The organism is Candidatus Sodalis pierantonius str. SOPE (assembly GCF_000517405.1).
Taxonomy (GTDB): Bacteria; Pseudomonadota; Gammaproteobacteria; order Enterobacterales; family Enterobacteriaceae; genus Sodalis_C; species Sodalis_C pierantonii.
Window position 1 is genome coordinate 4,087,549 of the sequence record NZ_CP006568.1, and the last position, 57,104, is coordinate 4,144,652.

General features: G+C 57.4%; 46 protein-coding genes and 23 pseudogenes (1 of these 69 running past the window's edge). 43 read left to right on the forward strand and 26 right to left on the reverse strand.

The genetic code is table 11. The features are described from left to right. From SOPEG_RS30085 to SOPEG_RS20250, 8 genes are all read left to right on the forward strand, one after another. Positions 1-258, forward strand: the end of a protein-coding gene (locus SOPEG_RS30085) for a PrgH/EprH family type III secretion apparatus protein (protein WP_081743078.1). It extends 381 nt beyond the left edge of the window; 258 of the gene's 639 nt are visible here — the last part of the coding sequence; its start codon lies beyond the left edge, outside the window; it ends in the stop codon at positions 256-258. Beyond that, positions 233-370 carry a PrgH/EprH family type III secretion apparatus protein gene (locus SOPEG_RS31045; protein WP_158382494.1) on the forward strand — a complete coding sequence of 46 codons (138 nt, stop codon included), beginning with the start codon at positions 233-235 and terminating at the stop codon, positions 368-370. Before SOPEG_RS30085 ends, SOPEG_RS31045 begins: the two co-directional genes overlap by 26 nt. A gap of 3 nt (positions 371-373) precedes the next feature. After that, positions 374-628 carry a hypothetical protein gene (locus SOPEG_RS28020; RefSeq protein ID WP_025420828.1) on the forward strand — a complete coding sequence of 85 codons (255 nt, stop codon included), beginning with the start codon at positions 374-376 and terminating at the stop codon, positions 626-628. 131 nt (positions 629-759) lie between these two features. Next, the gene (locus SOPEG_RS20230; protein WP_025246692.1) at positions 760-984 is read left to right on the forward strand and encodes a hypothetical protein; all 225 of its coding nucleotides are present in this window, start codon (positions 760-762) and stop codon (positions 982-984) included. Then, entirely contained in the window at positions 981-1,712 is a 732-nt protein-coding gene (locus SOPEG_RS20235) for an EscJ/YscJ/HrcJ family type III secretion inner membrane ring protein (protein WP_025246693.1), read from the forward strand. The genes SOPEG_RS20230 and SOPEG_RS20235 overlap by 4 nt, the downstream gene beginning before the upstream one ends. A gap of 30 nt (positions 1,713-1,742) precedes the next feature. Continuing rightward, positions 1,743-2,315 carry a type III secretion apparatus protein OrgA/MxiK gene (locus SOPEG_RS20240; RefSeq protein ID WP_158382497.1) on the forward strand — a complete coding sequence of 191 codons (573 nt, stop codon included), beginning with the start codon at positions 1,743-1,745 and terminating at the stop codon, positions 2,313-2,315. After that, positions 2,278-2,949 (forward strand): hypothetical protein, encoded by a 672-nt coding sequence (locus tag SOPEG_RS20245; protein WP_038469141.1) that lies wholly within the window; start codon positions 2,278-2,280, stop codon positions 2,947-2,949. Before SOPEG_RS20240 ends, SOPEG_RS20245 begins: the two co-directional genes overlap by 38 nt. A gap of 66 nt (positions 2,950-3,015) precedes the next feature. Then, positions 3,016-3,618 carry a hypothetical protein gene (locus SOPEG_RS20250; RefSeq protein ID WP_025246696.1) on the forward strand — a complete coding sequence of 201 codons (603 nt, stop codon included), beginning with the start codon at positions 3,016-3,018 and terminating at the stop codon, positions 3,616-3,618. 15 nt (positions 3,619-3,633) lie between these two features. Here SOPEG_RS20250 and yajD read toward each other — a convergent pair whose 3' ends face one another. Continuing rightward, complete coding sequence (yajD, locus tag SOPEG_RS20255; RefSeq protein WP_025246697.1) at positions 3,634-3,975, reverse strand: HNH nuclease YajD; 342 nt, start codon at positions 3,973-3,975, stop codon at positions 3,634-3,636. A gap of 184 nt (positions 3,976-4,159) precedes the next feature. Between yajD and SOPEG_RS20260 the strand changes: the two are divergent. After that, a pseudogene (locus SOPEG_RS20260) lies at positions 4,160-5,594 on the forward strand (glycosyltransferase family 39 protein). Positions 5,595-5,611: 17 nt separating this feature from the next. Here the strand turns inward: SOPEG_RS20260 and SOPEG_RS20265 are convergent. Beyond that, positions 5,612-6,769, reverse strand: a complete 1,158-nt coding sequence (locus tag SOPEG_RS20265; protein ID WP_025246698.1) for a pyridoxal phosphate-dependent aminotransferase — start codon at positions 6,767-6,769, stop codon at positions 5,612-5,614. Positions 6,770-7,442: 673 nt separating this feature from the next. Between SOPEG_RS20265 and SOPEG_RS23510 the strand changes: the two genes are divergently transcribed. Continuing rightward, positions 7,443-7,652, forward strand: coding sequence for a hypothetical protein (locus tag SOPEG_RS23510; protein ID WP_025246699.1), 210 nt, complete (start codon positions 7,443-7,445; stop codon positions 7,650-7,652). A gap of 10 nt (positions 7,653-7,662) precedes the next feature. Here SOPEG_RS23510 and SOPEG_RS20275 read toward each other — a convergent pair whose 3' ends face one another. The 3 genes and pseudogenes from SOPEG_RS20275 to istA all read right to left on the reverse strand — a co-directional run bounded on the left by SOPEG_RS20275 (position 7,663) and on the right by istA (position 11,292). Then, positions 7,663-8,793: an IS256 family transposase gene (locus SOPEG_RS20275; protein WP_025246700.1), complete on the reverse strand. Its 1,131-nt coding sequence runs from the start codon at positions 8,791-8,793 to the stop codon at positions 7,663-7,665. A gap of 197 nt (positions 8,794-8,990) precedes the next feature. Next, positions 8,991-9,740, reverse strand: coding sequence for an IS21-like element ISSoEn3 family helper ATPase IstB (gene istB / locus SOPEG_RS20280; RefSeq protein ID WP_025246701.1), 750 nt, complete (start codon positions 9,738-9,740; stop codon positions 8,991-8,993). A gap of 11 nt (positions 9,741-9,751) precedes the next feature. Beyond that, positions 9,752-11,292, reverse strand: a pseudogene (istA, locus tag SOPEG_RS20285) (IS21 family transposase). A gap of 142 nt (positions 11,293-11,434) precedes the next feature. Between istA and SOPEG_RS20290 the strand changes: the two are divergent. The 4 genes from SOPEG_RS20290 (at position 11,435) to arsC (ending at position 14,316) form a co-directional block, all read left to right on the forward strand. Next, positions 11,435-11,938: a phosphotransferase enzyme family protein gene (locus SOPEG_RS20290; RefSeq protein ID WP_417903459.1), complete on the forward strand. Its 504-nt coding sequence runs from the start codon at positions 11,435-11,437 to the stop codon at positions 11,936-11,938. 410 nt (positions 11,939-12,348) lie between these two features. Next, a complete protein-coding gene (locus tag SOPEG_RS20295) occupies positions 12,349-13,182 on the forward strand; it encodes a winged helix-turn-helix domain-containing protein (protein ID WP_051419950.1) in 834 nt (277 codons plus the stop codon). Continuing rightward, on the forward strand, positions 13,179-13,676 hold the full coding sequence (locus SOPEG_RS23515) for a FidL-like protein (RefSeq protein ID WP_025246704.1): 498 nt from the start codon (positions 13,179-13,181) through the stop codon (positions 13,674-13,676). Before SOPEG_RS20295 ends, SOPEG_RS23515 begins: the two co-directional genes overlap by 4 nt. 277 nt (positions 13,677-13,953) lie before the next feature. Then, on the forward strand, positions 13,954-14,316 hold the full coding sequence (gene arsC, locus SOPEG_RS20305; RefSeq protein ID WP_025246705.1) for an arsenate reductase (glutaredoxin): 363 nt from the start codon (positions 13,954-13,956) through the stop codon (positions 14,314-14,316). Between the two features lie 276 nt (positions 14,317-14,592). Here arsC and SOPEG_RS20310 read toward each other — a convergent pair. Then, positions 14,593-15,518, reverse strand: a pseudogene (locus SOPEG_RS20310) (IS5-like element ISSoEn1 family transposase). Between the two features lie 1,461 nt (positions 15,519-16,979). On the opposite strand from SOPEG_RS20310, the gene flhD reads away from it, so the two are divergent. The 16 genes and pseudogenes from flhD to SOPEG_RS20390 all read left to right on the forward strand — a co-directional run bounded on the left by flhD (position 16,980) and on the right by SOPEG_RS20390 (position 32,685). Further along, positions 16,980-17,330, forward strand: coding sequence for a flagellar transcriptional regulator FlhD (gene flhD, locus SOPEG_RS20315; RefSeq protein WP_025246706.1), 351 nt, complete (start codon positions 16,980-16,982; stop codon positions 17,328-17,330). Between the two features lie 2 nt (positions 17,331-17,332). After that, positions 17,333-17,557, forward strand: a pseudogene (locus SOPEG_RS20320) (FlhC family transcriptional regulator); the annotation flags it as partial. Between the two features lie 313 nt (positions 17,558-17,870). After that, a pseudogene (locus tag SOPEG_RS20325) lies at positions 17,871-18,227 on the forward strand (FlhC family transcriptional regulator); the annotation flags it as partial. Positions 18,228-18,359: 132 nt separating this feature from the next. Beyond that, positions 18,360-19,259: pseudogene (gene motA, locus SOPEG_RS20330) on the forward strand (flagellar motor stator protein MotA). Next, a complete protein-coding gene (gene motB, locus SOPEG_RS20335) occupies positions 19,259-20,179 on the forward strand; it encodes a flagellar motor protein MotB (RefSeq protein WP_025246708.1) in 921 nt (306 codons plus the stop codon). Before motA ends, motB begins: the two are co-directional and overlap by 1 nt. Positions 20,180-20,210: 31 nt before the next feature. Beyond that, complete coding sequence (gene cheA, locus SOPEG_RS20340) at positions 20,211-22,346, forward strand: chemotaxis protein CheA (protein WP_025246709.1); 2,136 nt, start codon at positions 20,211-20,213, stop codon at positions 22,344-22,346. Positions 22,347-22,382: 36 nt separating this feature from the next. Continuing rightward, positions 22,383-22,874 carry a chemotaxis protein CheW gene (gene cheW, locus SOPEG_RS20345; protein ID WP_025246710.1) on the forward strand — a complete coding sequence of 164 codons (492 nt, stop codon included), beginning with the start codon at positions 22,383-22,385 and terminating at the stop codon, positions 22,872-22,874. A 120-nt stretch (positions 22,875-22,994) separates the two neighbouring features. Beyond that, positions 22,995-24,542, forward strand: coding sequence for a methyl-accepting chemotaxis protein (locus SOPEG_RS20350; RefSeq protein WP_025246711.1), 1,548 nt, complete (start codon positions 22,995-22,997; stop codon positions 24,540-24,542). A gap of 43 nt (positions 24,543-24,585) precedes the next feature. Then, positions 24,586-26,209, forward strand: a pseudogene (locus SOPEG_RS31050) (methyl-accepting chemotaxis protein). 39 nt (positions 26,210-26,248) lie between these two features. After that, positions 26,249-27,082: pseudogene (cheR, locus tag SOPEG_RS20360) on the forward strand (protein-glutamate O-methyltransferase CheR). Further along, positions 27,079-28,115: pseudogene (locus SOPEG_RS20365) on the forward strand (protein-glutamate methylesterase/protein-glutamine glutaminase). The pseudogenes cheR and SOPEG_RS20365 overlap by 4 nt, the downstream one beginning before the upstream one ends. A 36-nt stretch (positions 28,116-28,151) precedes the next feature. Continuing rightward, positions 28,152-28,541, forward strand: a complete 390-nt coding sequence (gene cheY / locus SOPEG_RS20370; RefSeq protein WP_025246713.1) for a chemotaxis response regulator CheY — start codon at positions 28,152-28,154, stop codon at positions 28,539-28,541. 12 nt (positions 28,542-28,553) lie between these two features. Further along, a pseudogene (locus SOPEG_RS20375) lies at positions 28,554-29,086 on the forward strand (protein phosphatase CheZ). Between the two features lie 102 nt (positions 29,087-29,188). Next, positions 29,189-30,170, forward strand: a pseudogene (locus tag SOPEG_RS20380) (EscU/YscU/HrcU family type III secretion system export apparatus switch protein). Between the two features lies 1 nt (position 30,171). After that, positions 30,172-32,215 (forward strand): annotated as a pseudogene (gene flhA, locus SOPEG_RS20385) (flagellar biosynthesis protein FlhA). After that, positions 32,215-32,685, forward strand: coding sequence for a flagellar protein FlhE (locus SOPEG_RS20390; RefSeq protein WP_025246714.1), 471 nt, complete (start codon positions 32,215-32,217; stop codon positions 32,683-32,685). Before flhA ends, SOPEG_RS20390 begins: the two are co-directional and overlap by 1 nt. 91 nt (positions 32,686-32,776) lie before the next feature. Here SOPEG_RS20390 and flgN read toward each other — a convergent pair whose 3' ends face one another. The 4 genes from flgN to flgA form a co-directional block, all read right to left on the reverse strand. Further along, complete coding sequence (flgN, locus tag SOPEG_RS26810) at positions 32,777-33,034, reverse strand: flagellar export chaperone FlgN (RefSeq protein WP_051419952.1); 258 nt, start codon at positions 33,032-33,034, stop codon at positions 32,777-32,779. A 6-nt stretch (positions 33,035-33,040) separates the two neighbouring features. Then, entirely contained in the window at positions 33,041-33,208 is a 168-nt protein-coding gene (locus SOPEG_RS28450) for a hypothetical protein (RefSeq protein ID WP_158382503.1), read from the reverse strand. Positions 33,209-33,220: 12 nt separating this feature from the next. Next, complete coding sequence (gene flgM, locus SOPEG_RS20400) at positions 33,221-33,517, reverse strand: flagellar biosynthesis anti-sigma factor FlgM (protein ID WP_025246715.1); 297 nt, start codon at positions 33,515-33,517, stop codon at positions 33,221-33,223. A gap of 83 nt (positions 33,518-33,600) precedes the next feature. After that, positions 33,601-34,209 carry a flagellar basal body P-ring formation chaperone FlgA gene (gene flgA / locus SOPEG_RS20405; protein ID WP_025246716.1) on the reverse strand — a complete coding sequence of 203 codons (609 nt, stop codon included), beginning with the start codon at positions 34,207-34,209 and terminating at the stop codon, positions 33,601-33,603. Positions 34,210-34,798: 589 nt separating this feature from the next. Between flgA and flgB the strand changes: the two genes are divergently transcribed. The 8 genes and pseudogenes from flgB (at position 34,799) to SOPEG_RS23530 (ending at position 40,393) form a co-directional block, all read left to right on the forward strand. Continuing rightward, positions 34,799-35,212, forward strand: a complete 414-nt coding sequence (gene flgB / locus SOPEG_RS20415) for a flagellar basal body rod protein FlgB (protein WP_025246718.1) — start codon at positions 34,799-34,801, stop codon at positions 35,210-35,212. A 3-nt stretch (positions 35,213-35,215) separates the two neighbouring features. Further along, the gene (flgC, locus tag SOPEG_RS20420) at positions 35,216-35,608 is read left to right on the forward strand and encodes a flagellar basal body rod protein FlgC (RefSeq protein WP_025246719.1); all 393 of its coding nucleotides are present in this window, start codon (positions 35,216-35,218) and stop codon (positions 35,606-35,608) included. 12 nt (positions 35,609-35,620) lie between these two features. Beyond that, on the forward strand, positions 35,621-36,286 hold the full coding sequence (locus tag SOPEG_RS20425) for a flagellar hook assembly protein FlgD (protein WP_025246720.1): 666 nt from the start codon (positions 35,621-35,623) through the stop codon (positions 36,284-36,286). Between the two features lie 54 nt (positions 36,287-36,340). Continuing rightward, positions 36,341-37,529: pseudogene (gene flgE, locus SOPEG_RS20430) on the forward strand (flagellar hook protein FlgE). Positions 37,530-37,547: 18 nt separating this feature from the next. Continuing rightward, positions 37,548-38,300 (forward strand): annotated as a pseudogene (locus tag SOPEG_RS20435) (flagellar basal body rod protein FlgF). A gap of 18 nt (positions 38,301-38,318) precedes the next feature. Beyond that, positions 38,319-39,611 carry a flagellar basal-body rod protein FlgG gene (gene flgG, locus SOPEG_RS31055; protein ID WP_025246721.1) on the forward strand — a complete coding sequence of 431 codons (1,293 nt, stop codon included), beginning with the start codon at positions 38,319-38,321 and terminating at the stop codon, positions 39,609-39,611. Continuing rightward, positions 39,611-39,886, forward strand: coding sequence for a rod-binding protein (locus SOPEG_RS30100; protein WP_025246722.1), 276 nt, complete (start codon positions 39,611-39,613; stop codon positions 39,884-39,886). Before flgG ends, SOPEG_RS30100 begins: the two co-directional genes overlap by 1 nt. A 219-nt stretch (positions 39,887-40,105) precedes the next feature. Then, complete coding sequence (locus SOPEG_RS23530; RefSeq protein WP_025246723.1) at positions 40,106-40,393, forward strand: glucosaminidase domain-containing protein; 288 nt, start codon at positions 40,106-40,108, stop codon at positions 40,391-40,393. Positions 40,394-40,434: 41 nt separating this feature from the next. Here SOPEG_RS23530 and SOPEG_RS20450 read toward each other — a convergent pair whose 3' ends face one another. Next, positions 40,435-41,358, reverse strand: a complete 924-nt coding sequence (locus SOPEG_RS20450; protein WP_025246724.1) for an IS5-like element ISSoEn1 family transposase — start codon at positions 41,356-41,358, stop codon at positions 40,435-40,437. 75 nt (positions 41,359-41,433) lie between these two features. Between SOPEG_RS20450 and SOPEG_RS20455 the strand changes: the two are divergent. The 3 genes and pseudogenes from SOPEG_RS20455 to flgL all read left to right on the forward strand — a co-directional run. Then, positions 41,434-41,631: pseudogene (locus tag SOPEG_RS20455) on the forward strand (glucosaminidase domain-containing protein); the annotation flags it as partial. A 124-nt stretch (positions 41,632-41,755) separates the two neighbouring features. Further along, positions 41,756-43,399 (forward strand): flagellar hook-associated protein FlgK, encoded by a 1,644-nt coding sequence (gene flgK, locus SOPEG_RS20460; protein WP_025246726.1) that lies wholly within the window; start codon positions 41,756-41,758, stop codon positions 43,397-43,399. A gap of 42 nt (positions 43,400-43,441) precedes the next feature. Beyond that, the gene (gene flgL / locus SOPEG_RS20465; protein ID WP_025246727.1) at positions 43,442-44,401 is read left to right on the forward strand and encodes a flagellar hook-associated protein FlgL; all 960 of its coding nucleotides are present in this window, start codon (positions 43,442-43,444) and stop codon (positions 44,399-44,401) included. Positions 44,402-44,571: 170 nt separating this feature from the next. Here the strand turns inward: flgL and SOPEG_RS20470 are convergent. Further along, positions 44,572-45,372: pseudogene (locus SOPEG_RS20470) on the reverse strand (IS5-like element ISSoEn1 family transposase); the annotation flags it as partial. Positions 45,373-45,455: 83 nt separating this feature from the next. Between SOPEG_RS20470 and SOPEG_RS20475 the strand changes: the two are divergent. Further along, the gene (locus SOPEG_RS20475) at positions 45,456-46,379 is read left to right on the forward strand and encodes an IS5-like element ISSoEn1 family transposase (protein WP_025246729.1); all 924 of its coding nucleotides are present in this window, start codon (positions 45,456-45,458) and stop codon (positions 46,377-46,379) included. Positions 46,380-46,420: 41 nt separating this feature from the next. Here the strand turns inward: SOPEG_RS20475 and fliR are convergent, their stop codons facing one another. The 14 genes and pseudogenes from fliR to fliF form a co-directional block, all read right to left on the reverse strand. Beyond that, positions 46,421-47,125, reverse strand: a complete 705-nt coding sequence (gene fliR / locus SOPEG_RS20480) for a flagellar biosynthetic protein FliR (protein WP_025246730.1) — start codon at positions 47,123-47,125, stop codon at positions 46,421-46,423. A 1-nt stretch (position 47,126) separates the two neighbouring features. Further along, positions 47,127-47,391, reverse strand: a pseudogene (gene fliQ, locus SOPEG_RS20485) (flagellar biosynthesis protein FliQ). A 20-nt stretch (positions 47,392-47,411) separates the two neighbouring features. Then, positions 47,412-48,172: pseudogene (gene fliP, locus SOPEG_RS20490) on the reverse strand (flagellar type III secretion system pore protein FliP). Further along, positions 48,169-48,531 carry a flagellar biosynthetic protein FliO gene (gene fliO, locus SOPEG_RS20495; protein ID WP_025246731.1) on the reverse strand — a complete coding sequence of 121 codons (363 nt, stop codon included), beginning with the start codon at positions 48,529-48,531 and terminating at the stop codon, positions 48,169-48,171. Before fliO ends, fliP begins: the two are co-directional and overlap by 4 nt. A gap of 67 nt (positions 48,532-48,598) precedes the next feature. Continuing rightward, on the reverse strand, positions 48,599-49,018 hold the full coding sequence (gene fliN, locus SOPEG_RS20500) for a flagellar motor switch protein FliN (RefSeq protein WP_025246732.1): 420 nt from the start codon (positions 49,016-49,018) through the stop codon (positions 48,599-48,601). Then, positions 49,011-49,991: a flagellar motor switch protein FliM gene (gene fliM / locus SOPEG_RS20505; RefSeq protein ID WP_025246733.1), complete on the reverse strand. Its 981-nt coding sequence runs from the start codon at positions 49,989-49,991 to the stop codon at positions 49,011-49,013. Before fliM ends, fliN begins: the two co-directional genes overlap by 8 nt. A gap of 5 nt (positions 49,992-49,996) precedes the next feature. Then, positions 49,997-50,476, reverse strand: a complete 480-nt coding sequence (fliL, locus tag SOPEG_RS20510; protein WP_025246734.1) for a flagellar basal body-associated protein FliL — start codon at positions 50,474-50,476, stop codon at positions 49,997-49,999. A gap of 254 nt (positions 50,477-50,730) precedes the next feature. After that, positions 50,731-51,021, reverse strand: a pseudogene (locus SOPEG_RS20515) (flagellar hook-length control protein FliK); the annotation flags it as partial. A 26-nt stretch (positions 51,022-51,047) separates the two neighbouring features. After that, positions 51,048-51,263, reverse strand: a complete 216-nt coding sequence (locus SOPEG_RS20520; protein WP_038469152.1) for a hypothetical protein — start codon at positions 51,261-51,263, stop codon at positions 51,048-51,050. A 183-nt stretch (positions 51,264-51,446) separates the two neighbouring features. Next, positions 51,447-51,800 carry a flagellar export protein FliJ gene (gene fliJ, locus SOPEG_RS30105; RefSeq protein WP_236851849.1) on the reverse strand — a complete coding sequence of 118 codons (354 nt, stop codon included), beginning with the start codon at positions 51,798-51,800 and terminating at the stop codon, positions 51,447-51,449. Continuing rightward, positions 51,786-53,131: pseudogene (fliI, locus tag SOPEG_RS20530) on the reverse strand (flagellar protein export ATPase FliI); the annotation flags it as partial. The pseudogene fliI and the gene fliJ, both read right to left, overlap by 15 nt. 39 nt (positions 53,132-53,170) lie before the next feature. After that, complete coding sequence (locus tag SOPEG_RS20535; protein ID WP_038470613.1) at positions 53,171-53,809, reverse strand: flagellar assembly protein FliH; 639 nt, start codon at positions 53,807-53,809, stop codon at positions 53,171-53,173. Next, positions 53,802-54,793, reverse strand: a pseudogene (gene fliG, locus SOPEG_RS20540) (flagellar motor switch protein FliG). The gene SOPEG_RS20535 and the pseudogene fliG overlap by 8 nt, the downstream one beginning before the upstream one ends. After that, positions 54,790-56,499 (reverse strand): annotated as a pseudogene (gene fliF / locus SOPEG_RS20545) (flagellar basal-body MS-ring/collar protein FliF). Before fliF ends, fliG begins: the two co-directional pseudogenes overlap by 4 nt. A gap of 237 nt (positions 56,500-56,736) precedes the next feature. On the opposite strand from fliF, the pseudogene fliE reads away from it, so the two are divergent. Next, a pseudogene (gene fliE / locus SOPEG_RS20550) lies at positions 56,737-57,052 on the forward strand (flagellar hook-basal body complex protein FliE). Positions 57,053-57,104: the final 52 nt, after the last annotated feature.

Genomic DNA, 57,104 nt, shown 5'->3' on the forward strand with positions numbered 1-57,104 from the left:
GAGGCGCTATTGGAAATGTTGCCTTATGCGCGGCAGATCTCGTTCGGTCAGCTGGACGACGACGCTGTGGTGCGCGACGTCGAAAACGGCTTGAGACAGCTGGCGGTCGGTTATCAGCGTGTCGATCATCCCAACAGCGTCACCTTCGTGATAAACGGTGCGCTGGAGGACGGCGAGCGCCAGCGAATCCGCCGCTATGTGGAAACCTTCCAGCAGCGGTGGAGCAGCAACTATGGTGCAGTTCGCCGTCGACCTTAAGGACGACCCGCTGGCGGGAAAATCTTTTTCCTACGGCCAGCAGAATTTTGTCAAACCCAACGCCGGCCACTGGCATTTCACCCCGTCGTCATCACAACAGATAAGGAGATAAAACGTGAACGGTATCGGTAGCCTAAGCCCGAGTGAACAGAGCAGGTACGCTGGCAATCCCAGCCAAGCCGTAAATCACATTGAGTCGATATACGATAGGGCTGCTAATGCGGTAAATCAACAGGATAATATTGATCCCCTGGCGGCATACATGGCGCAGAAAAATGACGCGAATCTTAAAAACGGCTTTCTCAGCCTGACGACCCGATTGAAGATGTTCAGCGATATCGTCTCGGAAATCATTCGCAACTCGCGCTAACGGCAAGGCGGGAAACTTGCCTCACTCTCAAAGGAAACGAGATTATGCACGCAAGCATCAGCCCCCTTTAGCGGGGCAACCCTCTCCAGCACTCATCGACCGTTTCCGTCGCGCGGGAGGGGATCTGCAGCTTGGAGGAGAAATTACTGCACACCCTTGTCGCCGGCGTGGCCGAGAACCACCACGACAAGCTCGCGCTATTGCGGCCCCCGCCCCCGCTAAGCCAGCGGCATGACGCGCTGACGGACATGGTGCGGCAGCAAGTCAACGGCATGAAATACACCATGCGCACCTCGCTGATAGCGGCACTGGTCAATAAAGCCACCCAGGCGGTAAAGACCGTGCTAGGCACATGAGCAGCGCCAGCCGCCTGGCCTGCGGCGCCATGCTGAGCGCCTGTAAAGATGAGGCGTTGCTTAAAAGCCTCGATCAGGTACAGGCTAACGAGGTCATTGCCACGCTGCAACGCAACAATATCTCCGCTGAAAAGAGAGACCACGGCAAAAGTGGTTACAGCATTACCATTCGCAAAGTGGATTTGCCGGCGGCCGTGGATCTGTTGAAAACTTACCAGTTACCTTCGCCGCCCCGCATGGAAATCGCGCGGATGTTTCCCGGCGACTCACTGGTTTCTTCGCCGCGCGCCGAAAAGGCAAGGTTGTATTCGGCTATCGAACAGCGCCTGGAGCAATCATTGCAGGTGCTTGAGGGGGTCGTGAATGCGCGCGTTCACGTCAGCTACGATATCGACGCCGGCGAGAACGGCAGGACGCCCCGACCGGTACACCTTTCCGCGCTTGTGAGCTATGAGCCGGAAAGCGATCCGTCGCTCTTGATAGGCGATATAGGCGATGTGAAACGTTTCTTGAAAAACAGCTTCGCCGAGGTGGCCTACGAGCATATTTCAGTCGTCCTCTCCCGCCGGCCGGTGCCGCAGCATCTACCGCCGGTGCGTCAGTCGCCCACCGCGGCGGCATCGCTTAACGGCTGGCGACTGGGGGGCGTTGGCGCCGGTCTGGCCTTGCTGCTGTCGGCCGGATTATGGTGGCGAAAAAAGCGGGCTGCGGCCATGCGCGCGAGATGAGCGATGAGTGTCGTGCCCCTTGATAGCATTATGTACGATCCCCTGACGTGGATCCATCCGGCCCGCTTTGCGCTGCCTGCCAGGCTGGACGGCATCGCGCAGCGCTCGATACTTAACGGTATGCTGATAAGCCTGTACGGGCTCAGTCTTGAGCGTCCGGCGCTGCCCGCGCACTCTTTGCCGCGCCAGTTCGTCGAGGCGTGGCATTTGCTGCCCCAAACGGCGCTGCTGATGGCCTGCCAGCGTCATCGGGCCTCGCTCGCCAGAGGCGGGTGCGGTGCCGGTTTTCCCGATTGGTTGCGACAGTTCGCCGCGCTACCGCTGATGGCATCCCGATCATCGCCCACGGAGAGCCTGCCCAGCCCGGCACGGCTGTTAGCGTGGGGGCGATATGAATTGCTGGCGTTTGCGGACGGTTTGCCTCGCGGCCTGCGCCAGCGCTTGGATCTGCTGTTCCCGCCGGAGGAGGGCCGGGATGATTCATATGGATTGTCCCGACCGTCCCCCTGTCGACTATTACTCAAACTTGCCTTTCAACATGCCAAGAGACATCCCGCTACGCCGGATGCCGCCGGTTTACGGCGGTATATTGATCAAACGTGAACACCTCCAGCGCCAGCGTTGCGCGATGGATTTAATCAAACAGACCCGCCGCGAGACGGTGAAATGCCTTAAACAGGCCGCCGAAGAGGCGGAGCGCTTGCGAAGCCAGGCCATAAGCGAAGGATACCAGCAGGGAGTGTTGGCCGCGGCGGACGCGGTGGCCGACTATCTTGCCGAGCGGCAGGGTCTGCGTCTGTCGCTGCAGCGCGAGGTTGAGGACCACACCCGCGCGCTGCTTACGGCGGCGTTGTCCCATGCTGATTTGCTGCTGGTGCTGCTGGAAGAGTGGCTGGCGCAACAGCCCGAGCCGTCGATTCCGGCGCCGCTGGAGCTGTGGGTGCCAGCGGTTCGCCGCGCCGCCGCGCTACGGCTCAAGCGCCAGATAGGCGCGCTGTGGCGCGGCAAATATGACATCATCGCCCACGACGGCGGGAGTTTTATCATGAAACATGGCGATCAGGTCGCGGAATTCGATGCCGAGGCGTTTATCGACGCGGCAACGCGGCAGATGGCCTCTTGCCCTGACTATGGCACAAAAGCCCGCCGGCTCAGTGAACAAGGGCTGCAAGCGCTGTCGGATCGGCTGATGCGGCATTTCGCCGGCGAACATGCCCTGCCGATACGTGAACCTTAGCGCGCATCGTCAGTCTGTCGTCAGAGCGGCAGTGATTAGTGAAGGCATAAAGGCATAATGGGAGCAATGATGACTGAATCTCAACCTCAACGCGGAGGGGATCGCCGCCTTGGCGTCGCCATCGCGCTGGCGGCGACGCTGGCGTTAAGCGGCTATGCTTGGGGGCCCGCCGACGACAACCCCGCGCGCGCCTGGTTGGCAAGCGTGGCCGATCCCGGCTGCACGGCTGGCGGCGCCGTAACCAACCGGCAGACGCCGCCGATGCTCTATCGCGCGCTGGCGAGCTGCGTTCGCGCGCAGCATTATCAGGACGGCGTGCTGCTGTTTGCTCGCGCGGGCAGCTACAGCTGGTATGACGCGCTGCGGGTGGATAGCGATGAAGCGCGGGAGGCGCATAGCCTGCTGCTGGCGGAAACCCTGAAGAGCGTCGATAAGCGCCGGCGGCAGGCCTTTTGGATGGTGGCGAAAGCGACCCTTGCGGATAAACAGGGGCATCAGGCCATCTGCCAGCGCATTCAGGCGATCGGTAAACCGGCCTATCTGCCTGACTATCTGTCATCGTTCGCCACCGCCGGCGCCCTTACCCGGCCGCTGGACGATGAGGCGATGTGGAAGACCGCGATCGCGGGCTATATGCATTGCCCCACCGACGTGCTGGTCATCCGCTAATCGGCGCCCACCCGGCTATTTCTTCATCATGACCTTCAGATTGGCAAAGGGGTTGTGGGTCGCCATCCCCACGTCCCGCTGCGCATCCTCGCCCGCGACCACCGTCGAGCCGTACAGACTTGCCTCAGTGTATTTTTCATGCTCATGGTCGTGGCAATACAGGCACAACATATCCCAATTGCTGCCGTCCTCGGGATTGTTGCCGTGGTCGTGATCGGTATGATGCACCGTCAGCTCGCGCAAGTTGGAATAGGTAAACTCGCGGCTGCAACGGCCACAAACCCAGGGAAACAGCTTCAACGCTTTTTCACGATAGCCGTTTTCCAGTCGGGCATAATTTTTTGGAATATAAGCCATAAATGACACGCTCTCCGCGCGGTAGAAAACCCCTTGAGAGTGTAGCTTAAATCCCGCCGCTATCGCTATAGCCACCTGGCGGCGACGGGACGCCGCCGGGATTTTCCCCGCCGGCGATATAGATGTTTAAGTAACGTTTATCGCTGCGGCACTATGGTAGGAAAAAATTAATTTACCGAAGTACATGAAAAGAGATCAAATTCTTCTGCTTGGCTGGTGTGTCGGCTATGCCATGCTATGGACGGGTGTCACCTTCCTGCTAGATCCCACCGTTCCTTATGATGCTATCGAGGCGCTGAATTGGGCGATGAATGCGGAATGGGGATCGCCCAAAAATCCCTGGCTGGTGGGCCTGGTCATGCGGCCGGCGCTGTGGCTGTCGGCACCCTGGTTGAGCTTTTACTGGTATGCGACGCATTTTTTGGCGGTTGCGCTGGGCATGTTTGGCGTTTGGCAACTTGCCTGGCGCCTAAGCGGCGACAGACGCCTGGCCTGGCTGGCGCTCAACCTCAGCGGCGTCATCAATTTCGATATCATTTCCTTTAACGATAATTATCTGTTAGTCATGCTCTGGCCTTGGCTGTGGGTGTTTTTCCTACGGGCCGCCTTCGATCGCCCCGGTTGGTGGCTGGCGTTCGCCGTGACGGGGGGGGGCTGGCGTGCATGGCGAAATATTCCAGCCTCTCGTTCATGTTCTCGGCCTGGATGTTGACGCTGCTAATACCGGCCATCCGCCGGTGTTATCGCCAACCGGCGTTTTATCTGGCCGTTCTGGTATGGCTTATTATTGTGGCACCAAACGGATGGTGGTTGTGGCAAAACGACTTTGCCGCCTTTAAATGGGTGGATTCGCAGGTCACGCCCGGTGTGACGCTGTACGGGCTACGCTCGGCAGCGACGGTGTTTTATCCGTTGGCGGTGCTTGCCGCCGTGCTCATCGTGCTGCGGGCCCGTCTGGGCTGGCCACCCACCCCGCAGGGCCGGGCGGCTCTGGGGATGATGGTGATCCCGCTGGCGCCTATCCTGGTGTGGTTCACCTTCACGACGGCGGCCGTATCACCGAATGGCTACAGCCTTACATGATGCCCGCCACGGCGCTGATGATGGCCTGCGTGATGCAACCGCCTAACCGGCCGCTGGCGGGCACGCTGAAAAAACTGTTGCTGTGGGCGCCGGTGGTGCTGGCGGGCTACAGCGCGGTGATGCTGTTAAACCTGCGAGGTGCCGGCGAAAAATTAGCCGGCATCAAGCCCTTTAGCCAGCAGGTAAACGAACGCTGGCAGCGGCAGTATCACCAGCCGGTGCGCTTTGTCGGGGGCGATTATTTATCCCAGTGGCTGACGTTCTACACTGATGACCGTCCGGCGGTGATTACCCCCTGGTCCGTGTATCGGCGGCCGAATATCTACACCCGCTCGTTGCGTCAGGATAGGTTGTTGCACGATGGCGTACTGCTGCTGGGGCCGCGCGGGCAGAACTGCGGCGAAGCGGATTTCAACGATATACTGGCGCCCTGGCCGGCATTATCCATCGGTTATCGCGAGGAGATGACTTTTGTGCCCCATCCCAGCGCCGTTCCGATTTGTCTGGCGTTTGTGCCGCCGATGACGCCGGAATGATCTCGCTACACTTCAACTCACCGCGGGGAAGAAATGCTGTGACTACCGCGATTCGCCGCACGGGTTAGACGCTCTGGCCGCCGTATACCGGCGCCTTGTTCCAGCTTTTCGCTAGCGCTGGCAATACACCACCGCAGGCAGCTTTCGCCCGCTTCGCCGAATACGCTGCCTGGCGCCAGCTCGACGCCGGCCTCGGCCACCAGCGCTTTACAAAATGTTAAGCTGTCGTTTAGGCCGTGTACGCGGAAAAAGAGATACATGGCGCCCTGGGGCAGCGGTACTTCGACATCCGCCAGCGAGCCGAACCGCTGATATAGATAGTCGCGGGAAGCCTGAAAGCGGGTCACCGTCTTCTGGCGTAACGCCTCTCCCTGGTTTACCGCGACCAGGCCGGCTTTTTGCACGAAACCGGGGGCGCAACTGCTGTTATATTCAATCAGTTTGCCCAATTCATGCATCAGCGCCGGCGGCGCGACCACCCAACCCAGCCGCCAGCCGGTCATCAGCCAACTTTTGGAAAAACTATTGATGACCACCAGCCTGTCGTTAGGATCGGCAATATCGAGGAATGACGGCGCGCAGCGATCGGGGGGTCCGTCATACACAATGCGGCTATAGACCTCATCGGAAACGATCCAGATACCGTGCCGCCGGCAGTGCGCCAATATCTGCGCCTGTTGAGCCGCCGGCATCACCCAGCCGCTGGGGTTGTTGAGGGAATTGATCACCAGCGCCCGGTAATCGGGCGTCAAGGCGTGCAATAACGTTTCCGGTGAGAGATGCCAACGGGCGATGCCCTGCTCGTCCGGCCGCAGCTCAAGCGCGACCTCCTCCACCTGCGCGCCGAGAATGCGCGGGATCTCCACCAGGTTCGGCCATACCGGCGTCACCACCACCACCCGATCCCCAGGGCTATACAGCGCTTGGGCGGTCAGCATCAGCGCGGATACTCCGGAAGAGGTCACAACGATCCGCTCCGCACTCACCGGCTGGTGCAGCCGCGAAAGGGAGTGTGCCAGCGCCTCACGCAAAGCCGGCTCGTCGAACCAGAACGGCAAAATATCGTCGCGGCCGATGCCGGCGTTGGCGACGTCGCGAATAGCGGAGAAGCGCAAATCGCGCACCGCTTCCCGCGCCAAGGCCGGGTGTCCGGCATGTAAAGGAAACTCTGACATAGTAACGACAGCCTTTTATTAGACAAGGGGATCCGCTGCGCCCGCCATCCGTTACGCCGCCTGCGGCAAGCGGCCCGGTACGGATGACTGCGTATCAGCCACCAACTCCCATCAGAGTAACCGATACTTAATTGCCAACAATAGCGATAATTGCTGTCGCAGCGAGGGCGCCTACCGATAATGCCTCTCACGGCTAACGACCGTAGCGCTTTCGGGAAAATCTTTGGTAGCAACGGCTGTTGCACGTTGTCGCGCTAGGGGACTGAACGCGATCGGGAGAATTGGCACCGGAATTGCATGCTTATTTGCCTCACGTCTCTCAAGGAGTTAAGCATGGCCGCCGAACAGTACGACAGTCTGTTGCCCATCAAGCGCTCGCCGCCTTTCCTTGGCTGACGCCACGGCGCGTGAGTCTGTTTTGTCGCTCCGAAAACGCCACATTGCGCGTCATTGATCAGTATAATCAAGGCTATGCGCTGCGCATCCATCGGCCGAATTACCATTCATTAGCGGATATCCGAAGTGAACTCTGCTGGCTGCAAGCGCTACAGGCCGCCGGCATTGCGGTGTCAAAGGCCAGGCTGCAACAGGACGGCCTGCCCGTGGTTTCCCTGCGCGCCGCTAACGGGCAGACTCGCTATGCGGTGCTATTGACTGGATTGAAGGCACGGTATTGCAAAGCGATGTCGACAGCGTGCGCAAAATCGATTTCGTGGTGCTGGGCGAAATTACCGCGCGCTTGCACCAGCAAAGCCGGCAATGGATGCTGCCGGCCGAATTTAGCCGCCTAACCTGGGATCATGATTCGATGGTCGGGGCGAAAGGGCTCTGGGGACACTGGCGGTCGGTGCCCGCCTGCGACCCTGTACACGATTCTGTGTAAATGCCTTTTCTCAGAAGTGACCGTCCAGGCGGTCACCGAACTCGATAATAAAGCGGCTCATTGCCATGCGCCAGTCCCTCAAAGGCATTGTCCATTTCTGTGAGGCCGCCTGTATCGCCAGCCACACCACCTTTTTCACTGCGTCGTCGGTCGGGAACACCTTGCGCTTTTTGATGGCATGCCGGATCACGCTGTTTAACGACTCGATGGCGTTGGTCGTGTAGATCACCTTGCGGATGTCCCAGGCACTGGAGAACGCTTCCAGCGCCTGCAAGCCGGCTTCTTCCGTAGGGGCCTGATAGATAGCTTTCAGGTCGCGGGTGACGGCCTTGAAGTCCTTCCAGGAGACGAACCGCAGGCTGTTGCGCACCATATGTACGATACACAGCTGGAGCCGCGCCTCCGGATACACCGCGTTAATAGCGTCAGGGAAACCTTTCAGCCCGTCTACGCAGGCGATAAGGATATCGTTCAGGCCGTGTTTTTTCAGCTCTGTCAGCACGTTCAGCCAGAACTTTGCGCTTTCATTTTCGGCCAGCCACATACCTAGCAACTCTTTCTGGCCTTCGATGTTGATGCCCAGCGCCAGGAACACAGATTTGTTGATGATGCGGCTGTCCTGCCGGACTTTTAGAACGATACAATCAAGATAAACAATGGGATAGACTGCATCCAGAGGCCGGTTTTGCCATTCGACAACCTGCTCCATGACCGCATCGGTGACCTTTGAGACCAGCGCCGGCGAGACATCGGCGTCATACAGCTCTTTGAACGCGGCGGCGATCTCGCGGGTGGTCATCCCTTTGGCGTACAACGATAAAATCTGGTTATCCATCCCGCTAATCCGGGTCTGGTTCTTCTTCACCAGTTGCGGTTCAAAGGAACCGTCACGATCGCGCGGAGTACGCAGCGCCAGCGGGCCATCGCCAGTGGTAACGGTTTTTGTGGAATAGCCGTTGCGGGCGTTGGTCCCCGGTTTAGGCTGATTTTTATCGTAGCCGAGGTGATGGGTCATTTCGGCATTGAGAGCTGCTTCGACGCTGATTTTTTTCAGCAGCCGATCGAAGTGACTGAGATCTTCAGGGGTTTTGAGATTTTTGGCCAGTTCGTTAGCCAGAGCCTGCAACTGTTTTTCGTCCATAAATTAACCTGTTTTTGATGTTGGATTGAACATATCAAAATCAGGCAAATACACAAATTTCTAAACAGGCTCCGGCCTGCAGATTCCGACGTATCCGATCAGCTGTTCCGGCGACATCCGATCAGTTATTCCGATATTTTCCGATCACCCATTCCAGTGATATTCGTTCACGTGTTCGCTCATCTTCTGACTCGAGTTTAGTCTATTTTTCCTGTGCTGGCTACTCCTTGCTCTTTGCGTAGTGATTCGCCTTTAAGTTCCAGTCTATAGCTGGGGTGTACTAACCGATCGAGTAACGCGTCAGCTGTAGTGGGGTTTTCTATCAGTCCATACCATTTTTTCACCGGCAGTTGACTGATCAGGATGCTGCTGCTTTTGTCGTAGCGATCTTCCATCACCTCCAACAGCATCGTTGCCTGCATCGGACTTATTGATTCTAGGCCCACGTCGTCCAAGATCAGTAACTCTATTTTTTCTAACTGCTTAAGCTGTTTTAGATAGGTCCCGTCTACCTGACACTGGTGAAGATGGGCCAGCAACCGACCCACTCGCCAGTAACGCACGCTATATTGCTGCCGGCATGCCTGCTCACCAAGCGCACAACTGAGCCAGGTTTTGCCCGTACCTGTTGGCCCCGTGATGAGTATGCTTTTCTGATATTTCAGATATTGTCCCCCTAGCAGATCTCGCATCTGTTCCGGTGTCACTCCTCGGCTAGGGATATAGCGGATATCTTCCGGTTTTGCCTGCAAGCGCATTTGCGATTGCCGTCGCATACGGCATATGTTATTGTTTTTTCTATGTAAATTTTCCGCTTCTACCATCAGCGACAACCGCTCCTCGAACCCCAGCTCCCCATAACTCCCCGGGAGTTCGCGTTGCGTCTCCAACGCCTGGACCATTGCCGACAACTTCAGCTCTCGCAGAGCCATTAACAGTGTATCCATATTTATTCTCCTTAGTGATAACTGTCCGGACCTCGGAGGTTTTCGTGAACCAGCATTGATACGCCGGCTCCGTCCTGGGTGACCTCACTTTCACGACCGTGTTTCAATACGTTGGCTATGAAAGAGCGGTTAATGCACCCTTTTTCCAACGCCAGCGCGCAGGCCTTCTCCAGTCGCGTCGTCTCATAGCGCCGTTGCAGATTGAGTAGCCCCAGCACGGAGCGGTAAGCCCGCTTTTACTCTTTTGGATGGACGCGACCACTTTCAGTGTGCACACACCCACCGACAGCGCCCAACTGCACAACCTTTCCGGCGTCCACTGACTCTGCCCCTTATGGTTAGCCGGCATGTGCGCCGCCTGAGTCGTGTGCCTATAGGCGTTATCGCTGCGAGTGTGCGTAGCCACGCAGACGCCCTTATGGTGGATTTGCACCAGCCGTTGGGTGGCGATGACGTCAACGCGCTCGCCAACCAGCGGATGCGGCACCGAGTACCAGTTTTTGCCGTAGTCTATGTGGTAATCAGGTCCCACTCGGGCAACGAGATACTCACTGTATTCCCATTGTGTGGGCGGTAGAGGCCCAAGAGCCGGTTTGTCCAGCTGCTCGAAGCGTTCAAGGCGACTTTGTCCGCCGTAATGACGCATCGGACGCAAATTCAACTCATGATTGAGTTCTCGTATCACCTGGTTGAGTTCGGCCAGCGAGTAGAACCTACGTTTACGCAACCGGGCCAAAACCCAGCGTTCTACCAGCTGCACAGTTGATTCTGCCTTCGCCTTGTCTTTCGGTTTTCTCGGGCGCGCCGGTAGCACCACTGTCTCATAGTGATTTGCCAGCGCCTGGTAGCTCTGGTTTATGACCGGCTCATAGCGGTCAGGGGTGCTGACAGCGCTGCGCAGATTATCAGGTATCATCAGCTCCGGAACCCCACCCATGAAGTGCAGGCAGCAGCTATTGGCGTTGAGCCACGATGCCATGTCCTGGCCTTCGCAGGCTTCGATATACGCATAGCCTGACACGCCCATGGCAGCGACGAAGATAGCGACCTGGCGTACGCTACCGGTCGCAGGGTTGACGATAGGTACGGTGGGGCCACAGAAGTCTATGAAGAGCTTTTCGCCAGCCTTGTGCTCCATGCGCATGGAACGCCTCTGCTTCTTTTTCCAGTCACGGAACAGTGCACAAAACTGTGAGTAACCGAGGGCATCACCGCCCACGGCGGACTGATATTCCATCCAGAGCAGCTGCTTGGTCATGCCCTTGCGGCTTAACTCGGTATCGATATCAAGCCAGCTGGGTAAGGTATTGATAACTTTTCCGGATTTGCCGGGATAGAGCAGGCGGTCGAGGTCGACGGGGGACAGTTCCGCCGGCAATGGCCAGACCAGGTTAGCTACCGTGAATCGGCCGAGGATATCGTGCACGGTAGTACAGCCTATGCCGAGCGCTGCTGCGATAGTGCGATTCGAGCGACGCTGCTCGAATTTCATACGTAAGACATTAATATAGTTGCACATTTCCGTTCTCGCTTTCTTCTTTTTACGTGCCATGCCATGCCCCCGGAAGCTAAAAGTCTCCAGAGTATGGCGGAACAGAAGATGAGCGATCGGACAGAATCGGAATCGCTGATCGGGCGACCGGAATCAGTGATCGGATGAAATCAGAATTAGTGATCGGGTGAAATCGGAATCGGTGATCGGATGTGACCGGAACCAGCACGGCCTGAGCCCGGACGATTGCGCGCTCATTGAGCACTGCTTGAGCCGGACGGTGGACGCCCTGCGACGTTATGGGCAATCTCCCGCGCGTTTTGGGCTGATCCACGCCGATTTACGGCTGACCAACGTCATGCGGTACCGGGATGAAACGAGGGTGATTGACTTCGACGACTGTGGCTTCGGCTGGTATTTACACGATCTGGCGGCGGCAGTCAGCTTTGTCGAACACCCCCCCGCCGCGCCGGAATGGGTCGCGGGCTGGTTAGAAGGCCATCAGCGCCACTGCCCGCTCGGTGAGGAGGATAAGGCGGTGCTGCCGGCGCTGTTCATGCAGCGGCGTATTCAACTGTTGGCGTGGGTGGGCTCCCATGCCGAGACCGAGCAGGCACGCTCCCTGGGGCCGCAATGGGTTGGCGAAACGCTGCGTTTATGCCGCCGGTATCGGGATAACACTGGGCTACCGATAGGCGCCGGTTAAACAGGGAAGGGGCGCCCGCCGATATAATGCTCGCGGCGGCGGGGACAGCCCGTCTTACCTCAAAGGAATAGCGGCTTCGATTAGCAAGTAATAAAGAGACTAATGGTAATCCTACTAACCAATAAATGGAAATTAAATGAACTCCTGGTATTTTAATATCAAATCATTTTTTGTGTATAATGATTTACATTACTATTAAGTATTTGAATTTACTTATTGTGAAGTCAGGGTTTCATATTTTAATGGCTTGTGGAGAATGTTATTTAATTGTGCTGAAAGATGGATTTTCAGCGCAGTGGGCGTTATGTCCTGAATTATCCCGTCATGCTTAATTATCGCTAATGAATATGTCTGTTGAGACGACCTGCCTGGCTTCGGACCCACTACTAATCTGACTTTGCGTCATACAGGTGCAACTTATCGTGCTTAAAAAGTATATTATCAATGATATCATTGAATTTAACGCAGATGAATGTGTCCTCGTCTATATCAACACGGGCGATGCGATTCCGCTCACGCTGTCCGCCTCGCGTTTGCTGGAGTATTTCGTCAATTCCGGCGGCATCATTCTTACTCGCGAATCTCTACTGGAAAATGTGTGGAGCAAATACGGCCTCACCGCCTCCGGCAATAACCTGAATCAATATGTCAGCGTACTGCGGCGCACTCTGGCGGGGCTTGGCATCAATAACTTTATTGATACACTGCCCAAGGTGGGATTCAAATTGAATCCGGCGGTCACCATTACCCTGCCGCCGGGGGCGGAGATGGAGGGGGAGTCGCCGCCGACCGACATTGACGGGTTCCCTGCTCCCGTCGAACCTGCGCCGCCGCTCGCGGCCGGTCATCAGCGCGGGGCGAAGCGCAATCATCAACGCCATTTGGCCTTATTCGGCGGGCTGGCACTGATGATCATACTTGGCGGGCTGAGCTATTCCTTTTGGTCGACCTCGGGCGCGGTGGCCGCCCATACCCTCACGCTTCCCGCCTCGGGAAAATGCCAGATCACCTTTATGCGGGACTTACCTGAGGCGGCTCGCGCCCGCAGGTTACAAGAAATAAATGCCATTATTAAGGAAAATGACAGGGTTTGTGACAAAGAGAAGCGCGTCTATTTCGTCAGTGAGAAGGACAATGACCCCGTCAGTTTCGGCCGCACGCTGCTCTCGCTGTGCCATATCGGTGGTAAGCAGGAAAATATCAGCTGTGAGAATTTCTATTATTACAACCGGAAAACGTTATGAAGTATAAACGCGTTATTGTGATTGCATTGGCGGTCATTGTTGCCGCCGGCGCACTGTTGCACTTTCTGAGCGCTGGCGAAGACCTTTTTAACCCATTGCGGCAGATTGATTGTAAAGCGTTCTCGGTGAATAACCTCGATGATGGTAACCAGCGGTTTAGGTTCTCCCTTAATGTGCGTGCGCGGTTATTCGGTAAAGGGGAGGGCACTTTGTATTATGAAGGGTATGCCAATCATAACGGTAGTGACAGTTATTTCGCTCGCACGGTGTATCTAAGCCATGCGCAGCGGGTGGGGAAAGATACCTACCGTTATCAAATCGACAATGTGGTTAAATCGCCGCTAGACCAAACTCAGGAAGCGGTCTTCGATGAATTCTGGAGTGAGAATACCGCCGACAAAAATGTGCTTTTGTTGTCGGTGACACCGCTTGCGCCTAACACTTACCTTTTCGGCAGCGCCTTTTCTCCCCAGTTTACCTGCATCGCGCAATAAATAAACGCCGCCCCCGCTGGCATGACCGGCTGGGGACAGGCTACGCAGGCGTGAGCGACCCCCTGTCGGGTGAACAATGGTCGGCATGAGCGACTTACGATATGCCGGCAGGGCGTTTTCGGTCATAATGTCTCCTTTATAAGCCATTTCGGTAAGATGCGGACCGGCACGGTTACCCGTCATGATGAATGAACGGTGCGCGGCCCGATCACGGCGCTGTGCCGGCGAATTTCCTCTGTGCCGGCTCAACGACGGCGCACGGCAAAAAAGGAAGCCTATGATCTCAGTTACGATCTACCATAACCCCGCATGCGGCACTTCGCGCAAAACGCTGGCCTTGATCCGCGACAGCGGCATTGAACCGAGCGTGATCCACTATCTGGAGCAGCCGCCCTGCCGGGCACAGCTGAAAGAGATGCTCAACGCTATGGGACTGCGCGCCCGTGATCTATTGCGTAGCAAAGAAGCGCTTTACCGGCAATGGGGGCTGGAAGACGCGCAGCTTAGCGAGGAGGATCTTATAGAGGCGATGCTTAAGGCGCCCATCCTGATGAATCGGCCGATAGTGGTGACTCCCATCGGTACGCGGCTCTGTCGGCCTGCGGAAACGGTGCTGGAAATTTTACCTTTGCCGCGCTAACGGGCTTTATCCCCGCGCGCGCTTTGTTACACAGTTAACACGGCCAGGGGCGGGCGTTAACGCGCCTTTATGACACCCACCGGCCTTCCGGTGGTGTACTCATTGCAGCGCTGCAAACGGTCTGCCTATTGCCTTGATTAGGCTCATTGCCGCAATGGCCTGTTTAAACCGGCGCGGGTATTTACCGGCTTACCGTCGCATTGTAGATTAATCAAAAGACCGCTTTGTTGAATAAATCCGAAATTTGTGACGACTTCCTCCCTATCAGGGCGATTGTTACATGATGCGGACGCTGTTTGGCATTCCTAACAACGTGATCCGGTTAAGCGCTTTGACCATTGCCATAGCCTCACCTACCTGCGCGTCATAGTCATGCAGACTCAGATGACCACCCAGAAGTATTTTAAACCGGAACATGGCCGTTTCAGCCAGTGAACGCCGGTGATAACCTACTTTCTTTTTCCAGGTATCGTTATTGCCGCTCAGATGCTGATTTGCCACCGCATGGTTACGCTCATGGTATCGAGCTGGCCAATATTGCGCACCACTTCGCGGTGGGATAAGCGGCTTTATTTTTTTCCTCAGCAGAGCATCATGACAGTAACGCGTATCGTAAGCACTGTCAGCCGACGCTTCCCTGATTTTCCGGTGGGTTTGGTTAATCAGCCCGGGCAGCGCCTGCGCATCTGTCGTACCGCTTAGCGATAAATCGGCACAGATAATTTCATGTGTCGCGCTATCTACTGCCAGATGAAGCTTGCGCCATACTCTGCGCCTCTCAGCCCCATGCTGCCTGACTTTCCATTCGCCTTCGCCGAAGATTTTCAGGCCGGTGCCATCGATGAGCAGGTGTGAGATTTCGCCGCGGGTTGGCGTTTTTATGCTGATGTCGACGGTTTTTGCTCGCCGGCTGACCAGAGAGTAATCTGGGCAGCGCAGCGACAGCCCCATCAGTTTAAAAATCGAGTCAACGAAACCCTGTAACGCCCGGAGCGAAAGGTTAAACACGCGCTTTATCATCAGAACCGTGGTAATGGCCATATCGGTGTAGTGAAGCGGCCGGCCACGATGTTCAGGTGGTGTACTCTCAGTCCATGCAGCAATGGCTGACTCATCAAGCCATACTGTCAGGTCCCCCCCCGCTGCCTGAGCGCATTGTTATATGCGGGCCAGTTGGTGATTTTAAACTTTTGCTTTGCCATGGGGACCTGATGTTGAAACGAATGTAGTGATCAGAGCCGCCAGTCACCTAAAAGTTCGATTTATTCAACAAAGCCTCAAAAGACGACAAACATCGGCGTCTATTATTGCATTATCTCGGGAAGCGTCTTTTATCGTGCAGAGGGAAGCCTCTTTGCGTCTTTGTCTTGTGTCGCTGACGGAGGATATTAATTTATACTCGCGATCGAGCGTTAAATAAATGCGTACGACGATTTGTTCCACTCCTGAGATCGCTTTATTCTCAATGGTGCTGGGATGAAATAATTTTTTTATGACTGATGCCGCGGTCGAAATAACCGAAGACCTCTTCTAATAATTTTCAAAGGACGTCTATATTACCGCACTTAGTGCGCGTGCTTCATTGCATTCTGTCATTGAGGTATTCGCGTGAAAGAGATGATATTTTAAGCTGATTGTGGTGACTATTTGACCTGCATCGCATCAGAAAAAATAAGTTCACGTCAGGCGCAATGCCAAAAAAATGATTGCCAATAGGGAAGTTCGCCTAAACCCGCCCCGCGCCGTCACAGCCACGTAGCGCGGCGACATTTCTCTCCTGTATCGGCCGTGAGTAACATCTTTAGCGCCGGCGACAGGAATACTTTTCGGCAATAGCCTTAAGCCGCCGCGGGAAATAAACGAAAATGCAACTTTGGCAACGCTGACGTAACATTATACTGCGTTAATTAACGACATCATCCAGGCCGGCAAGCTTAATCGCCATAATGCCTGTTCCAGGATTACACATACGGTTACTTTTCATAGGTAAAACCCAACGCTATCTCGACGCTTTCTTAAGCGCCGATAACGCTTGCGGCGCTGATCCCGTCCGGAACGGCTACGGAGAAGTGAAATCGCCTTCATTTTGCTTAAAAAGTGATCAATATGGATTTGGTGGTGGTTTTATCTAATGATTGAGACGTTATTGGCATAGTTGACTGCAAAATAAGAAATCATAGAAATTTGATCTGTCATAACACGCCTTTCAGGACTAAATCACTTATTTTAGACTTTTATCAGACGTTTTTTAGCCGATTATCGGTAGAAAAACTACTTGACTAGAATGTGAAATCTGTTAGTTGGCAAGAAAAAAGGCTAAAAAGTTCATGAAGTATGATGTATATCACGTTTGGTAAATATTTCCACTTCACTGATTGTGTAACAGCCAGATTCAGCGGTAGAGTTAGCCAACTTTCGGATTAATCGTATTATTTGTTACTGAATCTCATGGATGAGTCCTGACGAGCCAGCATACTCGGCGTCAGCGGCTCTGCTTGTGTTGGCTCAAATTTCGCAGAGGGTAATAACAGCGTGTGCCGCGCTAGTACGCTGGCCACGTGATCACAATTTGGCCAATATCCTGTTCTAATAACCATAGCCTCCTAAACAAAGGAGATTATGATGACCCGACTACACCTGAACATAGTCATTAGGGATGTAAAATGAATACCAGTGAAGTGCTGAAGAATATCTACGGTATCAATCTGTCTTATTTATCACTAGCGCAACGTTTGATTCAAACAGATAAATCTTCCGCGATGTTTCGATTGGGTATTAGTGAACCCATGGCGGAAACATTGCAAAAATTAACCATGGCGCAAATGGTAAAACTGGCAGAAACGAATCAGCTACTTTGCGTGTTTCGTTTTGAAGATCCGAAAGCCATGACACAGCTTACACAGGATTCACGGGTGGAAGATCTCAATCAAATACACGCCAGTATTTTATTGTCTAGTCGATTAAATGAGCAATTAACCACGAAAGCTGGCTCAACGCCTAAAAGAAAGAGTTAAACATGGCCGAAAAAAGTATTGTCCAAGAGGTAAAAGAAATCCAGCTTGCAATGGAGTTGATTTCTCTTGGCGCACGGTTGCAAATGCTGGAAAGTGAAACGCAGCTTAGCCGGGGCCGGTTAATAAAATTGTATAAGGAAATTCGCGGCAACCCGCCCCCGAAGGGGATGTTGCTGTTTTCGACCGATTGGTTTATGACCTGGGAACACAATATTCATTCATCGATGGGCTTTGTTGAATAAATCGAACTTTTAGGTGACTGGCGGCTCTGATCACTACATTCGTTTCAACATCAGGTCCCCATGGCAAAGCAAAAGTTTAAAATCACCAACTGGCCCGCATACAACAATGCGCTCAGGCAGCGGGGGGACCTGACTGTATGGCTTGCGCTTTGTTGAATAAATCCGAAATTTGTGACGACTTCCTCCCTATCAGGGCGATTGTTACATGATGCGGACGCTGTTAGGAAGCCAAACACGTCCGCATCATGTAACAATCGCCCTGATACGGAGGAAGTCGTCACAAATTTCGGATTTATTCAACAAAGCGTCATCGATGTTTTATAACATTTATCAAGTGCTGCTTAACCACGGCCGTTGCTCATGGGTGGAAGCGGTGATCGGCGCTTATCGCCTCTATCTGGAGCAGTGCCCGGAGCAGGATGGCGATATTCCGTTACTGGCTCTGACCCGAGCCTGGACGCTGGTGAAATTCGTTGACAGCGGTATGCTGCAACTGACTCCTTGCGCCCATTGCCGCGGTCATTTCATCACGTATGTCCACCAACCAAGCCAGAGTTTTGTGTGCAGTCTCTGCCAGCCGCCGTCGCGCGCGGTAAAAAGACGTAAACTTTTGCCGGATGCTGCCGATAATAATATTATGTTGTCAGATGGGTAGAGAAGTGTCGCGATATGACGACCTGCCGCGGCAGGTTGATCCCGCCCTCACCGCAACGGTGAGGGACGAGTGACCCACCTGTGCCGATCGGGTCGCTTTTGCTTGCCTTCTCTTCGCTGAAGGAGCGCTATCGTGTTAGTCATACTGGGTTACATTGTTGTTATTGCGACCGTCTTGGGTGGCTTTCTGATGGCCGGCGGCCATCTTGGCGCGCTGATACAACCGGCCGAATTTCTGATTATCGGCGGCGCCGGTATCGGCTCCTTCATCGTCTGTAATAACGCGAAGGCCATTAGAGCCACGCTCCGGGCGCTACCGCTGTTATTCCGCAGCGCCAAATATACCAAGGCCCGTTACATGGACCTGATGACGTTACTGTTCCGGCTGATGGTGAAGTCGCGCCAGCAGGGTATGCTCAGCCTGGAACGTGACGTGGAGAATCCCGCCGAAAGCGACATATTCAAGCAGTATCCGCGCATTCTTAACGATCCCTCCCTGCTGGATTTCATCACCGATTATCTGCGGCTAATGATAAGCGGCAACATGAACGCGTTTGAAATCGAAGCGCTGATGGACGTGGAAATCGATACTTTTGAAGAGGAATGCGAGATTCCCGCCAACAGTATCAATTTGCTGGGCGACTCGTTGCCCGCGTTTGGTATTGTGGCGGCGGTGCTGGGCATGGTCCACGCCTTGGGAGCCGTTGATCGCCCGGTGGTGGAGCTGGGCGTACTGATAGCACAGGCGATGGTCGGCACCCTGCTCGGCATCCTGTTGTCCTATGCGTTTATTTCGCCGTTGGCCTCGCTGCTGCGTTTAAAGAAAACTGAAACCGTCAAAGTGCTTTAGTGCATCAAAATCACGCTGCTCTCCAATTTGCATGGTTATGCGCCGTAAATCTCCATCGAATTTGGTCGTAAATCGCTGTTTACCACCGAGTGACCCTCGTTCCTTGAGCTGGAGAATCATGTCAAACAAGCGCGGGGACTGAATAAAGCGGCGGCGCAGGATGGGGTGCAAGAAGCGGCGTAATGCAAAAGCCTATTATCATTGTTCGCAAGCGTAAACCCGCGCGTGCCTCGGGTGCGCATGCCGGCAGCTGGAAAATCGTTTTCGCTGATTTTATGACCAGCATGATGGCTTTTTTTCTGGTCATGTGGCTGCTGGCGATCGCGAGCCCGCAGGAGCTGACGCGGCTGGCCGAATACTTCCGCACGCCGCTGGAAGTGGCGCTTAACAAGGGCGAGCGCAGCAGCTCGGATTTTAGTCCGATACCGGGCGACGGGGAAGATCCCACCCGTCAGGAAGGGAATGTGCATAAGAGTCTTGTCCCGTCGGAGGCCGGCCAGGACGCGGTAAAACTGAAGCGGCTGCGGGACGTATTGGAACAATTGATCGCCAATGATCCCCGCCTGCAAAAGCTGCGTCCCCAGTTGCTTATCGATCTGGTGGAAGAAGGCTTGCGGATACAGATTATCGATAACCAGAATCGCCCGATGTTCAGCACCGGCAGCGCGGAAGTCGCTCCCTATATGAGCGTGATCCTGCGCACCATCGCGCCGGTGCTCAATGATATTCCTTACAAGATTTCTATTTCGGGCCATACCGACGCCACGCTTTATACCAACGGCGGTCACGGTTACAGTAATTGGGAATTATCGGTGGACAGAGCCAACGCGTCGCGGCGGGAATTAGTGCTGGGCGGCCTGGCCGAAAACAAGGTGCTGGGAGTGGTAGGGATGGCGTCCACAATTAATCTGGATAATCAGCATCCCGACGCGGCCATCAACCGTCGCATCAGCCTGCTGGTCTTGAATAAGCGGACCGAGCGGTCTTTGGCTCATGAAAACGGCCAAAATCAGGATGTGATTGCCGCTGGCGCCGACGTGCGCCAGCGGCCGGACCTGCTGCACGACGTTTCCGCCGCGGACGGTGCTGCGCCGACAAAATGAATTTTCCCGTCGCAGAGGTGAAGCCGTGAGCATGGATCTGAGCGCTTTTTATCAGACTTTTTTTGATGAAGCCGATGAGCTGTTGGCCGACATGGAGCAGCATTTGCTGCAGCTGGATCCGCAAGTGCCGGACAGCGAGCAACTGAACGCCATTTTCCGGGCGGCGTATTCCATCAAGGGCGGGGCGGGAACCTTCGGTTTCAGCGCATTGCAGGAGACCACGCACTTGCTGGAAAACCTGCTTGATGAGGTGAGCCGCGGTGAGATGTCCCTGAATACCGACAGCGTCGATCTGTTTTTAAAGACCAAGGATATTATGCAGGATCAATTGGACGCCTACAAAATGGCCCAGCAACTCGATGAAGAGAGCTACCGGTATATTTGCGAAGCGCTTCGTGAACTGGCGCTGACGGCGAAAGGCGGCGATGGTGTCGCGTCGGCGGGCGCCTGTCGTGCCAAGGCGGCCGCGGACGAACCGGTGCATGAGATCGTCTTGACTGGCCTGACCCAGCAGGAAATCGCCTTGATGCGCGAGGAACTGGCGAATTTGGGGGACGTCCTCGCCGACAGCGAGAGCGAAAACGGCCTCAGCGTTCGCCTGCAAAGTACCCTTGGCGAGGAGGATATCGTCGCCGTACTGTGTTTCGTGCTGGAGCCGGAACAAATCCGATTTGCCCACGCTGGCGCGCCAATACAAACCGGACAGTGCGCCGACGAGCAGAACGTGGATGACCGGCCGGCGCCGGCCTGCACCCCCGGCGATGCCGCGGCGTCTCCTGCACCCGCCGACGTCAGCACCGCCGGGCAAGCCAGCGTCGGAGAGGCGGACAGCGCGCAGGATCTTGCCGGCGCGCAAGCCGCCATGGCCGCCGATATCGGCGCCGTCGCCGATGTCGCCACCGACGCACAGGATGTGGCGCCCGCGGGCCGGCAGTCGTCGACCTCCGTCCCCGCTGCTGCGCCAAAAATGGCGGTGAAGAGCACCGACGGCAGCATTCGCGTGGCGGTGGAGAAAGTGGACCAGCTAATAAACCTGGTAGGTGAACTGGTCATCACCCAATCCATGCTCGCGCAGCGTTCCAGCGAACTGGATCCCGCCCACTACAGTGAACTGCTTAACAGCATGGGGCAGCTCGAGCGCAACGCGCGCGATCTGCAAGAGTCGGTGATGTCGATTCGCATGATGCCGATGGAATACGTCTTCAGCCGTTTCCCGCGTCTGGTGCGCGATCTGGCCGCCAAACTCGGTAAAGAGGTGCGCCTGGAGATGCAGGGCAGCTCCACCGAACTGGATAAAAGCCTGATTGAGCGCATTATCGATCCCCTGACCCATCTGGTGCGCAACAGCCTCGATCACGTTCTGGAATTCCCCGCCGCCCGTCTGGCGGCCGGTAAATCTGCCGTCGGCACCTTGGTGCTGGCCGCCGAACATCAGGGGGGCAATATTTGTATCGAAGTGCGTGATGACGGCGCCGGCCTGAACCGGGCAAAGATCCTGGCCAAGGCTAGCGCCCAAGGCATGGCGGTTAGTGAACATCTCAGCGATGAGGACGTCGGCAGGCTGATTTTTGCCCCGGGCTTCTCCACCGCGGAAGCGGTAACCGATGTTTCCGGGCGCGGCGTGGGCATGGATGTGGTGAAGCGCAACATCCAGGCGATGGGCGGCCATGTGGATATTCTGTTTGAGGCGGGCAAAGGTACCACCGTCCGTATTCTGCTACCGCTGACGCTGGCCATCCTTGACGGAATGTCGGTACGGATCAGCGATGAAGCGTTTATTTTGCCGCTGAATACCGTCATGGAATCTCTCCAGCCCCAGGCGCAGGATCTCTATCGCATGGGCGGTGATGAACTGGTGCTACAGGTGCGCGGGGAATACCTGCCGCTGGTTGCGCTGCATCATGTTTTCAATGTTCCCGGCGCCAAAACCGATCCCACCGAGGGGATTGCGGTTATCTTACAAAGCGCGGGATGCCGGTATGCGCTGCTGGTGGACCAGTTGGTCGGCCAGCATCAGATTGTGGTGAAAAATCTGGAAAGCAATTACCGCAAGGTGGCGGGAATTTCGGCCGTGACCATCATGGGGGATGGCAGCGGGGCGCTGATTGTAGACGTTTCCGCTCTACAGCCTTTGAACCGTGACAAATGCCAGGCCAGCGCCGCTTAATCTGATTTTCACTCATGTCTATTAAAAGGGTAAACCATGGCAGGACTTGCAAATATGACGACATTAGCCGGCGAAAGCGCGGGCGAAGAATTTCTGGTGTTTACCCTGGGAAGCGAAGAGTACGGCATCGATATTTTCAAGGTCCAGGAAATCCGGGGTTACGACCAGGTGACGCGCATCACCAATACGCCGGCCTTTATCAAAGGGGTCACTAATCTTCGCGGCGTTATTGTACCCATTGTCGATCTACGGATTAAATTTGCGCAAAACGACGTCTGTTACAACGACAATACGGTGGTGATTGTGCTGAACCTCCAGCAGCGGGTGGTGGGCATTGTGGTGGATGGCGTCTCCGATGTCCTGTCCCTGAGCGCCGATCAAATTCGGCCGGCGCCGCAATTTGCGGTCACGCTGGCTACGGAATATTTGACCGGTCTGGGGTCGCTGGAAGACCGCATGCTGATCCTGGTGGATATTGAACGGCTACTCAGCAGCGAAGAGATGGCGCTGGTGGATAGCGTCGCCTAAAGGCACAGGATGGACAACCTAAGGCGGGAGCGGGGCTTCCCCTTTTTTTATGCCGCCGGGCATAAAGTTTGGCGGGCCGATGTCGATAAAACAACATTAGGTGAATCAGGAATAAATAAAATGTTAAACAGAATGAGAGTGGTTAACGTTATTTTAATCGCCCTGGTGTGCTATGGCTTGATTCAAATAATTAGCGGCGGATTATTCTATTCGGTCCAGACGCAAGACAGACATCATTTTAACGTTTATCAAAACCTGCATAACCAGCAGGCACAGCTTAGCGCCAGCTGGGTAGCGATCCTCCAGGCGCGCGACGGCTTCAATCAGGCGCGTATTTCGGTGCTTAACGGCGCCAGCCCGGAAGATCTGCGCCGGCAAACCACGGCCGCGCTGGAGGCGCTGGGGAATGCACAGAAAACCTTTAGCCGCTTCGCCGCGATGGTGCAGTCTGATAAGACGACACCCGACAATTTCGCTACCCTGCAAAGCGCCTTCACCCGCCTCCATGAGCAGCTAAAGCAGGCCGCCATATCGCTTCGAGACAGCAGCGACGATACCGTCGACGGCGCCTATCGCCAGTACCTGAACGGCAATGACCGCCAATTCTCGCAGGCGGTGGTGCAAACCTGCCACATTATTTACCGCTCGGTGGCCATCATGCTCGGGATTTTCCTGTGCGTGGTAGCGGTTGGCGTGGTGTTATGGCTCGCCATCAGCCGGGTGCTGATGACGCCGCTGCATCGCATTATCGAACATATTCAGCGTATTGCCGCGGGCGATTTGACGGAGCGTCTTGCCATCGACAGCCACAATGAGATGGGAACGCTGGCGCACAATGTGCGTCAGATGCAGCAGAGCCTCATCGATACCGTACGGGCGGTGCGCGGCAGCGCCGACGGCATTTATAGCGGCACCGGCGATATCGTCGCCGGCAACAACGATTTGTCCGCGCGCACCGAACAGCAGGCGTCGGTGCTGGAAGAAACGGCCGCCAGCATGGAGCAGTTGACCGCCACCGTGAAGCAAAACGCCGATAACGCGCGGCAGGCGAAACAGTTGGCGATGAATGCCTCGGACACCGCACGGCACGGCGGTAAAGTGGTGGATAACGTCGTCCACACCATGCAGGACATTGCCGGCAGTTCGCAGAAAATCGCCGATATTACCGGCGTGATTGACGGCATCGCTTTCCAGACCAATATCCTGGCGCTGAACGCGGCGGTGGAGGCGGCCCGCGCCGGCGAGCAGGGCCGCGGCTTTGCGGTGGTGGCCGGCGAGGTGCGTAATCTGGCCCAGCGCAGCGCGCAGGCCGCCAAGGAGATCAAAACCCTCATCGACGATTCTGTCAGCCGGGTGGAAGAGGGCTCGGTTCTGGTGGAAAGCGCCGGCGAAACCATGCAGGAAATCGTTACGGCGGTGACCCGCGTTACCGACATTATGGGTGAGATCTCCTCCGCGTCCGATGAACAGAGCCGCGGTATCGATCAAGTTGGCCAGGCGGTCATCGATATTGACCGCGCCACATCGCAAAATGCCGCCATGGTGCAGCAATCCGCCGCCGCGGCGGTGAATTTGCAGCAGCAGGCTGAACGGCTTACCCATGCGGTGTCGGTGTTCCATCTGGAAACAGCCGCCGCCCTGTCGGCGGACAACTGGGAAAGTTTTTAAGCGTATTGATTTATCTTTTTGTAGCTACGGCAAGGGGTTTTCGATGTTATCGCGTATTAAAATTTCCACCAGTCTGGTGGTGTTGGTGGTGCTGTTTGGCCTGATGCAGGTGGTGGTAGCGGCGGTTTCCTACTACAACCTGCGCAGCGGTACCGAGCTTAATCAGAGCGTGCAACTGGTCAATCAGCAGCGCAACAACCTGAACCAGACCTGGTCCAGTCTGTTGCAAACCCGCAACACCCTGAACCGGGCGGCAACGGGTTATGTTTACCACAGCCCGCTGACGATGATTACGCCGCTGATGGACAGCGCCAAACAAACGCTCGCCGAGGCGGAAAAGCAATTCAAGACTTACAGCACCATGCCGGCCGGCGACAGTCGCGAACAGCTCCTGCATGAGCGGACCGTCCAGGCATTTAACGGTTTGACCGAAAACCTGCAAGGATTAATTGATTTTCTCGATAACGGCAACGTCGATGCCTTTATCGACAGCCCGACCCAGGGATCGCAGGATGCGTTTGAAAACGAGCTGAAGGCCAACTTGTCGTCGCTCGATGCCCGCATTGACGTAGCGGGTAAAGAAATCGTCGATATCAATGTGTACTCCGGCTGGCTTAATGGCGTCTTTGTTTGTGTCGCGCTGGGGCTGGCGGTGCTGGCCCTGTTCTGGCTGAAACGCATGTTGCTGCAGCCGCTGACCGAGATGCGCGATCACTTTGACGCTATCGCCCGCGGCAAGCAATTTGAGCCGGCATATCCAGGTCCACGGCAGTAATGAAATCAGCCAGCTGTTTCGTCAGTTGCAAATGATGCGCGATGAACTGGCGGGTACGGTTACGGCGGTACGCAACGGCACTGATGCGATGTTAAGCGGCGTGTCGGAAATTATCGCCAGCAACAATGACCTGTCCTCGCGCACCAAGCAGCAGGAGGCGTCGCTGGAGGAAACCGCCACCAGTATGGAACAACTCACCTCCACCGTGAAACAGAACGCCGGCAATGCCCATCAGGCGAGCGATCTGGCCAGGGCGGCCTCTTCGGCGGCCAACAAGGGTAATGCCATCACCGGCGATGTGGTGAAACATATGGCCGAAATCAACGCCAGTTCGCTAAAGATAGGCGATATCATCGGCGTGATTGACGGTATCGCTTTCCAGACCAACATCCTGGCGCTGAACGCGGCGGTGGAAGCGGCGCGCGCCGGCGAACAGGGACGGGGGTTTGCGGTGGTGGCCGGCGAGGTGCGCAATCTGGCGCAGCGCAGCGCCCAGGCGGCAAAGCAAATCAAAGGCTTGATCGATGAATCGGTCAGCCGGGTACAGTAGGGATCGTGCATGGTGACCGCCACCGGCGATACCATGAACGAAATTGTGCGCTCGGTTACCCGCGTGTCGGACATTATGGGCGAGATCGCCTCCGCCTTCGACGAGCAAAGCCGCGGCATCGACCAAGTGGCGACCGCCGTCATCCAGATGGATACCGTTACCCAGCAAAACGCCGCGCTGGTGCAGCAAACCGCTGCCGCGTCGGAAGCGTTGGGCGCGCAGGCGGAAGCGCTGATGCAGAATGTACAGGTCTTTACATTGCAATCCGATGCGACCGTGGCGCAAGGGGAGTCCGCGCACGCCGGCGGCAGCCCGCAGCCTCTGCAAACGCTGGCCGTCTGACCGGACAACGCCCGCCCGCGCGTAAAGTGAGACCTGTTTATGCCCAACCAAAGACGTGCTTTTTCCCGCAACGTATTTTCGGCGGAGCGCGTGACGTTATCGGATGCGCAGTTTCAACGCATCAGTCAATTAATTTATCAACGGGCCGGCATTGTGCTGGCCAGCCATAAGCGTGACATGGTGTTCAACCGCCTGGTCAGGCGCCTGCGGGCGCTGGGGTTGCCGGACTTTGCCAGCTATCTGGTCCGTCTGGATGCCGACGCTCGCAGCGGCGAATGGCAGGAATTTATCAATGCGCTCACCACCAATCTGACGCAGTTTTTCCGTGAGGCCCATCACTTTCCGGTGCTGGCCCGCCATGCCCGCGATCGCCCGGCGGGCTACAGCGTCTGGAGCGCCGCGGCCTCGACGGGGGAGGAGCCCTATTCCATCGCCATGACCCTGCAAGAGACGCTGGGGGCGGGTAATCAGGCGCAGATCCTCGGCAGCGACATCAATTCCCGGGTGCTGGAGACGGCGCGCAACGGCATCTACCGCGAAGAAGATCTGCGCGGGTTGAGCCTACCGCAACGCCAGCGTTTTTTCCTGCGCGGCACCGGCCCCCAGCAGGGGATGGCGCGGGTACGTTTTATTGCGCTGAATTTGCTGGCGCCCGAGTGGGAGCTTCCCGGGCCGTTTGATGCCATTTTTTGCCGTAATGTCATGATTTACTTCGATAAGTAGACTCAAGGGCAAATATTGCGTCGCTTCGTGCCTTTGCTCAAGCCCGGTGGACTGCTGTTTGCCGGCCATTCGGAAAATTTCAGCCAGATCAGCCGCGATTTTACCCTGCGCGGTCAGTCGGTCTATGTTTTGGCGAGGGAGACAGCATGAACAAAATTCGAGTCATGTGCGTGGACGATTCTGCCATGATGCGGCAGCTCATGACCGAAATAGTCAATAGCTTTGCCGATATGGAAATGGTGGCCACCGCGCCGGACCCGCTGATTGCCCGGGATTTGATTAAGCGGTTGAATCCGGCCGTGTTGACGTTGGATGTGGAAATGCCGCGCATGGACGGCCTGGATTTCCTGGAAAAACTGATGCGTCTGAGGCCGATGCCGGTGGTGATGGTGTCCTCGCTCACCGGACGGGGCTCGGAAATCACGCTGCGCGCCCTGGAGCTAGGCGCGGTGGATTTCGTGACGAAACCGCAGCTGGGACTGCGCGACGGCATGCTGCAATATCGGGAGATTATCGGCGAGAAGATTCGTACCGCGGCCCGCGTTCGGCTGCCGCCGCAGCGACCGAAAACGTCGGCGCCGGTGGTCCAGGAGGGGCCGCTGCTCAGCAGCGAAAAGCTGTTCGCCATCGGCGCGTCCACCGGCGGCACCGAGGCCATCCGCCACGTGCTGGAGCCGTTGCTGGTGACCAGTCCGGCGCTGTTGATTACTCAGCATATGCCCGCCGGCTTCACCTGTTCTTTCGCCAACCGGCTTAACAAGCATTGCCAAATCGCGGTGAAAGAGGCGGAGGAAGGGGAACGGGTGCTGCCGGGACACGCCTATATCGCCCCGGGCGCCCGCCATATGGAACTGGCGCGCAGCGGCGCCAATTATCTGATCCGGCTGCACGATGGTTCGCCGGTCAACCGCCACCGTCCCTCGGTGGACGTGCTGTTCCATTCCGTACCGAAATTCGCCGGCCGCAACGCCGTCGGTGTCATTCTGACCGGGATGGGCAACGATGGCGCGGCGGGTTTGCTGGCGATGCGCCAGGCGGGCGCCTGGACGAGGCGAGCTGCGTGGTCTACGGCATACCGCGCGAGGCGGTAGCGCTGGGCGCCTGCAATGAAGTGGTGCCGCTGGGGCAGATGAGCCAGCGGATGCTGGCGCAAATCAGTACCGCTCAGGCGTTACGAATCTAGAGCCCGGCCAGGGTACAGACGTTGTAAGGAGGAGTCATGGCAGATAAAGAACTCAGGTTTCTGGTGGTGGACGATTTCTCCACCATGCGGCGCATTGTGCGCAACCTTCTGAAGGAATTGGGATTTAATAATGTTGAAGAGGCCGAGGACGGCGCCGATGCGCTGGTCAAGCTAAAAGCGGTGCCGTTTGATTTCGTGATTTCCGACTGGAATATGCCCAACATGGATGGATTGTCTTTGCTACAGGCCATCCGCGCCGACGGCGCTATGGCGGCGATGCCGGTGTTAATGGTCACCGCGGAAGCCAAAAAGGAAAATATCGTCGCGGCGGCGCAGGCGGGCGCCAGCGGCTATGTGGTGAAGCCGTTTACCGCGGCAACCCTTGAAGAAAAACTGAGCAAAATCTTCGATAAGCTGGGCATGTAACCAGGAGCGACCATGACGATCCCAATGGATGTCTCAGACGCTAACGGCACGGATATCATCGCCCGTATCGGTCAGTTGACTCGCATGCTGCGCACCAGTCTGCGCGAGCTGGGCCTGGAGCAGGCGATCGCGCAGGCGGCTGAACGGGCGCTGAACTGCGTGGAGGCGGCGCAGCCGCGCCAAACCACGCTTGAGCAGGGCGCGCGCGCTGGGATGCGCGGTTCGCCGAGCCGATGTCGCTAGAGCACGCCCGCGAGCTGGTGGATGAAACGCGCCAGTATCTGGCCGGCGTACCGGCGCATACCGCCTTTACCCACGCTCAGCTGCTGGAAATTATGATGGCGCAGGATTTCCAGGATCTGACCGGTCAGGTGATAAAACGCATGATGGATGTGGTGCAGGAAATTGAAAAACAGCTGCTGATGGTACTGCTGGAAAACATGCCCGAGAAACCGGCCCAGCCGCGGGGTAGCGAGCGGCTGCTTAACGGATCGCAGATGGATCATAGCGCCGCCGGCGTCCTGCGGTGCTGGGCTATCCGCTGAATAGCCCGTGGTTTAGCCCTATATTCATGTCATAAAAAAGGCGCCTTTTTTGGCATTCTTACGCCCATTATTCCTACCGGCGTTGTGCTAACGGAATCCTGGATGGCGGAAGAAAGTGATTTAGAAAAAAGCGAGGCGCCCACACAGCACCGGCAGGAGAAAGCCCGTGAAGAGGGACAGATTCCCCGATCGCGCGAGTTGACCTCGATGTTGATGCTGTTGGTGGGCTGCGCCATACTCTGGCTGGACGGCGCATACCTTGCCCGTCAGCTGGCGGCGATGCTCGCCCAGGGCCTGCATTTTGACCACGGCCTAATTGGCAACGATCGTCAGAGTCTGAGCACTGCGGCGCCGTTGCTCAGCCAGACCGTTCTGGCGCTGGTGCCGTTGTTCGCCGGTTTAATCCTGGTGGCCCTCGGTGCGCCGATGTTGCTGGGCGGGATCACCTTCAATCCGTCGTTAATCAAATTTGATATCAAAAAACTCAATCCGCTCAGTGGACTGAAGCGGATGTTCTCCTCGCAGGTTTTGGCGGAGCTGTTCAAAGCGATATTAAAGGCGGTGGTATTCGGCTGCGTCACCGGCGGCTTTTTATGGCTCAACTGGCCGCATATGTTTCACTTGGTCATGGAGCCCTGCCGTACCGGCGCTGGGCGATGCCATGTGGATCATCACCGCCTGTATGCTGTTTATCATCGTCGGGCTTAGCCCGATCGTCGGTTTCGACGTGTTTTGGCAATTCTGGAGCCATCTGAAAAAATTGCGCATGAGCCGCCAGGACATCCGTGATGAATTTAAAAATCAGGAAGGCGACCCCCAGGTGAAAAGCCGGATCCGCCAGCAGCAGCGGGCCATGGCCCGGCGCCGTATGATGGCCGATGTACCCAAGGCGGATGTGGTGATAACCAACCCCACCCATTTTGCGGTGGCGCTGCGCTATGAGGACGGTAAACGCAGCGCGCCGGAAGTGCTGGCCTGGGTTTACCAGCTACGACGCTGGCAGCGCCAAGGGGGCGGGATGCCGAAAAAATCCGTCGATTTACCAGTGCCTGTCGCGCTGGATTTTGATCCTGAGAAAGAGTGATATGGCTAATCTGGCCGCGCTGCTGCGCTTACCTACCAATATGAACGCCGGTCAGTGGCAAATCCTGACGGGACCGGTGTTGATCCTGATGATCTTGTCGATGATGGTTCTGGCGCTGAGGGCGTTCATCCTTAGATCTGCTGTTTACCTTCAATATTGCGCTGTCGATCATTGTGCTGCGGGTGGCGATGTTTACCCGCCGCACGCTGGATTTTGCCGCTTTTCCCAGCCTGCTGCTGTTTTCCACCCTGTTGCTCCTGTCGCTGAACGTTGCCTTCACGCGCATTATCCTGCTACAGAGCCATACCGGCGCCGATGCGGCGGGAAGGGTCGTTGAGGCTTTCGGCCATTTCCTGGTCGGCGGCAATTTCGCCATCGGTATCGTGGTGTTCATTATTCTGGTGGTGATCAATTTCACGGTCATTACCAAGGGGGCGGGGCGTATTGCTGAAGTGGGCGCACGCTTTGTGCTCGACGGTATGCCCGGCAAGCAAATGGCCATCGACGCGGATCTCAATGCCGGTCTTATCGGTGAGGACGAGGCGAAAAGCCGCCGCCGCGAGGTGACCCAGGAAGCCGACTTCTATGGTTCCATGGACGGCGCCAGCAAGTTTGTGCGCGGCGATGCCATTGCCGGCATTTTGATTATGGTCATCAACATCGTCGGCGGCCTGATGGTCGGACAGTTGCAGCATAATATGGCGCTGGGCCAGGCCGCGCAAAGCTATACCCTGTTGACCATCGGCGACGGCCTGGTGGCGCAAATTCCGGCGCTGGTGATCTCGACCGCCGCCGGCGTGATCGTGACCCGCGTCGGTACCCATCAGGATGTCGGCCAGCAAATGGTCGATCAGCTGTTCAATAAACCGCAGGTGATGCTGCTCGCCGCCGGCGTGCTGGGGCTGTTGGGGCTGGTGCCCGGGATGCCCAACCTGGTGTTTTTGTTGTTTACCGCGCTGTTGCTCGGCTTGGCCTGGTGGCTCAAAGGCCGGCTGGACGCGCCGGCGCCGGCGGCCGCTCCGGTGGCCCGACGCGAGGACAGCCCGCAGCTGACGGAAGCCAGCTGGCGCGACGTGCAACTGAAAGATCCGCAGGGCATAGAGGTGGGCTACCGGTTAATTCCGATGGTGGACGCGCTGCAAAACGGCGAATTGCTCGGTCGCATTCGCAGTATCCGCAAGAAATTCGCCCAGGAAATGGGTTTTCTGCCGCCGGTGGTGCATATTCGCGATAATCTGGAAATGCAGCCGGCGGCGTATCGCATTCTGCTTAAGGGCGTGGAAATCGGCCGCGGCGAAGCGTTTCCCGGCCGCTGGATGGCGATCAATCCCGGCAATGCGGAAGGCGCCTTGGTCGGCGATGTGACCCGCCACCCGGCCTTCGGCCTGCCGGCGTTGTGGATTGATAGTGCTTTGAAAGAGCGGGCGCAGATTCAGGGCTATACCGTGGTGGAAGCCAGCAGCGTGGTGGCGACCCATCTGAACCACCTGATTGGCAAATACGCCAGCGATCTGCTGGGTCGGCAGGAAACGCAGCAACTGCTGGAACGCGTCACGCAGGAGATGCCCAAGTTGACCGAGGACTTTATCCCGGCCACCCTGCAGCTCACGCAGTTCCAAAAAGTACTGCGCAACCTGCTGGCGGAAAATATCCCCATTCGCGACATGCGCACCATTATCGAAGTGCTGATTGAACATGCGCCGGTGAAAAAAGACGCCGCCGATCTGACCCAAGTGGTTCGCGTCGCGCTGGGCCGCGCCATTACCCAACACTATTTCCAGGACAGCGAAGAAATCCAGGTGATCGGTCTGGACGTCACGCTGGAACGCGTGTTGCTACAGGCGCTGCAAAATGGCGGCGGGATGGAGCCGGGTATGGCGGACAGGCTGCTGGCGCAGGCGCAGTCCGCGGTGCAGCGTCAGGAGAGCCTGAACGCGCCGCTGGTGTTAATGGTAGCGCTGCCGCAGTTGGCGGTGCTTTCCACGCAGGAAATTAGCGATGAACGGCGTTTACGCATGACCGCCGTGATTGGCGGTCTAGAATAATGGGCTTGCGGCGTTGGGCGCCCGGGCCGATGTGGTGGCTCATAGGGCTGCTGGCGATAGCGCCCGCGGCGCGGGCGGCGGACGGCGCCTGGCAGGGTAACGGCACGCAACTGATACTCAGCCAGCGCGGCAGCAGCGTCGCCAGTCCGGCCCTGCGCCCGCAAAATTTACTCCCGGCGGGTGCCGTGGTGACCTCTATCAACATCAACTGGCATATTGAGAGCGAGCGACCGTTGCCGTCGGGTGTGCGGCTGGCGATATGCCTGGGAGAACAGTGTTTCTTTCCCGATGGATTGGCGGGCCTTAACCTGGCGTTGGCGGGGCAGCCCGCCGGAAATCCGGCGACGCTTAGGCTGAAATGGCCGGGACGCGGGGCGGTCGTGCCGCCGGTGCGCCTGCTTCTCTATCGGGTATTGATAAACTATCGAAGTCCCGGGTCCCGTGCGCCGGCCGGCGACGCGGCCCGCTGAATGTCGCACTGAGTCGAAGGTGGGACCAAGGGATAACGTAACGGTGCAGTAGACGCCTACGGCGCCTGGCGTCGCGACCCGCTGCGTGCCGTTACACGCTGAATTTGGGACCGAGCAGCGCCTGCGCGCTGGCATGCCCGGTGGGGTCGTACATTCCGCTCAAGCTGCGCTGCTCGCTCATGGTGGACAAGCCGCGCTGATTCAACTTGAGATGCACATCCAGCAGCAGCCCGTTACGCTGGTTGCGTTGTTGCAGCGCGCGGGTGTGTTTCAGGATAATTTCCCAGTTGGCCTGAAGACCGGCATCGCTTTCATAGGGCGCCTGCAATCCCGTCTCCTGCTCCAGCAATTGGCGCTAATGATTCATGTGTTGCAGCGTGCTGAGCTGCTCATCTTTGGTTTCGGTGGTACGGTGCAAAAGCGGCGCATTGACCTGGCCGGCGCTTAACAACTGCTGCTCTTGGGCAAGGGTCGCCTCCAATTTGATCAGCAATTCGGCCATGGCGGCCAGCAGTGTTTCCAACGTCTTCATGGCTTATTCATCCAACATCGATTGCGCCTGGCTAATCAGCACATCGGCGATTTTACCGCTATCCATGGTGAGGGAGCCGTCACGGATGGCGTCTTTGATACGCTCGACCTTGGTGACATCGATATCCTGAGCGTCTTGTTTTTGCAACTGATCCAGCGTGTCGCTCAGGCTAACGGTGCTTTTATTCTCTTGATTGTCGGCGTTGGCGGTAGTCTTGCTTTTCTGTGCCTGAACGGTATTGCCGTCGATATTTTGCAGCGGTGCCAGGGATTGAACAGGACGGCTACTCTCAATACTCATACAAGCCTCGCTTACGTTGAGTTCGGTGATTGAAACGGCGCTATTATCCAACTATCGGCCCCGGGCGCGAAAACTTTAATCATTTATAATACGACGCGCACCTGTCCGGCGGTGGTGACCGTGCCGCTGGCCTGTTGGCCGGAATCCATTTTTACCTTGATAGCGTCGTTGCCCAGCGCTTTGCCCGCGCTGTGCAGCGCGAACCCGTCGCCGCCGGCGATGACGGTTACCCTTTGTCCCGAGCGGATGAGCCAGGCGCGCCGCAGCATGGCGGCGGTCAGCGGCTGACCGCTGCCGATAATGCGCTCGCTGACGCTGGCCGCACTCCGATCGCGCAATGGCGGTACCGGCAGCAGATCCAACCGGCCGGTGCGCCAGTCGATGCCGTCATCGGTAAGTGTCTGGCGCGCCGCAATGGGCCGCGCCGCCACCAAATAGCGGTCGGTCACCTGCACCACAACCTGGAGGTAACGCGTCTGGCCGCCGCATACCATGCGTAGACTGAGATTGCCCATCACGCGGGTACGCGAAGGCAGGGAAAAAAGCGGCTCCGCGCAGGTTAGCCGCCGTTCGGCGGGCGTCACCACCTGCACACGCAGCGACAGCGGCGCCGGACTAAACTGGCGCTGCATAAACGCCGTCAGTCGCGCGGTCAACGCATCTTCGGCGGCGGCCTGTGTGGCGCAGAGCAATAGCACGCCGGCTGAGTCGTCGCGCCGCCTGGCGAATGAAACCGCACCGCGCCATCGCACCAGGTCGGCAGAGGGGGAATGGACGCCGTGCCGTAGGGCGTACCGCCGCGTTGTCCTGCGTCGTTCTGACCTTGCGCGCCGGCGCCTGACGTCATGTTCATTGTCACTCATGCCTCATTGTTGTCTGCGTGGTCAGCGGGCATCAGGCGTCTGTCTCAAGATGCATTCCTGTTGGCGCCTGGCGGCGGTCTGCTCGCGCCAGACCGGGTGTTTCTGGCTTCCGGCTGGCTATCAATCTCAAGACGGCTTGTTTTTGGCGGGGGCTTTCGGTTTCTGGCGCCGTCGCCGTCACTCGCGTTTTAACCTCGCTGCCGTTATCGCTGTGGCTATTATCGCCTCTATTACTGCCTTCGCCGCCGCTATCGTCGTTGCCGCCAGCGACCGCTATCACGGGGAAATAGTTTACCTTGCCCCCACAGGCCAATGGTGAAAATAGCCCTCCTTTTCGTCCTTATTCGGGCGATGGGCCAGGTAGCATTAAGCATAAGCTGTGCCTCATAAATAATTAGCCTTAAAATATTGAATCTGCATGCTTGATAGGCTCGATGACCTGATGCGGTTTCAGCAAGAAGCCCTCAATTTACGCGCGCAGCGCCAGAACATCATCGCTGCCAACATCGCCAATGCCGATACCCCAAGCTATCAGGCGCGCGATATCGATTTCTCGGCGGAATTATCCAAAGCGTTGACGCAGGGGCGGGCCAGCGGCGAGACATTATCGCTGACCACCACCTCCAGCCGCCATATTGCCGCGGCCAGTACCACTGAACCCGCAACCGAGCTTCTGTACCGCATTCCCGATCAGCCGGCGATGGACGGCAACACGGTCAACATGGACAGGGAGCGTACGACTTTTGCGGATAACAGCCTGCAATATCAAACCGGCCTGACCCTGCTGAGCGGTCAGATAAAAGGCATGAATACCGTATTACAGGGGCAATAAGCCATGGGGATGACCTCAATTTTCGCCATCGCCGGTTCCGCGCTCAATGCGCAGTCCGAGCGCATGAACGTGGCCGCCAGCAATCTGGCCAACGCCGACAGCGTCTCCGGCCCTGACGGCCAGCCCTACCGGGCCAAACAGGTGGCGGTGGCGGCGGGGCAGGTCATAGGCAGCGTTCAGGTCAGCGATGTTCTCGAGTCGACGCAGCCGGATAAATTGGTGTATCAGCCGGGGAATCCGCTGGAGGATGACAAGGGTTATGTCCGCATGCCCAATGTCAATGTGGTGAATGAAATGGTGGACAGCATGTCCGCGTCGCGCAGCTATCAGGCCAATATCGAAGTGCTGAATACCGCCAAAACATTGATGCAAAAAACGCTGACGCTCGGTCAGTAACGGGAGACCGCAATGAGTGTAGCCGTAACGTTAAATGAAACTGCCTCCAGCGCCAGCGTCGCGAGCACCACGTCCAGTAGCGGAAGTGAAAGCAGCGCGGATTTACAGAATAACTTTCTGACCCTGCTGGTGGCGCAGTTGCGTAATCAGGATCCCACCAATCCGCTGGACAACGCCGAACTGACCACCCAACTGGCGCAGATCAGCACCCTGAGCGGCATTGAAAACCTTAATACCACCTTGGGATCGATCTCCGGCCAGCTCACAACCAGCCAAAATTTGCAGGCCACCACCCTGGTAGGGCACGGCGTGATGATCGACGGCAACACCATCCTGGTCGGCAGCGACAGCTCCACCACGCCCTTTGGCGTTGAGCTGGACGCCGCGGCCAGCGATGTGGTGGTCACCATTCAGGATGCCAGCGGTAACACGGTGAAAACCGTCAACCTGGGCAGCCAGACCGCCGGCGCGCACGCTTACAGCTGGGACGGCACCGACGATAGCGGCGCCGCGGTGGCGGAGGGCTCCTATACCTTTACCGTCAGCAGCAGTAGCACTACCGCCACGGCGCTGAAATACGCCGAGGTGTATGGCGTGAGCAACAACGACGGCATCACGCAGCTCAATCTGGGCCTGTCGGGGAATGTCACCCTCGATAAGATCAAACAGATTATTTAACGACTAATCAGGGCGCGCAGGCGATGCCGCGGCCACACCCACAGGAGAGCATCAATGGGTTTTTCACAGGCGGTCAGCGGGTTAAACGCCGTATCAAGCAATCTGGACGTCATCGGCAACAACATCGCCAACGCCGAAACCAGCGGCTTCAAATCCGGCTCGGTCTCGTTTGCCGATGTGTTCTCCAGCTCGAAAGTGGGGCTGGGGGGTGAAAGTGGCCTCCGTGACCCAGAATTTCAATGACGGGACGGTGAGCACCACCGATAACGGCCTCGACGTCGCCATTTCCGACAACGGCTTCTTCCGCCTGGTGGACGGCAGCGGCGCCGTTTATTACTCGCGCAACGGCGAATTTTCCCTCAACGCGGATCGTCAGTTGGTCAACAGCAGCGGCTATGTGGTGACGGGCTACGCCGCCAGCGGCAACCCTGCCACCATCCAACAGGGCGCCGACCCGGTAGCCCTGACGATACCCAGCCAGGGGCTGTCCGCCAGCGCCACCACCAGCGGCTCGATGGTGATGAGCCTGACCTCCAGCGCGACGTCGGTCGGCACCACCGCTTTCGACCCCGACGATAGCAGCACCTACAGTTTTTCCCAGCCGTTGACGACCTATGACAGCCTGGGCAACCCCCACAACGTCAGTCTGTATTTCGCCAAAACCGAGGATAACACCTGGGAAGTCTACAGCGTAGACAACAGCAACGGCGATGGCACCGTCAATGACGTCGGCACGCTTAATTTTGACACGAACGGGCAGTTGACCGGCACCGATACGTTTTCCATCAATATGGCCGCGCTGAACGGCGCGCCGGCGCAGACCTTCAACCTCTCCTTTGAAGGTACCCGGCAGCAATATGCCAGCAGCAGCGTAAGCAGCCAGACGCAAGACGGCTACAGCGCCGGCGATCTGACCAGTTATACCATCAATGACGACGGGACCATTTCCGGCACCTACTCCAACGGTAAAACCCAGCTCCTGGGCCAGATCGTGCTGGCGAATTTCGCCAACCCGCAGGGGTTGCAGTCCGACGGCAACAACCTGTGGTCCGCGACCTCGGGCCAGGCCATCGTCGGCCCCGCCGGTAGCGGCACGTTGACCAGCGGCGCGCTGGAGTCGTCCAACGTCGACCTCAGCCAGGAACTGGTGAATATGATCGTCGCCCAGCGTAATTATCAATCCAACGCGCAGACGATCAAAACCCAGGATGCGATTTTGCAAACGCTGGTCAGCCTGCGCTAACCGTAACGGGATAATCCTATGGATCACGCCATCTATACCGCCATGGGCGCAGCCGCGGCGTCGCTGGATCAGCAGGCGGTGATTGCTAACAATCTCGCTAATGCGTCCACCACGGGGTTTCGTGCCCAGCTGTCCGCCGCGCGCGGTGCCGGTGGAGGGGGAATCGCTGCCGACCCGCACCCTGAGCGTGGCTTCGACGCCGGGCGCGCTGATGACGCCAGGGCCGATTGAGACCACCGGCCGATCGCTTGATGTCGCGCTCGGCGGCGATGGATTCCTGGCGGTACAACTGCCCGACGGTCAGGAGGCCTATACCCGCAATGGCAATATACAGCAGGACGCCGACGGCCAATTGACGGTACAGGGCTATCCGCTGATGGGGCAGAACGGCCGGCTGGTGGTGCCGACGCAGGCTTCCCTCACCATCGGCGACGACGGTACCGTCTCGGCGCTGGGCGATAGCGATGCGTTAAATACCGTCGGACCGGTGGGGCAACTGAAACGCGTCACTGCCGAGGCTGGCACGCTGGTGCGCGGCGATGACGGCCTGTTCCACCTCAACGATGACGCGCAGGGCGCGCAGGCGCCGCTGCCGAATGACAATGCCGTCAGCGTTATGTCCGGCATGCTGGAAGGCAGCAATGTCAATACGGCCGAAACGCTGGTGGATATGATTGGCACCGCCCGCCGGTTTGAAATGCAAATGAAGAGGTGATAGCCAGCGTGGATCAGAATGCCCAGCAGGCCAATCAACTCTTATCCCTCAGCTAATTGCAGGAGAGCCAACGGATGATCCGTTCTCTGTGGATTGCCAAAACCGGTCTGGATGCCCAGCAGACCAATATGGATGTGATATCGAACAACCTGGCCAACGTCAGCACCAACGGCTTTAAGCGCCAGCGCGCGGTGTTTGAGGATTTACTGTATCAAACCGTCCGCCAGCCGGGCGCGCAATCGTCGGAGCAGACCACGCTGCCCTCGGGGCTGCAACTGGGCACCGGGGTGCGTACCGTCAGCACCGAGCGGTTGCATAGCCAGGGCAACCTGGAGCAGACCGACAACAGCAAGGACGTGGCCATTAACGGTAAAGGTTTTTTCCAGGTGCAAATGCCGGACGGCTCGACCGCCTACACCCGCGATGGCTCGTTTCAGGTCGATCAAAACGGCCAGATGGTGACTTCCAGTGGTTACCCGATTCAACCGGCTATCACCATTCCCGACAACGCGCTTACCGTGACCATCGCCCGCGACGGCGTGGTGAGCGTCACGGTACAGAGGCAAGCCAACTCCACGCAGGTGGGGCAGTTGACGTTGAGCAACTTTATCAACGAAGCGGGTCTGCAAAGTCTGGGGGAGAATCTCTATCAAGAGACCGACTGTTCGGGCGCGCCCAACGAGTCCACTCCCGGGCAAAACGGCGCGGGCGCCAGCGCCAGCGGCAGCCGGGTGCAAATCAATCAGCTGTCGGGAGGACGGATAAACAATGGCGCGGTGATTGAGCGGGAATTACCCAGCACCTTCGACCACAGTCCGCTGTTATCGCTGCAGCTCAAGACGGAAAACTTCAGTTTGTCCCAGCGCATCAGCGACGCCATTAATCGCTTTAACGGCATGGGCGTCGCCCGGGCGCTGGATGCCCGCACCGTCGAAGTCAGCCTAACGGCCGACAACAGCGCGCAGGTTCGTTTTCTGGCGCAAATCCAGGATATCGATATCGCCGTCGGCCAGATGGATGCCAAGGTGATCATCAACTCACGCACCGGTTCGGTCGTGATGAATAGGAATGTCACCCTGGATAATTGCGCGGTGGCGCAGGGCAATCTTTCCGTGGTGGTGGACAGCCAACTAAACGTAAGTCAGCCGGATACCCCCTTTACCAACGGCAATACCGTGGTCACGCCGCAGACCCAGATTTCCGTGCGGCAAAACGGCGGATCGCTGCAAAAAGTCGAATCCAGCGCCAGCCTCAATAATGTTATCCGCGCGATGAACGCCCTGGGCGCGACGCCGAACGATCTGATGTCGATCCTGCAAGCGATGAAAAGCGCCGGCTGCCTGCAGGCCGAACTGGAGATTATCTGATGCCGCTGATGCAGAGCATGGATCTTTCCCCCGCCTATGACGCCAATGCGCTGAATAAACTGCATCAGCAGGCGGCGGCTCAATCGCCGCAGGCCCTGAAAGCGGTGGCGAAACAGGTCGAGGGCCTGTTCGTACAGATGATGCTGAAAAGCATGCGCGATGCGCTGCCCCAGGAGGGGCTGCTGGATAGCCACCAAACGCAGCTCTACACCAGCCTGTACGATCAGCAGATAGCCCAGCAGCTCTCCGCCAAAGGGCTGTGCTGGCGGATATGATGGTGAAGCAACTGAGCCCCGCCCAGGGGGGGCGGCTACGCCGGACGGCACGACTACCGCCCAGGGCGGACTGCCCGCGCTGGCCCCCGGCGCTGGCGCCTATATGCCCCCCGCGCTGCTGGGGGAAATGCTGCGGCGCGGCAAGACGAGGAGGCGACGCCCGCGGCAACGGTATCTGCCGGCGGCGGCAGCTTCACCGACCGGCTCGCTATTCCGGCGATGATCGCCGGCGCCCGCAGCGGCATATCCCATCATTTAATTTTGGCGCAGGCGGCTCTGGAATCCGGCTGGGGTAAGCGTGAAATCCCCACCGCCGACGGCAAACCCAGCCATAACCTGTTCGAGATTAAGGCCACCAGCGATTGGCAGGGCGCATCGACCACCGTAATGATCACGGAATACGAAAACGGCCAGGCGGTGAAAGTTCCCCAACGTTTCAAAGTGTACGACTCTTATTTGGCGGTGATTGAAGATTATATTCAATTGCTCACCCGCTTTGTTGAATAAATCCGAAATTTGTGACGACTTCCTCCCTATCAGGGCGATTGTTACATGATGCGGACGCTGTTTGGCATTCCTAACAGCGTGATCCGGTTAAGCGCTTTGACCATTGCCATAACCTCACCTACCTGCGCGTCATAGTCATGCAGACTCAGATGACCACCCAGAAGTGTTTTAAACCGGAACATGGCCGTTTCAGTCAGTGAACGCCGGTGATAACCTACTTTCTTTTTCCAGGTATCGTTATTGCCGCTCAGATGCTGATTTGCCACCGCATGGTTACGCTCATGGTATCGAGCTGGCCAATATTGCGCACCACTTCGCGGTGGGATAAGCGGCTTTATTTTTTTCCTCAGCAAAGCATCATGACAGTAACGCGTATCGTAAGCACTGTCAGCCGACGCTTCCCTGATTTTCCGGTGGGTTTGGTTAATCAGCCCGGGCAGCGCCTGCGCATCTATCGTACCGCTTAGCGATAAATCGGCACAGATAATTTCATGTGTCGCGCTATCTACTGCCAGATGAAGCTTGCGCCATACTCTGCGCCTCTCAGCCCCATGCTGCCTGACTTTCCATTCGCCTTCGCCGAAGATTTTCAGGCCGGTGCCATCGATGACCAGGTGTGAGATTTCGCCGCGGGTTGGCGTTTTTATGCTGATGTCGACGGTTTTTGCTCGCCGGCTGACCAGAGAGTAATCTGGGCAGCGCAGCGACAGCCCCATCAGTTTAAAAATCGCGTCAACGAAACCCTGTAACGCCCGGAGCGAAAGGTTAAACACGCGCTTTATCATCAGAACCGTGGTAATGGCCATATCGGTGTAGTGAAGCGGCCGGCCACGATGTTCAGGTGGTGTACTCTCAGTCCATGCAGCAATGGCTGACTCATCAAGCCATACTGTCATGTCCCCCCGCTGCCTGAGCGCATTGTTGTATGCGGGCCAGTTGGTGATTTTAAACTTTTGCTTTGCCATGGGGACCTGATGTTGAAACGAATGTAGTGATCAGAGCCGCCAGTCACCTAAAAGTTCGATTTATTCAACAAAGCCTTGCTCACCACCAATCCCCGCTATCGCGAGGTGGTGAACGCCAAACATCCCGAAGAGGGGGCCTATGCGTTACAGCGCGCCGGCTACGCCACCGATCCCGGCTACGGGGAAAAATTGGTACAGATTATCGGCCAATTGAAAGATACCGCCCACCGGGCGGTAAAAGCCTATACCCATGATTTAAGCTCACTGTTTTAATAACGCCCGGCGAATTCTTTTTTTTACGCGCTCTAAAGTTTAGCCCCTTAGCGCCGTTATTTTTTAATTGCCGTAATGATTCGCCGGTTTTTTTTATTCATATACCCGGAATAAAGGAAATGACATGTCCAGCCTATTATACAATATCGCTTCCTCCGGATTAAAAGCCGCGCAGATAGCGTTGGCCACGACCTCAAACAATATCAGTAACGCCTATGTCGACGGCTATAATTTGCAGCGGGTGACGCTGAGCGAGGCTCAGCAAAGCGGGGCGCTGGGAAACGGCGTCACCGTCACCACCGGCATCATCCGCGCCTATGACTCGCTGGTGGTAGGGCAGCTACGCGCGGCGTCCACTTCCGCCGCCGCGGCCAGCACCTATTCGGATAATATCAGCCAGATTGATAACCTGCTGTCCGATTCGGATACGGACTTATCCACCCAGATGAGCACCTTTTTCGCCTCGCTACAGGCGTTGTCCTCGGCCGCCAGCGATAGCGCGGCGCGTCAGACGGTGATCGGCAGCGGACAGAATCTGGTTAGCCAGTTCAGTAGCCTGGACAATACTCTACGCGATATGGATAGCGCCATCGATAGCCAGCTCTCCGCCACCGCCGATCAAATCAACACCTACGCGAAACAGATTGCCACTCTTAATGCCCAGATAGCCCGTCAGGGCACCGGTTCAGAGTCCAATGCGCTGCTGGATCAGCGCGACCAACTGGTCAACTCGCTCAATCAATTGGTTGGCGTCAATGTGACGGTGCAAGACGACAGCACCCTCAGCCTGACTATCGGTAGCGGCCTAACCCTGGTGCAGGGCAGCAGCGCCTATTCATTAGCGGTGGTGCCGTCCTCGGCCGATGCGTCGCAAATGGCGCTGGCCTACGATCGCGGCAATGGCACTCTGAGCGAGATCGACCCTGCGACGCTCACGGGCGGCAGCCTGGGCGGTATGCTGAGCTTTCGCGATGGCGCGTTGGCCGACGCCCGCAATCAGCTGGGGCAAATCGCGCTGGCGTTCGCCGACAGCTTCAACCAACAGCATCAGGCCGGGGTAGATCTGAATGGCGATGCCGGCGGCGATTTTTTCACCCTCGGCAGTCCAACGATAGTGAGCAACACCCGCAATAGCGGCAGCGCGGTGCTGAGCGTGGCGTTTACCGACAGTACGGCGGCCAAAGCCAGCGACTACATGGCCAAATATACCGCGGACGGCTGGCAAATTACCCGCAATAGCGATGGCGCCAGCGTGGCCTATACCCCCGCGACCGACGAGAGCGGCGCCACCGTTTTGAGCTTCGAGGGCTTGAGCCTTTCTGTGAGCGGTACCCCGAGCGTCAACGACAGTTATCAATTAAAAACGGTGTCTAACGTTATTCAGGGCCTGAGCGTTGCCATCACCGATCCTGCCCTTATCGCCGCGGGGCAGGCGGACGACGAGAGCGGCGACGGCGATAACCGCAATGCCGAAGCGCTGCTGGCATTGCAAAACACCAAACTGGTGGGCGGTAGCGCCACCCTGTCGACCGCCTATGCGTCGTTGGTCAGTAAAGTCGGCACCCAGACCAGCAATGCCAAGATTACCGCCGAAACCCAGGCCAGCATGGTAAGCCAGCTGACCGAAAAGCAGCAGTCGATTTCCGACGTTAATTTGGATGAGGAGTATGTGGATCTGCAGCGCTATCAGCAGTACTACCAGGCTAATTCCAAGGTCATGACTACCGCCGGTACCATTTTCGACGCTTTATTATCGGCGCTTGGCTAACGCCATCGCTGCCCGTTTGTCGTGCCGTAAGGGGAAACCACCATGCGCCTGAGCACCAGTATGATTTACCAGCGTAATTTAGACGCTATCAGCGAGTCCTACAGCAAATGGGAGAATACTGGGCAGCAGTTGGCGACCGGCAAACGGGTCAATGTGCCCTCCGACGATCCTATCGCCGCGTCTCAGGCTATCAAACTGGGCCAAAGCCAGGCCCTCAATAGCCAATACAGCGCGGCGCGCACCAGCGCCACCAACAGTCTGTCGGCGGAAACCACGGTGCTGGAGCAGGTCACCGACGTCATTCAAAGCGCCCAGACGCTGCTGGTGCAGGCGGGCGACGGTACCTTGAGCGATCAGGACCGGCAGTCGCTGGCGACCCAGCTTCAGTCGTATAAAGATCAGCTATTGAACCTGGCCAATAGCCAGGACGGTAACGGCAACTACCTGTTTGCTGGGTATAAAACCAATAGCGCGCCCTTTGTCGAAGCGGAGGACGGCAGCGTCAGTTACAGCGGCGGCGGCCAGGCTATGACCCAGCAGGTCGACGCCAGCCGCAGCATGACCGTCGGCGATACCGGTTCGGCGGTGTTCATGAGCCTTACGGCCGGCTATACCACCGAGCCGGACGGCGGCGACAGCGAAAGCAATATTTTCAATACGTTGGATATCGCCCTTAAGGCGCTGACCACGCCCCAGCAGGATGCCGACAGCACCGTCACCGTTGACTACACCGCCGCCATCGGTAAAGCCAGCCGCGGTCTGTCCAATTCGCTGGATAATGTGCTGGCGGTGCAAAGTTCGGTGGGCAGCAAGCTTAACGAGCTGGACAATTTGGACAGCCTCGGCACCAGCCGCAACACGCTTATCAGCGATAATATTAGCGCGCTGGTGGACGTGGACTGGTATCAAGCGATCTCCGACTACAGCCAGCAACAGGTTGCGCTGCAGGCCGCCTACAGCACGTTTACCGCCATGCAATCGATGTCGTTATTTAGCCAGTAACCGGCTAGATCCTCAGCGGGCCATGCCGCTGAGGATCTCCGACAGCAGATCGAACACTTCTCCCATCATCTTCTCCCAAGACGGCGCCAGCAGCGGCAGTAACAGGCTGAAGGTCGCTTTGTTGAATAAATCCGAAATTTGTGACGACTTCCTCCCTATCAGGGCGATTGTTACATGATGCGGACGCTGTTTGGCATTCCTAACAGTGTGATCCGGTTAAGTGCTTTAACCATTGCCATTGCCTCACCTACCTGCGCGTCATAGTCATGCAGACTCAGATGACCACCCAGAAGTGTTTTAAACCGGAACATGGCCGTTTCAGCCAGTGAACGCCGGTGATAACCTACTTTCTTTTTCCAGGTATCGTTATTGCCGCTCAGATGCTGATTTGCCACCGCATGGTTACGCTCATGGTATCGAGCTGGCCAATATTGCGCACCACTTCGCGGTGGGATAAGCGGCTTTATTTTTTTCCTCAGCAGAGCATCATGACAGTAACGCGTATCGTAAGCACTGTCAGCCGACGCTTCCCTGATTTTCCGGTGGGTTTGGTTAATCAGCCCGGGCAGCGCCTGCGCATCTGTCGTACCGCTTAGCGATAAATCGGCACAGATAATTTCATGTGTCACGCTATCTACTGCCAGATGAAGCTTGCGCCATACTCTGCGCCTCTCAGCCCCATGCTGCCTGACTTTCCATTCGCCTTCGCCGAAGACTTTCAGGCCGGTGCCATCGATGACCAGGTGTGAGATTTCGCCGCGGGTTGGCGTTTTTATGCTGATGTCGACGGTTTTTGCTCGCCGGCTGACCAGAGAGTAATCTGGGCAGCGCAGCGACAGCCCCATCAGTTTAAAAATCGAGTCAACGAAACCCTGTAACGCCCGGAGCGAAAGGTTAAACACGCGCTTTATCATCAGAACCGTGGTAATGGCCATATCGGTGTAGTGAAGCGGCCGGCCACGATGTTCAGGTGGTGTACGGCTTTGTTGAATAAATCGAACTTTTAGGTGACTGGCGGCTCTGATCACTACATTCGTTTCAACATCAGGTCCCCATGGCAAAGCAAAAGTTTAAAATCACCAACTGGCCCGCATACAACAATGCGCTCAGGCAGCGGGGGGACATGACAGTATGGCTTGATGAGTCAGCCATTGCTGCATGGACTGAGAGTACACCACCTGAACATCGTGGCCGGCCGCTTCACTACACCGATATGGCCATTACCACGGTTCTGATGATAAAGCGCGTGTTTAACCTTTCGCTCCGGGCGTTACAGGGTTTCGTTGACTCGATTTTTAAACTGATGGGGCTGTCGCTGCGCTGCCCAGATTACTCTCTGGTCAGCCGGCGAGCAAAAACCGTCGACATCAGCATAAAAACGCCAACCCGCGGCGAAATCTCACACCTGGTCATCGATGGCACCGGCCTGAAAGTCTTCGGCGAAGGCGAATGGAAAGTCAGGCAGCATGGGGCTGAGAGGCGCAGAGTATGGCGCAAGCTTCATCTGGCAGTAGATAGCGTGACACATGAAATTATCTGTGCCGATTTATCGCTAAGCGGTACGACAGATGCGCAGGCGCTGCCCGGGCTGATTAACCAAACCCACCGGAAAATCAGGGAAGCGTCGGCTGACAGTGCTTACGATACGCGTTACTGTCATGATGCTCTGCTGAGGAAAAAAATAAAGCCGCTTATCCCACCGCGAAGTGGTGCGCAATATTGGCCAGCTCGATACCATGAGCATAACCATGCGGTGGCAAATCAGCATCTGAGCGGCAATAACGATACCTGGAAAAAGAAAGTAGGTTATCACCGGCGTTCACTGGCTGAAACGGCCATGTTCCGGTTTAAAACACTTCTGGGTGGTCATCTGAGTCTGCATGACTATGACGCGCAGGTAGGTGAGGCAATGGCAATGGTTAAAGCACTTAACCGGATCACACTGTTAGGAATGCCAAACAGCGTCCGCATCATGTAACAATCGCCCTGATAGGGAGGAAGTCGTCACAAATTTCGGATTTATTCAACAAAGCAGCTGAAGGTCAAAATTCCCACCGTCAGCGTCAGGGAGAAGCCGATAACGAACACCGTCAATTGCGTGGTGATGCGGTTTAGCAATCCCAAGGCAATATTCAGCGTCATTAACATGCAGATAAGCGGCAGCGCCAGCATCATCCCGTTCAAAAAAATAACGCCGCCGGCGCGGGCCAGCGCCATAAACGCATTGGGATTCAGCGGCTGGTTATCCAACGGCAGGGTGTGAAAGCTGTCCGCCAGCAGCGACAATAGCCATAAATGACCGTTGAGGCTGATAAACACCAGCAGGGCAAGCAGGTTAAGCAGCCGCGCCAGCAGCGGGGTATTCAGCCCGCTGGCGGGGTCGAAGAAGGTCGCGAAAGAGAGCCTCATTTGCAGGCCGATGACCTCACCGGCCATGCGCACGGCGGCGAAGGTCAACTGCATCGTCAGGCCGAGGGTGGTGCCTATCAGGATTTGCTTGAGGGCGAGCCAAAAGCCGGCCAACGAAAACAACGGCGTGTCGACGGCGGGGAGCGAGGGGGCGATAAGCAGGGCGATCAGAATGCCCAGTCCCAGCTTTATCGGCGCGAGAATCGATTTTTCGCTGAACAGCGGGGCGGTACTGATAAGCGCCAGAATCCGCAGCAGCGGCCAAAACAATGACGGCAGCAGAACCGCGAGCTGGCCGCTATCCAGAGGCAGCACGTTAGCCCGCCATGAGCGGCAGATTGGTCAATAGGGCGCGCATGTAGTCTAAAATAAGATTTAGCATCCAGGGGCCGGCGAGGGTGATGGTGGCTACCACCGCCAGAATTTTCGGGATAAACGAGAGTGTCATTTCGTTGACCTGGGTCGCGGCCTGCAGCAAGCTGATGATAAGCCCGCTAAACAGCGCCGCCAACAGCAATGGCGCCGCCAGCGCGATTAACATGCCCTCAATGGCCGAGGGCCATTACGGATTCTGGTGTCATGGGTACCGCCTGTAAAGGAACTAGCTATAAAAACTTTGCGCCAGCGAACTGATCAACAGTTGCCAGCCATCCACCAACACGAAAAGCATTATTTTGAACAGTAGTGAGATAGTCGCCGGCGGTACCATCATCATCCCCAGCGCCATGAGCACCGAGGCCACCACCAAATCGATAATCAAAAACGGAATAAACAGCGTAAAACCTATCTGGAAGGCCGTTTTCAGTTCGCTGGTGACATAGGCCGGCAGCAGAATGCACATCGGTACCGCCTCCGGCCCCTCCAGGGGCGGCACATTGGCCAGGCGGGCGAACAATCCCAGATCCGCTTCCCGCGTCTGGCGCAGCATAAAGGCGCGCAACGGTTGCGATCCTCGTTCCAGCGCGGTCTGCATCGAAATTTTGTTCTCGCTCAGCGGCAGATAAGCGTCGGTGTAAATGGAATCTAATACCGGCGACATGACAAAAAAGGTTAAAAACAGCGCCAGGCCCAGCAGCACCTGATCAGGGGGCGCCGAGGGAGCGCCGATGGCGCTGCGCAACAGCCCAGCACAATGATGATGCGGGTGAAACTGGTCATCATTAACAGCGCCGCCGGAATAAAGGTCAGCGAGGTGAGGAACACCAACGTTTGCACCGGCAACGACCAGTTCTGACCGCCGCCGGGCAGCGGCTGGCTGATAATACCGGGCAATTGCGCGCAGCAGGCTGGTGCAAACAACAGCAAAAGCGCGGCGGCGCATGCGGGGCAGAAGCCGCCTGTTATTCCCCGACAGCGTATCATGCGTTACCGCTCCGCTGGCGAATTTGACGCAATAACCGCTGGCGAAAATCCTCCGGCACGGGGCCACTATCGCCCCGTTCAGGCTGCGCGGGGGCGGGCAAGGTATGTAGCGTAGTAATGTGCTGCGGCGTGATCCCCAGCACCAGCCAGGTTTCCTCGACCTGCATAATCACCACCTTTTCCCGCGCGCCGATGCTACAGCTGGCCCGGACCATCAGCCGATTGCCGCCGCGCCCGGCCGGCGTCAGCCGCATGGTTTTCAGCAGCCAGCCGCCAATGACGATAAGCAGCAGGATACCGAGCAGCGCGCCGCCAACCTGGGTGAGCGCGCGTCTGGGCGGCGGATGCGGCGGCGCCATTGCCGGCCACCGTGCTAGCGTGGTCGGTGGTGGTCGGTGAAGAGTCGCGTAACGGGGAAGCGATCATTTACCGGCTAAGCCTGCGCATCCGCTCGGACGGCGTGATGATGTCGGTGATGCGAACGCCGTATTTGTCCGCTACCACCACCACCACTTCGCCTTGAGCGATAAGATAACCGTTGATAAGAATATCCAGCGGTTCCCCCGCCAGACCGTCCAGCGCGACTACCGAGCCTTGCGATAGGCGCAGCAGCTCTTTGATGGTCATTTTGGTGCGCCCCAACTCCACGGTCATCTTGACCGGGATATCCATTATCAAATCAATATCCTGCAGCGGGCCGCTACCGCCTTCTCCCGCCAGCGGCGAGAAAATACCGTCGGTGGATGCCGCCTGCTTCCGATCACCACCCTGCTGTGCAAGCGCTTCAGCCCACAGATCGTCCGCGGAAGGGTTCTCATCGGCAGACGGTTTAGTCGGCTCAGTCATTGGGCGATTCCTCATTCTGGGAGTTCAATACGGGATTAATCAGTTGGTCGACGCAGAGCGCGTACTGGCCGGTGAGCACCGGCACGCCATCTACATAGGCGGTGATATGCTCGGGTTTTTCGATGGTTAGCACATCCCCCGGCGCCAGTTTTAAAATTTCCGATAGCCGCAGCGTCACGTCGGTAAAATTCGCCACGAGCTCCAGTTCAGAGTGCTGGACCTGACGCACCAGGTTTTCACGCCAGCTCTGATCTTCCAGGCGCGAGTTTTCCAGCGGCGGGTTGGCCAGCAATTCCCGCAGAGGTTCGATCATAGAAAACGGAATACAGATATAAAATTCCCCCACCAGCGATCCGATTTCCACATGGAAGGGGGTCGTCACCACGATATCGTTAGGCGACGAGGTGATATTGGTAAATTTTACCTGCATTTCAGCGCGCACGTATTCGATAGTGAGCTGGTAGATGGCCTGCCATGCCTCCTGATACCCTTCCAGCGCCAGGCGCAGCATGCGGCGGATAATGTGCTGTTCGGTATGGGTAAACTCCCGGCCTTCCACCCGGATGGGGAAACGGCCGTCGCCGCCAAACAGGTTATCCACCGCAATAAAGACCAGGCTTGGGGAAAACACAAACAGCGCGGTACCGCGCAGCGGCTTCAGGTGAATAAGGTTCAAGTTGGTTGGCACCGGCAAATTGCGGGCAAACTCATGGTAAGGTTGGATCTGAATGGCGCCGACGGTGATGTCAGGGCTGCGGCGCAACAGGTTGAACAGCCCCATGCGGAAGTGGCGGGCGAAGCGCTCGTTGATGATTTCCAACGCCTGCAATCGTTCGCGCACCACTCGCCGCTGAGTATAAGGATCGTAAGGTTTGATCTCCGGCTCGGCGCCGGGGCTGGCCGGTTGTTCCACGATATCGTCGCCGTTGAGCAACGCATCGATTTCCGCCTGCGATAAGATACTGTCTGCCATAGCGGTTAGCGCAGAATAAAAGCGGTAAACAGCACGTCGTCCACCACCTGCGGCGGTTGGCCGGCAACCAGCGGTTCGGCCAGAGTTTGCTTTATCTTGTCAATAAGCCTTTGTTTGCCCTGCGGGCAGGCCAGCTCGCTGGCCTGCTGACGCGACAGCAATAGCAATAGCCGACTGCGCACCAGCGGCAGATAATCATTGAATGTCTTGCGCGTCTCTTCATTGGGCAGCCGCAGCGTCAGTCTGACATACAGCACCCGGTCCAAATCGTTATCGGGATTGGCGACGTTGACGGTAAAGGTTTCCAGTACCATAAAAACCGGCGCGGGGGACGGCGCCAGGGAGATCGCCGCCGGCTGCGTCGCGGCGGTGCGCAGCTGCCACCAGAAATAGCCCGCCGCGCTACAGGCGGCAAGGAGAATTATCACCAACAGAGCGAACCAGGGGGCGGAAGTGCGGGCGATGGGACGCGCGGATTCAGACATGACGTGACGATTTCCCTTGAGCATGATGAGAGGTACCAGGCCGCGCCTGATAAGCCAATCGGTTAATTGCCACCAATTATGCCGCCATTTCTCGCCATCAATGGCCGGAATAGAAGAGGTAATTCACGCTTATTTCCACGCGGTGATTAGATATAGGTGTTAATCCGGCCGTTGCTGATGGCGGTCGCCTCCTGAGCGGTATGCCCCTGCGTCGCGCTATCCTCAACCGTGCTGAACGCTCGCGGCTGACCGCCGGAATACGCTTGGCCGCCGACGCTGCTTTGCCCGAGCTGGATCCCGCTTTCCGCCAGCGCCGAGCGCAAATGGGGCAGCGCGGCCTGTAAGGTATCTCGCACCTGGGCGTGATCCGACACCATATGGATTTGCAGTTGATTGTCCTGGATATGCAAGGAGATCTGCAGCGAACCGAGATCGGCGGGGTGCAGGCGCAGTTCGGCGTTGCTCTGATTATTGCGGGCGAACATCACCAACTGCTGACCCAGCGCCTGTTGCCATTCATCGCTGCCCAACTGTGCGGCAATCATCGCCGACGCGGCGTCAGAGCCGGTGCTCAGCGGCCGCGGGCTGAAATTGTCGGCGCGGCCATCGTGTCCGATGCCGCGGCTTTGGTCAGCGTTTTTTTGCCGTGGCCGTCGCTTATCGTCTGATCATCAAGGTTGTCGACGGTTGCCGCCGTATCGCGGTCGGTCAGGCCGTCCTCTGGCGCGTTCACCTTCACCGATGGCGGCCGTTTACCGGCGCCTTGACCGACCATCCTGGCCGGCATGCGCGGCGGCCCCCTGCGGCTGCGTGGCGTTAGTGACTTTGCCCTGCAGGACGGCGGTAAAATTCAGACTGTCCGCGTCGGCCTGTTGGGACGCGCCGGTGTTGCCCGCTGGGTGAACGGCGGCGACATCGGTCAAGGTAGGTAAGGTCATCATAAGATCCCCGGTGCCCCATGGGCTCGCCGTTAAGAGTTATTCCGCCGTGCGTCGGCTGCGCGGCGGGCGAATTCATCCATTTTTTTCTGATCCAGACGGTTTTCCCGCACCTGCGCCGCCTGCTCCTGACGGGAATGTAATGTACTTAAGGCATTCAACCGTTGCTGCTTATCCTGCCAAAGCGCAATCGCCTGCTGCACTTTTTCCTTCCATTGGTTCAGCGTGTAGCGGTGCTGCGCAATAGCGGTTTCCAGCGTCAAAATGAATTGTTGAAAGTTTTCATAATCGCCGGAGACCATGCCGCGGGCCAGTCCGGATTGCAGCTTCTGCCGATATTCCAGCTCGTACGCCAGTAATTGATCCAGCCTGGCCGCGGCGAACAGGGCCTGTAACTGCTGCCGGGCATCGTCATAACCGCACGCCTGATGCATCCCCTGCTGCAAAAAACCTTCGATCGCGGGATAGAGCGCGATCGCTTGATCCAGCAGGGGATCGCTGCCGGGGGCATAAGCGCCGACGCTTATCAAATCGCGGTTGCGCTGGTAGCGCGATAGCCGCTGTTTCAGTTGGCGCATCTGGTGTTCATGTTCCGGTGTTACCAGCGCGGTCATGACTCGGCTGATAGACGACTCGATATCGATCGCGGGATAGTGGCCGCTTTCCGCCAAACTCCGCGACAGCACAATATAGCCATCCAGGATCGCCCGCGCGGCGTCGGCAATGGGATCCTACTGATCGTCCCCTTCGGTGAGCACGGTAAAGCGGTAATCGAGCCGCCGATGCCGTTGCCGGCGCGTTCCACCAGGGCAGGCAGTCGGGCGAACACCGACGGGGGATACCCTTTGGTGGCGGGTGGTTCGCCGATAGCCAGCGCGATCTCCCGCTGCGCCATGGCGTAACGGGTCAGCGAGTCCATGATAAGCAACACGTGCTGACCGCGATCACGGAAATCCTCGGCGATGCGGGTGGCGTAAGCGGCGCCCTACATGCGCAGCAGAGGCGAGACATCCGCCAGCGCGGCAATCACCACCGAACGTGCCAGCCCCTCGCTGCCCAGAATATTTTCGATAAAATCTTTTACTTCGCGACCGCGCTCGCCGATGAGCCCGACCACGATGACATCGGCGTGCGTATAGCGGGCCATCATGCCGAGCAGTACGCTTTTACCGACCCCGGAGCCGGCGAACAGCCCGATGCGCTGGCCCCGGCCGATGGTCAGCATGCCGTTGATGGCGCGAACGCCGACATCCAGCACGTCGGTAATGGGGTACGCTGCAGGGGATTACAAGGTTTGGTGATAAGCGGCGCGCGCTAGGGTGTTGGGGGCGGGCAGGCCGTCCAGCGGTCTGGCGCGGCTGTCCAGCACCCGGCCCAGCAGCGCTTGGCCGAGAGGCAATTGCTTGCTGTGGTTCGCCTCGTGGCCGGCGGCAACCACCTCGGCGCCCGGCACAATGCCTTCCACCTCTTCAAGGGGCATCAAAAACAGTCTGTTGCCGTTAAAGCCGACCACCTCGCACTCCACCTCGGCGTTATCATCGCCGCCGGTCCGCGCCACCCGGCAAGCGGTGCCTAACGGCAGTTGCAAACCGCTTGCCTCCATGACCAGTCCGGTAGCGCGCGTCAGACGGCCGCAGCGCCTTACCCGCGGGACCGGCGTCAGCCGTTGCTCCAGCGCATCCAGCGCGCCGAGCCAACGTTTGAGCCGCCCGGTCATCTAGAGCACCTCCGGCGCGGCCAGCCGGCAAATTGCCTGTCAGCGGGTGGCCAGCGATGCGTCCAGCGAGCCGTCCGCCGCGCACAGCTTACAGCCTCCCGGGTGCAGGTGCGGATCGGCCTGCAGATGCCAGCCAAACTGGTTGAGCGTGGCGGCCAGATGCTGTTCCACCAGCGGCAGAAGCGCCGGATGGACCAGCAGCTGTAGCGGCCCACTGAAAGCCGGCTCTTGCTGGAGCAAATGCTGTATCGGTGCGGCCATGATGTCGTCCCATTGCGCGGGCAGTGCGCCGAGCACCTGCCGCGCCGCGTGCAGGGCTAATTGCGCCAGCCGGTCGGCGATTACGGTGTCCATGGCATCCAGGCTATGTTGAAATTCGCTGACCAGAGTTTGCAGTTGGGCAACAGCTGGCTGCTGTTCGCGCTGCCCCTGCGCGCGTCCTTCCTCCTGGCCCGCCTGATACCCTTCCTGTCGCCCCTGCTGGAAACCCTGACGGCGCCCTTCTTCAAAACCCGCCTGCTGGGCCTCTTGCAGCACTTTTTCCCGCATCAACGCCAGCGCGGCCTGTTGATGGCGCTGTTCGCTGATTTCGTGCTCCGGCGCGGGATGTCCGCCCGGTAGCGGCGCGAAATCCGTCAACGACCAGGGACGCCAGGCGGCGTCGCGTACATCAGACATAGGAATCCTCGGCGCCGCTTATCACGATCTTGCCGCTTTCGGCCAGGCGGCGGACGATTTGCAAAATGGCCTTTTGTTCGTTTTCCACTAGCGACATGCGTATCGGCCCGCGATTGGCGAGATCGTCGCGCAGAATATCCGCGGCCCGCTGGGACATATTGGACAAGAACCGTTCGCGCAGAGGCTCGTCGGCGGTTTTGAGGGCGATTATCAACGACTCGCTCTCCACTTCCTGTAGCAGACGCTGGATACTGAGGTCGTCCACCTGCACCAGATTCTCGAACAGGAACATTTCGTCGATGATCTTCTGCGCCAGTTCGCGGTCGAAATCGCGCATGGCATTGATAACCGCCTCTTCCTGCTGGGTTTTCATCAAATTGATAATCTCGGCGGCGGTGCGGATACCGCCCATTTTGCTGCGCTTGAGATTCTGTCCATCCAGCAGACCGATGAGTACCTCGGTCAATTCCGCCAGCGCGGCAGGCTGTACCCCGCCAAAGGTGGCGATACGCAGCATCACGTCGTTGCGCAATTTTTCGTCGAACAACACCAGGATGTCGGCGGCCTGGCTGCGGCGCAGATGCACCAGGATGGTGGCGATAATTTGCGGATGCTCATCGCGAATCAAATCGGCGGCGCTCTGCGGCTCCATAAAGTTGAGTGTTTCCATGCCGGTGGTGGTTTCGCGGGTTTCAAAAATGTCTTCCAGCAGGCTGGAAGCGCGCTCTTCACCCAGCGCTTTCACCAACACCGAACGCAGATAATCGCCGGTATTAACGCTCAGGGGCTGTACTGATCCGCGGCGACTTCAAACTCCTTCAGCACCTCATTTAATTGCGCCTGAGAAATTTGCCGCAGCCCGGCCATTGCGCTACTCAACTGCTGCACTTCGCGTACGGCGAGATGTTTAAACACCTCCGCCGCGCGATCTTCGCCCAGGGTCAAAAGCAAAATGGCGCTTTTCTCGATACCGGTCATAGTCATATTTCGTTTGCTATCCATTGGCGCACCACCAGGGCCACGATGCGCGGATCGCTGTCCGCCAATGTGTGTACCCGCTCGGCCCTGGCTTCGGTGTGATCGCGTTGTGCGGCGCGCTGCGGCGCCTCTTGTTGCTCTTTGCTGAGCTTGACCACCACATCTTCTTCCGCCGCCGCTGCCTGCACTGTAGCCGCCGTTGCCTCGGCTTTACTCGCCACCAGCGGTTTCACCACTTTGCGCCATAACAACTAGGCCGCCAGTAGAACAGCCAGCCAGCGTCCGGCGCTTAACAGAGCATTGAGCAGCAAAGGCTGTTGCCAGAAGGGCAGCGCCGGCTCGCCGTCGCCGCTTTGCATGAACGGCGTATTGATAACGCTCAGCGTGTCGCCGCGCTCGCTGGAATAGCCCATCGCCTCGCGGGTGATGGCTTCGATTTGCCTTAGCGTTTCAGGCGGCAGCGGTTTGCCGGTGCCGTCATCGCCCGCCCCCTGATAATTAACGACCACTGCCACCGATAGCCGCTGGAGCTGCCCCACGTTGCGCCGCACGTGGCGCAACGTGCGATCCAGCTCGTAATTGACGGTCTCATCCTTGCGGGTATTGGACGACTGCGTCGGCGCCCGCTCCAAGGTGGCGTTGGCATTCGCATTGGCGTTAGCGTTTGGCGCCGGCCGCGCAGCGGTTCTTGCCGGGGTGCGGTTGGCGGGTGTTTTATCGATAGGCGCGCTATTGACCGGCGCGGGCTGATTGGAGAGGGCGCCCGGTACGCCGCCCTGTGCGCCGCCGCCCAACTGCTCGCTCTCAGACGCCTGACGGGAGCGAATGGCGGAGTTATCGCCACTACCGTTGGGGGCGTAACGTTCCGCGGTTTGCTCTTGGCTGTCGAAGTCAATTTGCGCCGTGACTTGCGCGTGAACATTGCCGCTGCCTACCACCGGCGCCAGAATGTTTTCGATTCGCTGTTGGAAATTATTTTCCAATTCGTTGCTGAATTTAAGCTGGATCGCGTTCAGTTCGCGCCCGTTGGGATCGGCCTGGGTCAGTAAATGCCCCTGTTGATCCAAAACCGTGATATTAGCCGGCGGCATACCGGCCACGCTGCTGGCGACCATATAGACAATCGCGCTGACCTGACCGTCATCCAGCACCCGGCCCGGCTGTAGCGTCAGGGTCACTGAGGCGGAGGGGTTCTTTTGCTCCCGGATAAATAGCGACGGCTTGGGGAGCGCCAGGTGCACCCGCGCGGATACCACCGGGCCGAGGGTTTCCATCGTGCGCGCCAACTCGCCTTCCAATCCGCGCTGGTAGTTGATCTGCTCGCTGAACTGGCTGATGTCGAACTTTTCCTGGTCCAGCAGCTCAAACCCCACCGCGCCGCCCTTCGGCAGTCCTTGACCCGCGAGTTTCAGCCGCGTTTCGTGCACTTTATCCGCGGGGATAAGCAGCGCCGTACCCTGCTCCGAAAAGCGATACGGAATGTTCATTTGCGTCAGCTGCGTGACGATATCGCCACCGTCGCGATCGCTTAAATTGCTATAAAGTACCCGATAGTCGGGACTTCTGGCCCACAGCGCCAACGCGACAACCAGGGCGATTGCCGCCGCTACCGCCACTGCGGCGGTCAATTTGGGATGAACACGCAACCGCTCCAGATAAGGAGCGAAAGGGTTTTTACCTTGTGTGGCGGAACTGTTTTTAACCGTGCTCATACCTTATTCCTGCCAACAATGGAACATAACGGGCTCTGTTGCTGATAACAAAACGCTCTCTCTGCCGCGCGCGAATGGGTTTTTCGGTGAACTACATCAAATATGATGGGTATTATTTACTGGGTAAGACAAATTGATGGCTTAAATAGCCGGGTTTTTTAGCGTTAATTACTCGCTTTTAACCTCTGGCGATTTCTGCTAAGGTGGCGCTAATATCACAAAAAGGAAACTAATGGAATGTTGGTGCAAGGTATAGAGGCGGTAGTGGCGCAGCTCAACGCCACCGCGCGCGCGGCGGACGGCATGATAAACAATCCGGCTGAGAACCCTGCGGGGTTCGCGCAGCAGCTTGGCGCCGCGCTGGATAAAATCAGCGATACGCAGATCCAGGCGAGCCGCGAGTCACAAGCCTATTCGAGCGGGGGAAACCGATCTGCAATTGAACGATGTGATGATTGATTTACAAAAATCGGCCCTGTCGCTGCAAATGGGCGTTCAGGTCCGTAATAAACTGGTCTCCGCCTATCAGGACGTGATGAATATGTCGGTGTAATACTGTTTTGCGCTGATGAGATGAAAGAGTCAGTGCTTTCCCTCTCGAATGC

Excerpts from the sequence above, each read along its gene's own strand:
- SOPEG_RS31045 (WP_158382494.1), top strand. The coding sequence starts at position 233 with ATGGTGCAGTTCGCCGTCGACCTTAAGGACGACCCGCTGGCGGGAAAA.
- SOPEG_RS20235 (WP_025246693.1), top strand. The coding sequence starts at position 981 with ATGAGCAGCGCCAGCCGCCTGGCCTGCGGCGCCATGCTGAGCGCCTGT.
- SOPEG_RS20240 (WP_158382497.1), top strand. The coding sequence starts at position 1,743 with ATGTACGATCCCCTGACGTGGATCCATCCGGCCCGCTTTGCGCTGCCT.
- SOPEG_RS20245 (WP_038469141.1), top strand. The coding sequence starts at position 2,278 with ATGCCGCCGGTTTACGGCGGTATATTGATCAAACGTGAACACCTCCAG.
- SOPEG_RS20250 (WP_025246696.1), top strand. The coding sequence starts at position 3,016 with ATGATGACTGAATCTCAACCTCAACGCGGAGGGGATCGCCGCCTTGGC.
- yajD (WP_025246697.1), bottom strand. The coding sequence starts at position 3,975 with ATGGCTTATATTCCAAAAAATTATGCCCGACTGGAAAACGGCTATCGT.
- SOPEG_RS20265 (WP_025246698.1), bottom strand. The coding sequence starts at position 6,769 with ATGTCAGAGTTTCCTTTACATGCCGGACACCCGGCCTTGGCGCGGGAA.
- SOPEG_RS20275 (WP_025246700.1), bottom strand. The coding sequence starts at position 8,793 with ATGGACGAAAAACAGTTGCAGGCTCTGGCTAACGAACTGGCCAAAAAT.
- istB (WP_025246701.1), bottom strand. The coding sequence starts at position 9,740 with ATGGATACACTGTTAATGGCTCTGCGAGAGCTGAAGTTGTCGGCAATG.
- SOPEG_RS23515 (WP_025246704.1), top strand. The coding sequence starts at position 13,179 with ATGAAGTATAAACGCGTTATTGTGATTGCATTGGCGGTCATTGTTGCC.
- arsC (WP_025246705.1), top strand. The coding sequence starts at position 13,954 with ATGATCTCAGTTACGATCTACCATAACCCCGCATGCGGCACTTCGCGC.
- flhD (WP_025246706.1), top strand. The coding sequence starts at position 16,980 with ATGAATACCAGTGAAGTGCTGAAGAATATCTACGGTATCAATCTGTCT.
- motB (WP_025246708.1), top strand. The coding sequence starts at position 19,259 with ATGCAAAAGCCTATTATCATTGTTCGCAAGCGTAAACCCGCGCGTGCC.
- cheA (WP_025246709.1), top strand. The coding sequence starts at position 20,211 with ATGGATCTGAGCGCTTTTTATCAGACTTTTTTTGATGAAGCCGATGAG.
- cheW (WP_025246710.1), top strand. The coding sequence starts at position 22,383 with ATGGCAGGACTTGCAAATATGACGACATTAGCCGGCGAAAGCGCGGGC.
- SOPEG_RS20350 (WP_025246711.1), top strand. The coding sequence starts at position 22,995 with ATGTTAAACAGAATGAGAGTGGTTAACGTTATTTTAATCGCCCTGGTG.
- cheY (WP_025246713.1), top strand. The coding sequence starts at position 28,152 with ATGGCAGATAAAGAACTCAGGTTTCTGGTGGTGGACGATTTCTCCACC.
- SOPEG_RS20390 (WP_025246714.1), top strand. The coding sequence starts at position 32,215 with ATGGGCTTGCGGCGTTGGGCGCCCGGGCCGATGTGGTGGCTCATAGGG.
- flgM (WP_025246715.1), bottom strand. The coding sequence starts at position 33,517 with ATGAGTATTGAGAGTAGCCGTCCTGTTCAATCCCTGGCACCGCTGCAA.
- flgB (WP_025246718.1), top strand. The coding sequence starts at position 34,799 with ATGCTTGATAGGCTCGATGACCTGATGCGGTTTCAGCAAGAAGCCCTC.
- flgC (WP_025246719.1), top strand. The coding sequence starts at position 35,216 with ATGGGGATGACCTCAATTTTCGCCATCGCCGGTTCCGCGCTCAATGCG.
- SOPEG_RS20425 (WP_025246720.1), top strand. The coding sequence starts at position 35,621 with ATGAGTGTAGCCGTAACGTTAAATGAAACTGCCTCCAGCGCCAGCGTC.
- flgG (WP_025246721.1), top strand. The coding sequence starts at position 38,319 with ATGATCCGTTCTCTGTGGATTGCCAAAACCGGTCTGGATGCCCAGCAG.
- SOPEG_RS30100 (WP_025246722.1), top strand. The coding sequence starts at position 39,611 with ATGCCGCTGATGCAGAGCATGGATCTTTCCCCCGCCTATGACGCCAAT.
- SOPEG_RS23530 (WP_025246723.1), top strand. The coding sequence starts at position 40,106 with ATGATCGCCGGCGCCCGCAGCGGCATATCCCATCATTTAATTTTGGCG.
- SOPEG_RS20450 (WP_025246724.1), bottom strand. The coding sequence starts at position 41,358 with ATGGCAAAGCAAAAGTTTAAAATCACCAACTGGCCCGCATACAACAAT.
- flgK (WP_025246726.1), top strand. The coding sequence starts at position 41,756 with ATGTCCAGCCTATTATACAATATCGCTTCCTCCGGATTAAAAGCCGCG.
- flgL (WP_025246727.1), top strand. The coding sequence starts at position 43,442 with ATGCGCCTGAGCACCAGTATGATTTACCAGCGTAATTTAGACGCTATC.
- SOPEG_RS20475 (WP_025246729.1), top strand. The coding sequence starts at position 45,456 with ATGGCAAAGCAAAAGTTTAAAATCACCAACTGGCCCGCATACAACAAT.
- fliO (WP_025246731.1), bottom strand. The coding sequence starts at position 48,531 with ATGGCGCCGCCGCATCCGCCGCCCAGACGCGCGCTCACCCAGGTTGGC.
- fliN (WP_025246732.1), bottom strand. The coding sequence starts at position 49,018 with ATGACTGAGCCGACTAAACCGTCTGCCGATGAGAACCCTTCCGCGGAC.
- fliM (WP_025246733.1), bottom strand. The coding sequence starts at position 49,991 with ATGGCAGACAGTATCTTATCGCAGGCGGAAATCGATGCGTTGCTCAAC.
- fliL (WP_025246734.1), bottom strand. The coding sequence starts at position 50,476 with ATGTCTGAATCCGCGCGTCCCATCGCCCGCACTTCCGCCCCCTGGTTC.
- SOPEG_RS20520 (WP_038469152.1), bottom strand. The coding sequence starts at position 51,263 with ATGCCGGCCAGGATGGTCGGTCAAGGCGCCGGTAAACGGCCGCCATCG.
- SOPEG_RS20535 (WP_038470613.1), bottom strand. The coding sequence starts at position 53,809 with ATGTCTGATGTACGCGACGCCGCCTGGCGTCCCTGGTCGTTGACGGAT.